Source organism: Enterococcus faecium (assembly GCF_029023785.1).
GTDB classification, from domain to species: Bacteria; Bacillota; Bacilli; order Lactobacillales; family Enterococcaceae; genus Enterococcus_B; species Enterococcus_B faecium.
In genome coordinates this window covers 57672-113815 of record NZ_CP118955.1, presented here as the reverse complement: position 1 = coordinate 113815, position 56144 = coordinate 57672, and the positions used below count along the sequence as shown (strand labels likewise).

Annotated in this window: 65 protein-coding genes and 1 pseudogene (1 of these 66 only partly in view); 7 read left to right on the top strand and 59 right to left on the bottom strand. The window is 39.2% G+C overall.

The genetic code is table 11. From position 1 onward, the window contains the following. Positions 1–375: 375 nt before the first annotated feature. The 4 genes from PYW34_RS00585 to PYW34_RS00570 are packed head-to-tail and all read right to left on the bottom strand — an operon-like array spanning position 376 to position 4006. Positions 376–1329 carry a siderophore ABC transporter substrate-binding protein gene (locus PYW34_RS00585; RefSeq protein WP_002294283.1) on the bottom strand — a complete coding sequence of 318 codons (954 nt, stop codon included), beginning with the start codon at positions 1327–1329 and terminating at the stop codon, positions 376–378. 22 nt (positions 1330–1351) lie between these two features. Next, positions 1352–2107, bottom strand: coding sequence for an ABC transporter ATP-binding protein (locus PYW34_RS00580; RefSeq protein WP_002287907.1), 756 nt, complete (start codon positions 2105–2107; stop codon positions 1352–1354). Further along, on the bottom strand, positions 2104–3063 hold the full coding sequence (locus PYW34_RS00575) for an iron chelate uptake ABC transporter family permease subunit (RefSeq protein ID WP_002294284.1): 960 nt from the start codon (positions 3061–3063) through the stop codon (positions 2104–2106). Before PYW34_RS00575 ends, PYW34_RS00580 begins: the two co-directional genes overlap by 4 nt. Beyond that, positions 3056–4006 (bottom strand): ABC transporter permease, encoded by a 951-nt coding sequence (locus tag PYW34_RS00570; protein ID WP_002294286.1) that lies wholly within the window; start codon positions 4004–4006, stop codon positions 3056–3058. Before PYW34_RS00570 ends, PYW34_RS00575 begins: the two co-directional genes overlap by 8 nt. A gap of 150 nt (positions 4007–4156) precedes the next feature. On the opposite strand from PYW34_RS00570, the gene PYW34_RS00565 reads away from it, so the two are divergent. After that, complete coding sequence (locus PYW34_RS00565) at positions 4157–4609, top strand: YueI family protein (protein WP_002294287.1); 453 nt, start codon at positions 4157–4159, stop codon at positions 4607–4609. An 87-nt stretch (positions 4610–4696) separates the two neighbouring features. Here PYW34_RS00565 and gshAB read toward each other — a convergent pair whose 3' ends face one another. The 15 genes from gshAB to PYW34_RS00490 form a co-directional block, all read right to left on the bottom strand. Beyond that, on the bottom strand, positions 4697–6964 hold the full coding sequence (gshAB, locus tag PYW34_RS00560; RefSeq protein ID WP_002294288.1) for a bifunctional glutamate--cysteine ligase GshA/glutathione synthetase GshB: 2268 nt from the start codon (positions 6962–6964) through the stop codon (positions 4697–4699). 186 nt (positions 6965–7150) lie between these two features. Then, positions 7151–8149: a signal recognition particle-docking protein FtsY gene (ftsY, locus tag PYW34_RS00555; RefSeq protein WP_002333198.1), complete on the bottom strand. Its 999-nt coding sequence runs from the start codon at positions 8147–8149 to the stop codon at positions 7151–7153. Positions 8150–8160: 11 nt separating this feature from the next. Further along, positions 8161–8970 carry a Cof-type HAD-IIB family hydrolase gene (locus tag PYW34_RS00550; protein ID WP_002287898.1) on the bottom strand — a complete coding sequence of 270 codons (810 nt, stop codon included), beginning with the start codon at positions 8968–8970 and terminating at the stop codon, positions 8161–8163. An 8-nt stretch (positions 8971–8978) separates the two neighbouring features. Then, positions 8979–12560 (bottom strand): chromosome segregation protein SMC, encoded by a 3582-nt coding sequence (gene smc, locus PYW34_RS00545; RefSeq protein WP_002294289.1) that lies wholly within the window; start codon positions 12558–12560, stop codon positions 8979–8981. A gap of 19 nt (positions 12561–12579) precedes the next feature. Continuing rightward, positions 12580–13266: a ribonuclease III gene (rnc, locus tag PYW34_RS00540; RefSeq protein WP_002287896.1), complete on the bottom strand. Its 687-nt coding sequence runs from the start codon at positions 13264–13266 to the stop codon at positions 12580–12582. A gap of 347 nt (positions 13267–13613) precedes the next feature. Then, a complete protein-coding gene (locus PYW34_RS00535) occupies positions 13614–15395 on the bottom strand; it encodes an oligopeptide ABC transporter substrate-binding protein (protein ID WP_002294293.1) in 1782 nt (593 codons plus the stop codon). Between the two features lie 25 nt (positions 15396–15420). Further along, positions 15421–16335 (bottom strand): ABC transporter permease, encoded by a 915-nt coding sequence (locus PYW34_RS00530; protein ID WP_002287893.1) that lies wholly within the window; start codon positions 16333–16335, stop codon positions 15421–15423. 26 nt (positions 16336–16361) lie between these two features. Continuing rightward, entirely contained in the window at positions 16362–17324 is a 963-nt protein-coding gene (gene opp4B / locus PYW34_RS00525; RefSeq protein WP_002287892.1) for an oligopeptide ABC transporter permease, read from the bottom strand. Next, on the bottom strand, positions 17324–18268 hold the full coding sequence (locus tag PYW34_RS00520) for an ABC transporter ATP-binding protein (RefSeq protein ID WP_002287891.1): 945 nt from the start codon (positions 18266–18268) through the stop codon (positions 17324–17326). Before PYW34_RS00520 ends, opp4B begins: the two co-directional genes overlap by 1 nt. Continuing rightward, complete coding sequence (locus tag PYW34_RS00515) at positions 18269–19273, bottom strand: ABC transporter ATP-binding protein (protein ID WP_002287889.1); 1005 nt, start codon at positions 19271–19273, stop codon at positions 18269–18271. It lies immediately after the preceding gene. A 267-nt stretch (positions 19274–19540) separates the two neighbouring features. After that, on the bottom strand, positions 19541–19783 hold the full coding sequence (gene acpP / locus PYW34_RS00510) for an acyl carrier protein (RefSeq protein WP_002294295.1): 243 nt from the start codon (positions 19781–19783) through the stop codon (positions 19541–19543). 121 nt (positions 19784–19904) lie between these two features. Beyond that, positions 19905–20906, bottom strand: a complete 1002-nt coding sequence (gene plsX, locus PYW34_RS00505; protein WP_002289721.1) for a phosphate acyltransferase PlsX — start codon at positions 20904–20906, stop codon at positions 19905–19907. Positions 20907–20954: 48 nt separating this feature from the next. Further along, the gene (recG, locus tag PYW34_RS00500) at positions 20955–22991 is read right to left on the bottom strand and encodes an ATP-dependent DNA helicase RecG (protein ID WP_002294296.1); all 2037 of its coding nucleotides are present in this window, start codon (positions 22989–22991) and stop codon (positions 20955–20957) included. A gap of 116 nt (positions 22992–23107) precedes the next feature. Continuing rightward, complete coding sequence (locus tag PYW34_RS00495; protein WP_002294297.1) at positions 23108–24790, bottom strand: DAK2 domain-containing protein; 1683 nt, start codon at positions 24788–24790, stop codon at positions 23108–23110. 51 nt (positions 24791–24841) lie between these two features. Further along, a complete protein-coding gene (locus tag PYW34_RS00490; protein WP_002294298.1) occupies positions 24842–25204 on the bottom strand; it encodes an Asp23/Gls24 family envelope stress response protein in 363 nt (120 codons plus the stop codon). Positions 25205–25473: 269 nt separating this feature from the next. On the opposite strand from PYW34_RS00490, the gene rpmB reads away from it, so the two are divergent. Both rpmB and PYW34_RS00480 read left to right on the top strand, forming a co-directional pair. Beyond that, a complete protein-coding gene (rpmB, locus tag PYW34_RS00485; RefSeq protein ID WP_002290463.1) occupies positions 25474–25662 on the top strand; it encodes a 50S ribosomal protein L28 in 189 nt (62 codons plus the stop codon). Positions 25663–25899: 237 nt separating this feature from the next. Beyond that, on the top strand, positions 25900–28569 hold the full coding sequence (locus tag PYW34_RS00480) for a YfhO family protein (RefSeq protein ID WP_002294300.1): 2670 nt from the start codon (positions 25900–25902) through the stop codon (positions 28567–28569). A 90-nt stretch (positions 28570–28659) separates the two neighbouring features. On the opposite strand, the gene PYW34_RS00475 is transcribed toward PYW34_RS00480, so the two are convergent. Then, a complete protein-coding gene (locus PYW34_RS00475; RefSeq protein WP_002317547.1) occupies positions 28660–29280 on the bottom strand; it encodes an AAA family ATPase in 621 nt (206 codons plus the stop codon). A 111-nt stretch (positions 29281–29391) separates the two neighbouring features. Here PYW34_RS00475 and PYW34_RS00470 point away from each other — a divergent pair, with 111 nt between their 5' ends. Both PYW34_RS00470 and PYW34_RS00465 read left to right on the top strand, forming a co-directional pair. After that, positions 29392–29931 (top strand): hypothetical protein, encoded by a 540-nt coding sequence (locus PYW34_RS00470; protein ID WP_002329993.1) that lies wholly within the window; start codon positions 29392–29394, stop codon positions 29929–29931. After that, positions 29928–30266 carry an arsenic metallochaperone ArsD family protein gene (locus PYW34_RS00465; RefSeq protein WP_002325173.1) on the top strand — a complete coding sequence of 113 codons (339 nt, stop codon included), beginning with the start codon at positions 29928–29930 and terminating at the stop codon, positions 30264–30266. The genes PYW34_RS00470 and PYW34_RS00465 overlap by 4 nt, the downstream gene beginning before the upstream one ends. Positions 30267–30664: 398 nt before the next feature. On the opposite strand, the gene PYW34_RS00460 is transcribed toward PYW34_RS00465, so the two are convergent. Continuing rightward, entirely contained in the window at positions 30665–31072 is a 408-nt protein-coding gene (locus tag PYW34_RS00460) for an Lrp/AsnC family transcriptional regulator (RefSeq protein ID WP_002294304.1), read from the bottom strand. A 122-nt stretch (positions 31073–31194) separates the two neighbouring features. Here PYW34_RS00460 and PYW34_RS00455 point away from each other — a divergent pair, with 122 nt between their 5' ends. Then, positions 31195–31971 (top strand): MBL fold metallo-hydrolase, encoded by a 777-nt coding sequence (locus tag PYW34_RS00455; RefSeq protein ID WP_002294305.1) that lies wholly within the window; start codon positions 31195–31197, stop codon positions 31969–31971. Between the two features lie 187 nt (positions 31972–32158). Here PYW34_RS00455 and PYW34_RS00450 read toward each other — a convergent pair. The 38 genes and pseudogenes from PYW34_RS00450 to rpsL form a co-directional block, all read right to left on the bottom strand. Beyond that, a pseudogene (locus PYW34_RS00450) lies at positions 32159–32353 on the bottom strand (transposase); the annotation flags it as partial. A 664-nt stretch (positions 32354–33017) separates the two neighbouring features. After that, positions 33018–33764 (bottom strand): tRNA pseudouridine(38-40) synthase TruA, encoded by a 747-nt coding sequence (truA, locus tag PYW34_RS00445; RefSeq protein ID WP_002294311.1) that lies wholly within the window; start codon positions 33762–33764, stop codon positions 33018–33020. Between the two features lie 202 nt (positions 33765–33966). Next, on the bottom strand, positions 33967–34764 hold the full coding sequence (locus PYW34_RS00440) for an energy-coupling factor transporter transmembrane component T family protein (RefSeq protein WP_002288724.1): 798 nt from the start codon (positions 34762–34764) through the stop codon (positions 33967–33969). Further along, positions 34754–35623 carry an energy-coupling factor ABC transporter ATP-binding protein gene (locus tag PYW34_RS00435; protein ID WP_002288722.1) on the bottom strand — a complete coding sequence of 290 codons (870 nt, stop codon included), beginning with the start codon at positions 35621–35623 and terminating at the stop codon, positions 34754–34756. The genes PYW34_RS00440 and PYW34_RS00435 overlap by 11 nt, the downstream gene beginning before the upstream one ends. After that, complete coding sequence (locus PYW34_RS00430; protein ID WP_002288720.1) at positions 35599–36438, bottom strand: energy-coupling factor ABC transporter ATP-binding protein; 840 nt, start codon at positions 36436–36438, stop codon at positions 35599–35601. Before PYW34_RS00430 ends, PYW34_RS00435 begins: the two co-directional genes overlap by 25 nt. Positions 36439–36709: 271 nt before the next feature. Beyond that, entirely contained in the window at positions 36710–37090 is a 381-nt protein-coding gene (gene rplQ / locus PYW34_RS00425) for a 50S ribosomal protein L17 (RefSeq protein WP_002288716.1), read from the bottom strand. 27 nt (positions 37091–37117) lie between these two features. Further along, on the bottom strand, positions 37118–38056 hold the full coding sequence (locus PYW34_RS00420) for a DNA-directed RNA polymerase subunit alpha (protein ID WP_002288715.1): 939 nt from the start codon (positions 38054–38056) through the stop codon (positions 37118–37120). A 79-nt stretch (positions 38057–38135) separates the two neighbouring features. Beyond that, the gene (gene rpsK / locus PYW34_RS00415) at positions 38136–38525 is read right to left on the bottom strand and encodes a 30S ribosomal protein S11 (RefSeq protein ID WP_002288714.1); all 390 of its coding nucleotides are present in this window, start codon (positions 38523–38525) and stop codon (positions 38136–38138) included. Positions 38526–38552: 27 nt separating this feature from the next. Continuing rightward, a complete protein-coding gene (gene rpsM / locus PYW34_RS00410) occupies positions 38553–38918 on the bottom strand; it encodes a 30S ribosomal protein S13 (RefSeq protein ID WP_002288713.1) in 366 nt (121 codons plus the stop codon). 17 nt (positions 38919–38935) lie between these two features. Then, positions 38936–39052 (bottom strand): 50S ribosomal protein L36, encoded by a 117-nt coding sequence (rpmJ, locus tag PYW34_RS00405; RefSeq protein WP_002288710.1) that lies wholly within the window; start codon positions 39050–39052, stop codon positions 38936–38938. Positions 39053–39084: 32 nt separating this feature from the next. After that, positions 39085–39303, bottom strand: a complete 219-nt coding sequence (infA, locus tag PYW34_RS00400) for a translation initiation factor IF-1 (protein WP_002288695.1) — start codon at positions 39301–39303, stop codon at positions 39085–39087. Positions 39304–39493: 190 nt separating this feature from the next. Further along, positions 39494–40141, bottom strand: a complete 648-nt coding sequence (locus PYW34_RS00395; RefSeq protein WP_002288690.1) for an adenylate kinase — start codon at positions 40139–40141, stop codon at positions 39494–39496. A gap of 61 nt (positions 40142–40202) precedes the next feature. Beyond that, complete coding sequence (gene secY / locus PYW34_RS00390; protein ID WP_002288688.1) at positions 40203–41498, bottom strand: preprotein translocase subunit SecY; 1296 nt, start codon at positions 41496–41498, stop codon at positions 40203–40205. After that, positions 41498–41938 (bottom strand): 50S ribosomal protein L15, encoded by a 441-nt coding sequence (gene rplO / locus PYW34_RS00385; RefSeq protein ID WP_002288687.1) that lies wholly within the window; start codon positions 41936–41938, stop codon positions 41498–41500. Before rplO ends, secY begins: the two co-directional genes overlap by 1 nt. 43 nt (positions 41939–41981) lie before the next feature. Continuing rightward, positions 41982–42161, bottom strand: a complete 180-nt coding sequence (rpmD, locus tag PYW34_RS00380; protein ID WP_002288686.1) for a 50S ribosomal protein L30 — start codon at positions 42159–42161, stop codon at positions 41982–41984. A gap of 14 nt (positions 42162–42175) precedes the next feature. Continuing rightward, complete coding sequence (gene rpsE, locus PYW34_RS00375) at positions 42176–42676, bottom strand: 30S ribosomal protein S5 (protein WP_002288681.1); 501 nt, start codon at positions 42674–42676, stop codon at positions 42176–42178. 20 nt (positions 42677–42696) lie between these two features. Continuing rightward, the gene (gene rplR / locus PYW34_RS00370; protein ID WP_002288679.1) at positions 42697–43053 is read right to left on the bottom strand and encodes a 50S ribosomal protein L18; all 357 of its coding nucleotides are present in this window, start codon (positions 43051–43053) and stop codon (positions 42697–42699) included. Positions 43054–43213: 160 nt separating this feature from the next. Next, a complete protein-coding gene (gene rplF / locus PYW34_RS00365) occupies positions 43214–43750 on the bottom strand; it encodes a 50S ribosomal protein L6 (protein WP_002288677.1) in 537 nt (178 codons plus the stop codon). A gap of 31 nt (positions 43751–43781) precedes the next feature. Beyond that, the gene (gene rpsH / locus PYW34_RS00360) at positions 43782–44180 is read right to left on the bottom strand and encodes a 30S ribosomal protein S8 (RefSeq protein WP_002288675.1); all 399 of its coding nucleotides are present in this window, start codon (positions 44178–44180) and stop codon (positions 43782–43784) included. A gap of 35 nt (positions 44181–44215) precedes the next feature. Further along, positions 44216–44401, bottom strand: coding sequence for a type Z 30S ribosomal protein S14 (locus tag PYW34_RS00355; RefSeq protein ID WP_002288673.1), 186 nt, complete (start codon positions 44399–44401; stop codon positions 44216–44218). An 18-nt stretch (positions 44402–44419) separates the two neighbouring features. Then, a complete protein-coding gene (rplE, locus tag PYW34_RS00350; protein ID WP_002288671.1) occupies positions 44420–44959 on the bottom strand; it encodes a 50S ribosomal protein L5 in 540 nt (179 codons plus the stop codon). A 27-nt stretch (positions 44960–44986) separates the two neighbouring features. Then, a complete protein-coding gene (gene rplX / locus PYW34_RS00345; RefSeq protein WP_002288670.1) occupies positions 44987–45295 on the bottom strand; it encodes a 50S ribosomal protein L24 in 309 nt (102 codons plus the stop codon). Between the two features lie 36 nt (positions 45296–45331). After that, the gene (rplN, locus tag PYW34_RS00340; protein ID WP_002288669.1) at positions 45332–45700 is read right to left on the bottom strand and encodes a 50S ribosomal protein L14; all 369 of its coding nucleotides are present in this window, start codon (positions 45698–45700) and stop codon (positions 45332–45334) included. A gap of 57 nt (positions 45701–45757) precedes the next feature. Further along, the gene (gene rpsQ / locus PYW34_RS00335; RefSeq protein ID WP_002288668.1) at positions 45758–46024 is read right to left on the bottom strand and encodes a 30S ribosomal protein S17; all 267 of its coding nucleotides are present in this window, start codon (positions 46022–46024) and stop codon (positions 45758–45760) included. Between the two features lie 24 nt (positions 46025–46048). Next, entirely contained in the window at positions 46049–46237 is a 189-nt protein-coding gene (gene rpmC, locus PYW34_RS00330; protein ID WP_002288664.1) for a 50S ribosomal protein L29, read from the bottom strand. Beyond that, complete coding sequence (gene rplP / locus PYW34_RS00325; protein ID WP_002288661.1) at positions 46227–46661, bottom strand: 50S ribosomal protein L16; 435 nt, start codon at positions 46659–46661, stop codon at positions 46227–46229. The genes rpmC and rplP overlap by 11 nt, the downstream gene beginning before the upstream one ends. A gap of 2 nt (positions 46662–46663) precedes the next feature. Further along, positions 46664–47320 carry a 30S ribosomal protein S3 gene (rpsC, locus tag PYW34_RS00320; protein WP_002288659.1) on the bottom strand — a complete coding sequence of 219 codons (657 nt, stop codon included), beginning with the start codon at positions 47318–47320 and terminating at the stop codon, positions 46664–46666. 13 nt (positions 47321–47333) lie between these two features. After that, positions 47334–47681, bottom strand: coding sequence for a 50S ribosomal protein L22 (gene rplV, locus PYW34_RS00315; RefSeq protein ID WP_002288657.1), 348 nt, complete (start codon positions 47679–47681; stop codon positions 47334–47336). A gap of 22 nt (positions 47682–47703) precedes the next feature. Beyond that, positions 47704–47982, bottom strand: a complete 279-nt coding sequence (rpsS, locus tag PYW34_RS00310) for a 30S ribosomal protein S19 (RefSeq protein ID WP_002288655.1) — start codon at positions 47980–47982, stop codon at positions 47704–47706. Between the two features lie 42 nt (positions 47983–48024). Then, complete coding sequence (gene rplB / locus PYW34_RS00305; RefSeq protein WP_002290451.1) at positions 48025–48858, bottom strand: 50S ribosomal protein L2; 834 nt, start codon at positions 48856–48858, stop codon at positions 48025–48027. Positions 48859–48896: 38 nt separating this feature from the next. After that, positions 48897–49187 carry a 50S ribosomal protein L23 gene (gene rplW, locus PYW34_RS00300; RefSeq protein WP_002290449.1) on the bottom strand — a complete coding sequence of 97 codons (291 nt, stop codon included), beginning with the start codon at positions 49185–49187 and terminating at the stop codon, positions 48897–48899. Continuing rightward, a complete protein-coding gene (gene rplD / locus PYW34_RS00295; protein WP_002290446.1) occupies positions 49187–49810 on the bottom strand; it encodes a 50S ribosomal protein L4 in 624 nt (207 codons plus the stop codon). Before rplD ends, rplW begins: the two co-directional genes overlap by 1 nt. 27 nt (positions 49811–49837) lie before the next feature. Continuing rightward, complete coding sequence (rplC, locus tag PYW34_RS00290) at positions 49838–50467, bottom strand: 50S ribosomal protein L3 (RefSeq protein WP_002290445.1); 630 nt, start codon at positions 50465–50467, stop codon at positions 49838–49840. 30 nt (positions 50468–50497) lie between these two features. Beyond that, positions 50498–50806: a 30S ribosomal protein S10 gene (gene rpsJ / locus PYW34_RS00285; protein ID WP_002290443.1), complete on the bottom strand. Its 309-nt coding sequence runs from the start codon at positions 50804–50806 to the stop codon at positions 50498–50500. Between the two features lie 406 nt (positions 50807–51212). Further along, positions 51213–52400, bottom strand: coding sequence for an elongation factor Tu (gene tuf / locus PYW34_RS00280; protein ID WP_002290442.1), 1188 nt, complete (start codon positions 52398–52400; stop codon positions 51213–51215). A gap of 171 nt (positions 52401–52571) precedes the next feature. Next, positions 52572–54659, bottom strand: a complete 2088-nt coding sequence (gene fusA / locus PYW34_RS00275) for an elongation factor G (RefSeq protein WP_002294317.1) — start codon at positions 54657–54659, stop codon at positions 52572–52574. A gap of 93 nt (positions 54660–54752) precedes the next feature. Beyond that, complete coding sequence (rpsG, locus tag PYW34_RS00270; RefSeq protein WP_002290440.1) at positions 54753–55223, bottom strand: 30S ribosomal protein S7; 471 nt, start codon at positions 55221–55223, stop codon at positions 54753–54755. Positions 55224–55306: 83 nt separating this feature from the next. Beyond that, positions 55307–55720: a 30S ribosomal protein S12 gene (rpsL, locus tag PYW34_RS00265; RefSeq protein WP_002294318.1), complete on the bottom strand. Its 414-nt coding sequence runs from the start codon at positions 55718–55720 to the stop codon at positions 55307–55309. 318 nt (positions 55721–56038) lie between these two features. Between rpsL and rpiA the strand changes: the two genes are divergently transcribed. After that, on the top strand, positions 56039–56144 hold the beginning of the coding sequence (rpiA, locus tag PYW34_RS00260; RefSeq protein ID WP_002294319.1) for a ribose-5-phosphate isomerase RpiA. It continues 578 nt past the right edge of the window; the window shows 106 of its 684 coding nt (coding positions 1–106); its start codon is at positions 56039–56041; its stop codon lies beyond the right edge, outside the window.

Genomic DNA, 56144 nt, shown 5'->3' with positions numbered 1-56144 from the left:
ACTTATTGCCGAGAAGCAGCAGATGGAACATCGTTTAAAGAAGAGATCGGTACAAAATAAAAATATCTAAATTTAAGTTTTATCTAAGTTTCGCTTTGTACCTTTGATTCAAATCAAAGGAGGCGATCTTGATGCTGAAAAAATGGATCACACTATTTTTTGCCACTCCCCATTCTAGAATCAACCCGTATGATGTAGAGAATGAATTCACGTTGAAAAAAGATTTCCCAAATAAATAAAAACCATCCGTAAAATCATCAATACGATTTTACGGATGGTTTTTGATAACTTCTTTGAGGATAGGCTCTTGCTATTTAAGAATGTAAGAAACATTATTGTTACATAGTATGAGAGTTTAATCCTCTGTTATTTATGCTATTTAAATGCTTGATTCACATCTTCGATCATCAGTTTCATTGATTCTAAACCGCCCCCGCTTAAATACCAGACATCTGGTTCAAGGGAGATGATCTGCTGGTTTTTACCAGCATTCGTTTGTGCTACCAGTTCATTGGCAGAAATATCATCTTTGCTGTCGTCTCCACCAATAGCTTTTGTTCGGTCTACCACAAATAAGATATCCGGATTTTTTTCTAGCACATATTCATAAGAAACACTTTGACCGTGAGTGGATGCTTCGATTTGATCATCTGCTTGTTCAAAGCCAAATAAATCATGGATGAAACCGAATCTAGAACCAGATCCGTAGGCTGACAATTGCCCTTCATTCACAAGTGTGACTAGTGCTTTTTTATCAGACGCTTCTGCTTTCTTTTTCGTCTGATCGATTGCACTAGATAATTCCTCTAATTGAGTTTTAGCTTCTTCTTGCTTACCAAAGATCTCCCCTAAAGCAGTGACATTTTGCTGGAAAGATTCCCATGGCTTTTTCGCATCTAAAGAAAGGAAAATGGTCGGAGCAATTTGACTTAGATCTTTTTGAAAATCTCTTTGTCGGCCAGAAATGATGATTAGATCTGGCTGAAGCTGATTAATTTTTTCTAAGTCTGGTTCTTTTATTCCACCTGCTGATTCCACTTTTTTATAGGAGGAAAGATACTCAGGAAGGCTGCTCGTAGCTGCTCCAACTACCTTATCTCCAACACCAAGAGCATCCATCGTATCTAAAGAACCATTGTCGAATACGACGACTTTTTCAGGATTCTTTGGCACCTCGATTTGGTCTCCATTACTATCTGTTATCGTCAATGTAGTTTCAGTTTGTGTGCTGCTTTTCTTTGTATCTGCCTGACTGGTGTTGTTGCTATTTCCACATGCTGCTAAACCAAATGATGCTAGAATCAAGATACCTACTACTAATTTTTTCATCTCTTCTCTCCTAATGTTAGTTTTAGAAATAAAGACAGAATCTGCGGCCTTCAATCTCACAAATCCGTATGTCCATTTCGTACAATTCGTCCAATACATCTTTTTTTATCATTTCTTGGGTCGTTCCTTGCGTGAATAACTGTCCATCTTTCATCGCAACAATTTCGTCTGCATAACTTGCAGCAAAGTTGATATCATGAAGAACAATAACAATTGTTTTCCCGATTTCTTGTACTAAATTTTTTAAAATCTGCATGATTTGAACCGCAAAATTCATATCTAGATTGTTCAAAGGTTCATCCAGTAAAATATAATCCGTGTCTTGCGCTAGCACCATTGCAATATACGCACGTTGGAGTTGACCGCCTGAAAGGGTGTCAATCGATTGATCCGCTATTTCTTCTAACCCAAGGTGTTCCAGTGATTCCTGAACGATTTCCTCGTCTTTTGTCGTCAATTTTCCTTTCGTATAAGGAAATCGTCCAAATTCTACTAATTCTTTCACGGTAATTTGGACATTTATTTCATTCGATTGTCGTAGGATCGATAATTTTTTTGCTAATTCATTGGATTTCCAAGCCTTTACTTCGTTATGGTCTAAATAGATTTCACCTGTATCTTTTGGTATCAAACGACTGATCATCGACAACACCGTTGACTTTCCAGCACCATTTGGACCGATAAAAGCAGTCAACTTCTTTTCAGGAATCGTTAACTGTACATCTTTAACCACTGATTTTCCATGGTACAGTTTATTGACCTTTTGTAAATCAATCATAGGATACTCTTCCTTTCGCGAATCAATTTTGTGACAAAATAAATTCCTCCGACAAATTCAACGACGACACTCACTGTTGTATTCCAGCCGAAAATCTGCTCTACTGCGAGCTGTCCTCCTGTCAGAAACAGCATAGCTACCAGAAAGCTTCCGATAAATAGCTGACCATGACGATAAGTAGAAAAGACACGATAACTGATATTTGCGACAATAAACCCTAAAAAAGTAACTGGACCCACAAGAGCCGTTGATGTCCCTGTCAAAAGACTGACACAACATAAAATCAAAAATTCAAAACGATCTGTGTCTATCCCGAGGTTTACTGCTTGTTCATTTCCGAGATGGAAAACGTCTAGCACATGTCGATATCGAAATAACAGGCACCAGCAGCCGATAATGATCAAAGAAGCAGGCAAAAGATACTGACTCTGGATATTGCCAAAGCTTGCAAATAATCTGCCTTGAAGCAAATCATACTCATTCGGATCCATGATGACTTGTAAAAAGGTACTGACACTACCAAAAAGCGTACCTAAAATCATCCCTGACATCAGTAATAAAAAAAGATTCGCTCTCATTTTTTTCAAAAGAAAGAAAAATAACAATAGACTCAGCCCGACCATCAGCCCAACGTTCAATAAGAAAAAACCTGTACCTGTCTGCTGAAGCATCGTCACTCCTCCGATAAAGAAGAAAAGGACCGTTTGGACAAGGACATATAACGACTCAAGTCCCAATACTGAAGGAGTCAAAAACTGGTTATGCGTAATTGTCTGAAAGCTGATTGTGGCACTGCTGACAGCTAGCGAGACAAGGATAAATGCAAAAATTTTCTTACTCCTCAATGCCCATGCAAAATGCCAGTTTCCATATGTATGGATCGTCAAGTACATTCCTGTAACAAATAAAACAAGAACAAGCATACCAATAAAAATAGATGGCTTTTTTTTAAGCATATCGTCGCCCCCTTATCAGAAGATAAAGGAAGATAGCCCCACCGATGATTCCAACGATCACACTGACTGGTATTTCATAAGGAAAAATCAACACGCGAGCGACAAGATCGCAAAATACTAAGAACAAACTACCTGCTAAAGCAGTTACGCCAATTGTTTTGTGCACTTGATCTCCATATATTCTAGAGACAAGATTCGGAATGATCACTCCGATAAAAGGAATGCTTCCTACCATGATCAACATGACTGCACTAGCCAATGATACTAAGCCAATGCCTAAAAACTGCATCTTCTGGTAATCTATTCCCAAATTTACTGCAAACGATTCGCCCAGACCAATGATCGTAAATCGGTAAGCAAATAGCCAAACCAAGAGCAACAATGGAACAACAGCATACAATAACTCATAATTTCCTCGTATCACAGTTGCAAAATTCCCTTGAAGCCATGAAGTCATATTTTGTACCAACTGGAATTGATAAGCAAAAAAAGTAGCAACTGAACCAATGATATTCCCTAACATGACTCCAATCAACGGAAGCATCAATTGATTTTTCTGGGGGAACAATCGCGTAAGGGATAAAAAAAGCAATGTTCCTGCAAAAGCAAAGCAAAATGCTGTCAAGGATCGGACAATCAAGGATGCACCAGGTAGGAAAATCATAGCCACTAAAATACCTAAACGCGCACTATCCATCGTGCCCGCAGTCGTTGGTGAAACAAATTTATTTTGGGTCAAATGTTGCATGATCAACCCACAAATACTACTGGTCGCTCCCACAAGGATCAAACAAATCGTTCGTGGCAAACGAGTCACTAGCAAGATTTGTAAGCTTTGCCCATCTAACTGGAGCAGTTCTGACAATTGTACATTCGATACTCCGATGAACAATGAAATACTACTTAAAATAACTAATAATGCTACTAGTCGTCCGTAGCGCATCCAATCCACCTTTTCTAATTGAGAATGATTTTCATTCTTATTTTAAGTGAATCGTTGAACAAAAGCAACCGCTTTTTCATATGTTTTAGGTATTATTGGGAATATGCTATAATCGTAAGAAAGACAAAGAGAAGAAGGAGGGTATTTTTTATGGCACAAGATGATGTAAAAAGCCATTTGGATAAGGGACTTTATGGTACACCTTTAGTGAACCCTGAAGAACAGCATAAATATTTAGGGACATTCAGGGAACGCTGCTATCTTAGTATGACTGTTGCTGAAATGATCCAACCAAAAAACAAAGAAAACTTTTTAAAAGAACTCAAAAAACATCCAGATGCTTCCATACTCTTGAATGGGGCTCTACCCCTTTCTGTCCAAAACCAATATATCCAGCTAGCAACGAAAAACAATAGCCGATTTACTGTAGTCAACGATTACGTCACTGCAAATCCTGAGGAATTCGGATTGCTCTTAACAGCAAAAGAAGCAGTAAATGAACCTGTGATTGATATCGAAAAAAAATACCCAGAAGAAAACTCTTCGCCAGTTGAAAAAGAAAAACCAAAAAAGAAAAAAAGCTTCTGGGATCGTTTATTTTAAAACGAAAAAACACATAAATTTTTACATGCAAAAAAGCTTTTGATCAGATTGACATCAAATAGGACAATCTGTCAAAAGCTTTTTCTTTTAAAATACTTCAGGATATAACAATTTCAATACATTCATCGTCAATCTTCTGCCTTTTCCTGCAAAGGGATAAACATGCATATGCATGGCTGGATTGAAATTTGCTTCGATGATCCCATATGCTTTTTTATCAGTTGTAGGATCGATTTCTTTATCTGGTATAATCAAATCGATACCACTAATCTTAGCTCCTAGTGCTTCTACCGCAGAAACGGCGATTTTTTTGTAAGCTTCAGAAAATTCATCAGTCATATCGATCGAATCACCACCTGTACTGATATTTGAGTTCTCCCTTAGATAAACAATTTGATTGGCTTGGGGAACTGATTCGATCGTCAACCCTTGTTCTTTCAACATCAATTGTTCTAATTCACCTAATTGGATCAATTCTAAAGGTGCACGATGATTCGTTCCACGCAAAGGGTCACTATTTTTTTCTTCAACAAGTTCTTTCACTGTTCGGATACCGTCACCAATAACATTAGCAGGGACTCGCAACATGATGGCTTGGACTTCTCCGTCGATCACAAAGAAACGATATTCCGTTCCCGGCATAAATTCTTCTACTAAAACCGAACTGTCTTCACGAAAAGCAATGGCTAAACCTGCTTGATAATCTTCCAGACTAGCTCCTTCCTTGAAAATCGTGATACCTAACCCGTAATTGGTTGATTTAGGTTTGATCACAAATGCCTGCTCGGCAAATCTCGGATAAGCTTTTACCGCTTCTTCCATGGATGAAAATTCTGCGCCTCCTGGTACCCGGAACCCAGCTTCTTTTAAGACTTTTTTCGTTACTGTTTTGTTTTCCATGATAAGTGGGACGATATAGCTGTCCTTACTTGTCATGTTTGCATTTTTCACATATTCTACATGGTCTTGGAATTGCAGACGCAAAAATTGATCCGACTCATCTAATACTTTGACTTGGACACCTTTTTGGATGGCATCGAACATAAATATCTGAGTAGAAAGTTCCATTTCGCGAAAACCGGCCAACTGATAGGGACGTTCATGGCTTTCTTTATAATATTGATGTCCCAATGCCACAGCAACTTCTTGCTGACTCGATAGCTGTGCTTCTTGATAGAGTTTCGCTGCTAACGTTTGTTCAGGATGATCCATTTGAGTCAATGCTTCCTCTACTAAATAAAGAGAATCCAACCAATCCAATTCAACCAGCATTTGCTTCATCCCTTCAAGAATTTCTCTACCTTCTTGATGAAATTCTGTTTGATCTGATGGTTGTTCTAGTGCTACTTTGTTATTTCGAGTCGTACCTTCTGCTACCCATTGGTCACAGTCTTCTTTTTCTTCTGTCCATAACATGTACATCAGGAATAATTGTAAGAACCGAACTTGCTCTGGATTGATACCCAATCTTGCATAAGGATTCAAATCGATATTCCGCAATTCAATATAACGAACACCTGTTGTTGCTAAATCTGCGACTTTCTTTCCGCCTCGGAAACGAAGCGGTGTATAAAATTCTTTCTCCTCCGAAAGTTTCCCTTCTTCGATCATTCGCTCGATATCTGCTAAATACTGTTTCATAGAAGCATAGGAAACTTTCACATTTGGATGATTCGTATAGCCCAGCGCACTGTTACGAATACTGCGAACAGGTTCTTGCGGATGTGATTCATCTAAAAAGTAGTTCTTCTCACTCATTGGTGAAGCACCGAATAAATAAGTGATCATCCAGCGATAGCGCATAAAGTTTCTCGCCGTTTTCAAATAAAGTTCTGTTTTGAATTCGGAAAAATCTTGAAATTCTTCCTGATGGCTGAACAATGTTCTTAGCAACTCATCGCCAAATTCAAAATTGAAATGGATACCGCTTACCATCTGTTTTCGCTTCCCGTATTCTTTTGCTAAATAACGTCGATACAAGACATCTTCGAAATTTTTTAATTTTGCAATAATGATCGCTTCGTCTTTTTCCGGTAAGGCAGGTGGCATACTTAATGGCCAGATCATCTCTTCTTTCGGTATAGAACGAGCAGTCACATCATAAACAGCAGCGAGATACTGAAATAATTCGGGAATAGAATCGGTAACAGGAGTGATCATCTCTGTCTGTGTTTCGCTAAAATCTGTTTGGATATAGGGGTGATAGGATCGATCGCCAAAGATTGCTGGATGATCGGTTTTTGCTAGATTTCCTGCAAGATCAACCCGCTGTCCTTCCCGTTCTATACCAAATCGAGCTTGGTCGATAAAAGGGCGCGCATTGACATGCAATAATAATTGCTTAAAATTCATCATTAAGTGACCTCCAATTCATATGAATCTAATTATAATCAAAAAGTCTAAGAAAAAGAACGAAATTGTTTGAGAACCGCTTACAAATAAGTATAAAAATGAAGGCATCAAAAACACAGCTATGTTAAAAACAATCATTCAAACAAGGAGCTGCAACTTTTGTCACAGCTCCTGCTTTTTAGACATGGGTTATTCTTCTTTTAGTAATCCTTTGAACAATCCAACGACAAAATCATTTGGATCAAACGGCTCCAAGTCATCGATTCCTTCACCAAGACCGACCAATTTCACTGGTAAATGCAATTCATTACGGATAGCAAGTACGATACCGCCCTTTGCTGTACCATCTAATTTTGTCAAAACAAGACCGGTCACATCTGTTGTTTCTTTGAATTGTTTTGCTTGAACCATCGCGTTTTGACCAGTGGTTGCATCTAGTACAAGAAGTGTTTCTTGGGGTGCTTCTGGTAATTCCCGCTGGATTACTCGTTTTATTTTTTCTAATTCGTTCATCAAGTTCACTTTATTTTGCAGTCGGCCTGCAGTATCAACTAGTAAAACATCTGCCTGCTCTGTCTTTGCTTTTTCCAAAGCATCGAATACGACAGCTGCTGGATCGCCGCCTGCATTGCCACGAACAACTTCAACACCAGCGCGTTCGCCCCAGACAACTAACTGGTCGATTGCTCCAGCGCGGAAGGTATCTGCTGCTGCCATCAATACTTTTTTACCTTCGTTTTTGAACTGATGGGCAAGTTTACCAATACTTGTTGTTTTCCCTACACCATTAACACCGACAAACAAAATAACTGTTAGTCCGTCTTCTTGGATATTTAGTTCATTTACTTCATTAATTCCTTCCGCTTCATAGAGATCCACAAGTTTCTCGATGATCGCATTTTGGACTTCTGCCGATTTTTTCGCATTTCTGAGTTTCACTTCTTGACGTAATGCTTCGGTGATTCGTATCGCTGTTTCAAAACCTACATCTGCACCGATAAGTGTTTCTTCTAATTCTTCAAAAAAGTCTTCATCGACTGTTCGAAAATTGGCAAACAACTCATTCATCCGTTCACCAAATGTTTTACGCGTCTTTTCTAAACCCTTGTCGTACTTCTCCTGTACTTCAACTTCTTCTGTTTTCTCTTCGCCAGTAAAAGCACGCTTGATTTTATCAAAAAATCCCATTTGACTCCCCCCTACTCTAATACAAATTTTTGGATCACTTTGGCTACGCCATTTTCTTCATTGCTGGCTGTCACGAAATCTGCTGCTTCTTTGACGAAAGGCACAGCATTCTCCATCGCTACGCCTAGTCCAGCATATTGGATCATCGGTAAATCATTTTCTTCATCACCGATTGCCATGATTTCTTCTTGTTTCAAACCAAGATCTTTTGCCAATAAAGAAATACCATAAGCTTTTGTAACACCTTTTGGCATAAATTCCAAAAGCATACTTCTCGTTTTGATGATCTCATACATTTCATGGAATTCTGCTGGTATTTCTTTGATTTTAGGATCTAATTCTTCTTGGTCATAAGCGATTACTGCCTTATTAAGCACAAATTCATCTGTAATATCGCTTATATCCGCTGGTTGGAATTGCAGCAGCTTATTCAACACATTGTACAAGGATTGCTTCCTTGGGGCACTAGGCAGCTGTAAAACCACATTGTCAGACAAAACATCTAGTGGCAGATCCAATTGCTGAGCCAGTTTGTATAAGCGTTGGATATCTGATACTTCCATCACTTTCTTTTCCATGATTTCACCAGTATCATTTTTTTGTACCAAACCGCCGTTGAAAGTGATGCTGTAGTCACCTTCATCTACCAGTCCTAATTCTTGCAGATAATGCGCCATCGCAGCTAAGGGGCGTCCTGTACATAGAACGATCTTGACCCCTTGCTGTTTTGCTTGTGCTAATGCTTGTTTATTCTCATCTGAAATCAGCTTTTGTTCATTTAATAATGTACCGTCCAAATCGATTGCTACTAATTTGATCATTTTCGTTCCTACACTTTCGTTTCGTTGATTTTCGCCTCTTCATTGATATCTTCCATCCGTACAGAAACGATTTTTGATACACCGGATTCCTGCATCGTCACTCCGTACAGTACATCTGCTGCGACCATCGTTCCTTTGCGGTGTGTGACTACGATAAATTGTGTGTCATCTTGGAAATCGCTCAAGTAACGACCAAAACGTTTCACGTTGGCTTCATCTAACGCTGCTTCTACCTCATCTAAGATACAAAACGGAACAGGACAGACACGGATAATGGAAAAGAGCAACGCGATGGCTGTAAGTGCTCGTTCTCCTCCAGAAAGCAAACTTAGACTTTGCAGTTTTTTGCCAGGAGGTTGTACTTCAATCTCAATACCTGTTTTCAGCAAATCAGTTGGTTCTGTCAGTACTAATTCAGCTTTACCGCCGCCAAACATATTTGGAAAGACAATTTTGAATTCTTGACGGATAGCTTCAAATACTTCTTTGAATCTTGTCCGCACTTCATCATCCATCTCATCCATCGTTTCAAACAATTGGTTTTTCGCTGCTAACAGATCATCTCGCTGTGTTGCTAAGAATGTATGTCTTTCACTGACTTGTTCGTATTGTTCGATTGAATTTAAGTTTACTGGTCCCAGTTTTTCAATCTGTTCTTTTAAGGATGAAACCTTTGTTCTACTGTCTTCGATATCGGTTGTTTCTTGATAGTCTTGGGAAGCTTTCTCAAATGTCAGCTGATATTCTGACTGCAGATAGGTCAAATGATTATCTAAAATCATTTCAGCTCGGTCTTTTTGGACTTCTAATTTGGATTGTTCCGACAGTCGTGCTTTTTGCTCACGATTACGCTCTGCCAAGACTGCTTCAAGCTTATCGATCTCCTTTTGCCTTCTATCTCGCTGCTCTTTGGCTTTTGCCAACTCGGCTTTTAATGTTTCTCGCTGAGCAGATAATTCGTTAATTTGTTTTTCCAAACTTTCTTCTGTGACTTCATGATCAGAAAAGTCTGCTGTCAATGTCGCCAACTGCTTTTCTATCGCTTCTTGACGTTCGGTTGCCTCTGCTTTTTGGACTCGGGCACCGCGGAGCTGGATCTGCAGATGATTAAACTGCTCTTTCAAGACAGCAAGATCTGCTTGTTCTTGTGCTTTTTGACTTTGTACTTGTGCTCTTCTGGCTTCCATCTGGTCGCTTTCTTGACTTAACGATTTGATTTCTTCGTCGATTTTTTGTCGTTGCGATTCAAGATCTGTTTGTTTGTCTTTCAATTCGTTCGTTTGCTTTTCGTAATCTTCGATAAACTGCTGCAGTTCACGTGTCTCAAAAGTTGAGATTTGCTTTTCTTTTTCAAAACGTTCAAGTTCATTTATGATGTTTTGCAGCTGATTTGTCGCTTCTTGTTCTTCAAAACGTAATTGTTCGCCTCGTGTACGCAAAACTTCTTGTTCTTCGGCTATACGAGCTGTTTCTTGTTGCAGCTCCTGAACTTTTTTTTCTTGTGCTTGGAGTTGTTTATCTGCTTCTTCAAATTCACTAGTCAACTGTTTCAATTCTTGATTTTGTACAAACAAACTGCCTTGGTTTCCTCGTTTATTCGCTCCGCCTGTCATGGATCCTCCGGCATTCATCACATCACCTTCTAAGGAAACCACTCGATATTGATAGCGGATCGTTTGCGCGATTGCATTGGCACTAGTTAAGTCTTTGGCTAAAAGGATCGTTCCTAGCAGGTTTTGAACCACAGTTTGGATTTGATCGGGATAACTGACTTGTTCACTGGCAATCCCTATAAATCCTTCTACAGCTGCTGCTTGTGTCAATATATGAGCCGGTAATTGTCTTGGTTTGATTGTCGTCAGTGGAAGGAATGTTGCTCTTCCTCCTCTTTGCTGTTTCAAATACGTGATGGCTTGCCGAGCATCTTTTTCATTTTCAACGATGACATGCTGGGCTGCCCCACCTAAAGCTGTTTCGATAGCTAACGTGAAATCTGCAGGAACATCGATCAGTTCAGCCACTGCTCCGACAATACCCGAAAGCTGCTGTTTATGCTGCAAGACCAATCGTACCCCTTGGTAAAAACCAAAATAGTTTTCTTGGATTTCTTGAAGGCTTTTCTTACGAGCACGCAGCTGCTGGACTTGATTCATTAATTGATACATTTTAGGCTGTTCTTTTGCTAATGCTTCTTGGAACTTTTTCCCGTTTTGTTGGATCATTTCTAACTTCTCTTTTGTTTCAGTTAAAGATGATTTTAGCTGCGCCTGCTTTTGTGTCAATTCTTCTTTTTGTAAGATCAATCGATCTACTGATGCTTCTACTTCCGATTGCTTGGCTAACGTCTGCTTGCTTTTTGCTGTTTCTTGTATATATTGACGTTCTAGATACTTCAGTTCGTTTCCTACAGCTGCTTGTTCTTGCATCAAATCAACATATTGATCTCTTAATTCTGCCAATAATTCTTTCGTTGATTTTTGGTATTTTTCTAATTCTTGCTGTGTTTTTATGAGATTTGCTTCAGCTTTTTGGATCTCTGTTTCTTTTTCTGCTGCTTCTTTCATCAAGCTTTCTTGAAGCTTTTCAAAATGTTTAACCTTTTTTTGTGCTTCTGCTAATGAAGTTTGATATTCTTGCGAGCTTTTTTGTGTATGCTTTGTCCGCTCCTGCAAAACATCTTTTTGTCCTTCTGTCTGCTTCAGTTTTTCCGAAAGATCTAATAATACTTGCTGATTTTTTTCGATCAGACGGTCGGCTTGCGCATTTTCTTTACGCTGCTTCGCCAAAATGGATTCTTGTTCTTGGATCGACTCAGATAGTTTGCCTAATTCTAGATTGAATTTCGCAAGCTGTGCTTGTTTGTTGTCCCAATCTTTTTTTGCTGTCTTGATTTCGGCAACCATCAAAGAGACATCGGTTTGAGTCAGTGTTTCTTTTAGCCGTAAAAACTCCTTTGCTGCCTCACTCTGGGCGGCCAAAGGAGTTAACTGTTCTTCCAATTCGTGGATGATGTCTTGGACGCGGCTGAGGTTGTCTTCTGTTTCAAAAAGCTTCTGTTCTGCTTTCTTTTTCCGCTGCTTGTATTTCAAGACACCAGCTGCTTCTTCAAAGATCCCACGACGGTCTTCCGGTTTACTACTGAAAATCGCTTCTACTTTTCCTTGAGAAATGATTGAGAACGATTCTTTTCCTAATCCAGAATCTAAGAACAATTCTTGGATATCTTTTAATCTGCAGCTTTGTTTATTGATGAAAAACTCGCTTTCCCCAGTCCGTCGATAACGGCGGGTTACACTGATCTCATTGTACTCCAATGGCAGATAATGATCACTATTGTCTAAAATCACTGTGACTTCTGCAATATTCAGCTGCTTACGGGTATCGGAACCGGCAAAGATGATATCCGGCATTTTTCCGCCTCGCAGACTTTTAGCAGATTGTTCTCCTAATACCCAGCGGATAGCCTCTGTAATATTGCTTTTTCCGCTGCCATTTGGTCCAACCACTGCTGTGACGCTGTTTTCAAAATCAATGACTGTCTTGTCTGCAAATGATTTAAAACCGGCTATTTCAATTCGTTTCAAATACAAAGCTTTCCCTCACTTACTTTTACAGTGCTGCCAATGCATTTTCCGCCGCAGCTTGTTCTGCTAATTTTTTCGATTTTCCTTGTCCAGTGCCAATCAATTGATCATCTACATAAACTTCGATCCAAAATACTCGTTCATGAGCTGGACCTTCTTCATTGATCAATCGGTATTCGATTGATACATCACCTGATTTTTGCAAGACTTCTTGTAGTTTTGTTTTATGATCCATCTCATGTGAAAAAGCACCTGCTTTGACTTTAGGAAAAATCACTTTTTCGATGAATGCATGGGTCGTGTCGAATCCCTGGTCAAGATATAACGCGCCTAAAAAAGCTTCGAATAGGTCGCAAAGCAATGCTGGTCGCGTACGTCCTCCTGAATTCTCTTCTCCCTTGCCCAACAGAACATATTGATCAAAGTGACATTCTTTGGCAAATTTCGACAAGCTGTCTTCGCGAACGATCGCAGCTCGTGTTTTTGTCAATTTTCCTTCTGGCAAATGAGGATATAAACGGAATAAATACTGAGAAACCATCAGTTCTAAAACGGCATCTCCTAAAAATTCAAGTCGCTCATTATCCGATAATTGCAGATTGCGATGCTCATTCACATAGGATGAATGGGTAAAAGCTTGTTCAAGCAAATTTAGATCGTGAAAAACGATGTTATAGTTTTCTTTTAGTTCTTTTGTCAGCTGGTTGTCCATTTTCCACATTCCTTTTATGGATATTTTTTCGATACTTCCTTATTATACTGGTTTTTTGTCAAATTTGAAATGGTTCGGTCAAAAGGTAAGTAAAGCTTTAATAATCCTAGTGATTGTCGAAAAGTTGTGAAAAATTCGTTTAGTTTCGAGTATGAAGAAAAAATTTTGTGAAAATGGCTTTCCATATTTTTGCATAAATTTGACTTAATACCGAGAAACTGGACTTTGTACACCGTTTATTGGAAAAGTCATGGAAACAGCGCCTTGACCTGAATATTAGAGAAATAAACAGAAAAATATTAAAAAACCGAAAAAGGACATCGCCCTTTTTCGGTCATTTTTAGTGATTATGAACGTGAATCTGCTGTAACAGAAACATTTGCCCATGGGTTTGGTACATCATAAGACCAATCCCAGTCTTTGACACGGTCGTTGACTGGCAATACTTCATTACGGAACAACGTTGGAATCGCAAATGCTTCTTCAAACGCATATTGTTGCCATTTTTGATATGCTTCTTTTTGGTACTCTTCATCAAATGCTTTGCTTGAACTGATATCGTTGATCAATTTTGTATTTTCTTCTGATTCATAACGAGTGTAGTTGAACGCAGCATTTGGTCCCCATAGTCCACTTGGATTTGGATCAGTTCCTGTATTCCAAGCAGCTTGGTAAACATCGATTTCAGGATCATCGTTTTCTAATTTATCATAGAAAGAGTTGAATTCGATCAGACGACCTGTTGTGTATTGGACATCCAAACCAATTTCTTTCCATTGTTGGATATAGTAATCTGCCAATGGTTGCGCTGTTTCCCCACCGGACATCGAAGCAAAGTTGATTGTTAGTTTATTTCCATCTTTGTCTTCTCTTAAACCATCGTCATCCACATCTTTGTAGCCAGCATCATCTAATAGTTTTTTCGCTTTGTCTAGATCTTGTGTGAATCCTTTCATCTCATCATCATGATATGACTGGAATACTGGAGGAATCAATGAAGTCGCATTGCTTCTCAAACCTGCATAGAAACGTTCACCTACTGCATCATTATCTAGTGCATAGCCCATTGCTTGACGTAATGATTTATCAGCCATTTTTGAATCTGGATTGTATTCCACACTCTTTGTATCTGCATTCCATTTACCTAACTTGAATCCTAGATAAGTATAAGAAGTTTGTTCACGGCCTAAGTTTGTATAGCCAGCAATTTCTTTATAGGTATCGTAAGTATCTGTTGGCATTTGGAAAATCATATCATATAATTTAGAGTTCAATGCTTCAGTTGCACTTGCAATCGGTACAGATTTCATCGTGATCTTTTTCAATTTAGGCGTACCATTCCAGTAGTGCTCGTTTGGCAAGTATTCTACTGATTCTCCTGCAACGATATTACTCATGTAATAAGGGCCAAAAGTTACTGGATTTTTACGTACTTGATCGCTTGATTCCATATCTTTGATTGCTACACCTTCTAACGTATGTTTTGGTGCTGCATATGACCAGATACCACCACCCGATTGAAGCATGCTTGGGTTTACTTCTTTATATTCGATTTCAACTGTTTTGTCGTCTATTTTTTTGATTCCGGAGATTGTGTCGGCACTTCCATCATGATATTCTTCCATACCTACGATGTTACGGAAAGTGTCGTCATAACGTATACCAGTGTAATCTTTATTCCCAATGATTTCGTAAGGGAAAATCACATCGTCCGCCGTTACATCTTCACCATCTGACCATTTGACGTTGTCTTTTACTTTGATTGTCGCTTTTTTCGTATCTTCATCTAGATCAAGCGTTGCAGCTCCGTCGTCTGTGATTCTGAAATCGTCATCGTTTGCAAATAGCGGTTCATGAGAAGGAGCCATAAAAGCTGCATCATATGAATCTTGGTAAAACTCCCACTGGAACAATCCTTTAAACTGACTGTCCGTTGCGACCGCAGCTTCTAATTCGCCGTCTTCGATTGCATCATCATTATTTTTTGTTGCAATTGGAAAAGTTAATTCCTCTTTGTTATTGCCGTTGCCTCCAGAGTTGTTTCCAGAGGTATCTGTACCTCCGCCCCCGCATGCTGCAAGAACGACAGCAGACATCAGCGCTGCAAATCCAAAAATCGTTTTCTTCATTCCTATTTCCCCCTTCGCTTCTATACTAGCCTAACCGTTGGCGCGCATCTGCAGAACGCTTGAATGCTTGTCCAACATAATTGATACTCAACATCAAAACTAAAATAAGGATTGATGCGGGTAACCAGATCCATTGCCGATTCACTAAGACTTCTCCGTTACTTGCATAACCGATCAATGTACCTAAACTAGGTACATTTGCCGGCAAGCCGAAACCTAAGAAAGTCAAAGTTGTCTCGATACCGATGTTTGCCGCAAAGTTCATCGTCAAATTAGTAATGATTAATGAACTTAGATTCGGCATGATTTCGCGGAACATGATTTTAAAATCATTCGTTCCCATTGTTTTTGAGGCACTGACATAATCTCTTCTTGCTTCAGATAATGTCTTGCTTCGGAATAATCGGGCTTTAGCTACCCAATAAAATGCACTCATGATGAAAATAAAGGACCAGACATTGTATCTGGAAATAATCGATACGAAGACGATAATGATCAGCATGATCGGTAGAATCATGATAAAATCAACGATCCGCATCAAGATGTTGTCAATGATCCCTCCGTAGTAGCCAGAGATGATCCCTAATCCAACCCCGATGATCGAAGTAAGGATCGTGATCGCAAATCCGATCGTAACAGAGTTTCTAGCACCTATGATCAATTGTCCTAATACATCACGTCCGCCTTCATCTGCTCCCAGAATGAACTTTTGTCCTTGTGTCGAAACTGTTCCTGGTGCAGCGTATTTGTCGAAGATACTAACATACATCACTTTGTCTTGATCGGTCAGCATCGCACCGATAAAGATCACTAATAATAAAACCACTAGCAAACCTAATGAAAAAATAGCAATTTTATCTTTTTTAAATTCTCGAGCAATCATTCGTATCCCCATAGGAGGAATACTTTCTTGAACTGCTGTATTGTTTTTTTCACTCATCGATCCATTCTCCTTTCTGATTGGTTTTATTGAATCCGAATACGCGGGTCAACGATACTCATGATGATATCTGAAAGTAATGTCCCCACTAGCGTCGCGATTCCTAAAATCAATACTAAGGATGTGATCACGGTATAGTCCCGTTGGCCGATGGAATCAATAAATAGTTTTCCGACTCCCGGATAACCAAAAATCTTTTCGATAACTACAGAACCAGCAATCAACGAAGTGATTTCATACCCCATTTGAGAAGCCATCGGCAACGCTGCATTTCGGAAAATATGTCGACTGAATACTTTATTCGTCGGTACCCCTTTGGAACGGGCTGTTCTGACAAAATCGAGCGATTTCGAATCGATTACTTCACTTCGCAGATATTGGATTGTGACGGCAGTCGCCAAAAATGCTTGGGTAATTGATGGTAACAGAATATATTTCAAACGGTCTATCCATTGAGTGATAAATCCACCTTGCAAACCTAGTGTTTGTGATCCACTTGTTGGGAACCAGCCTAAACGATAACCAAAAACAAATAGCATGATCAAGCCGAAGATAAATAAAGGAACAGCAAAACTAAAGAAGTTGTAGATTACGACAATCTTATCCAAGATTGAATTTTGATACCGGCCAGCAAGCATCCCCAGAGGCACAGCAATCAAATAAGTAAGGACAACTGTCAAGATCGATAGATATAAAGTGTTGATGATCCGTTCGCCGATCAAGTCAGCAACAGAGCGTTTGTATAAGAAACTTTGACCAAAATCGCCTTGCAAAGCATTTCCGATCCAACGGAAGTACTGGACATACCATGGGTCATTCAAGCCAGCTGCTTGTCGCATCTGTTCGATCACTGCCGGATCCTGATTTGGATTGATCAAACCGGTAAATGGATCCCCCGGCATCGCTTGGGCTAATAAGAAGATCAGAACACTTAAAATAATAACTTGCGGGATCATCAATAAAACACGTCGCAGAATCGTTTTCCACATTAGCTTGCACCTCCATCTTTCAACGCCACTTTGTGTGTAGTTGTGATCGTACGCAAATCGTAGACTCGACCAGTCGCATCATAGTATTCTTTTTGGTTTTGGATATACTCTTGTTCTACTCTTCGTCGATTTTCTTTGTGGCTTTCCCTATTTTCTACATCGATTTGCGGAATAGCTGAAAGCAGACGTTTCGTATAGATATGTCGCGGGTCATTATAAATGTCTTCTCTTGTACCGATTTCTACAAATCGACCTTTGTACATAATTGCGATATTGTCGCACATGTGTTTTACTACACCTAAATCATGTGAAATGAATAAATAGCTGAGGCCGTATTCTTGCTGGATTCGTTTCATGAAATTCAATACTTGCGCTTGAACAGATAGATCCAGAGCAGATACAGGTTCATCGGCTACGATCAGTTTTGGATTGGTAGCAACAGCACGGGCTACTCCTAGACGTTGACGTTGTCCGCCTGAAAATTCATGAGGATATTTATATAGCGCATCTTCCGGCATCCCAACGATATCTAGCAGTCCTTTTACCTTTTTCTTTTCTTCTTGATCGCTTAACCGTTCAAAATTTCGGATGGGTTCAGCAATGATATCCAACACTCGCTTTTTAGGATTCAAACTGGACATTGAATCTTGGAAGATCATCTGCACATCCTTGTTATAACCCATTTTTTTGCGGTTGCTTCGCTTCGTTACATCTTTTCCTTCATACATGATTTGTCCGGCTGTCACCTTTTCTAATCCCACAACGGCTTTTCCCGTAGTAGATTTTCCAGAGCCAGACTCTCCCACTAAACCATATGTCTTTCCTTTTTCGATAATAAAATCCACACCATCTACAGCATATACATGATCCGTTACTCGATTGAAGAATCCACTGCGAATAGGGTAATGAACTTTCAGGTCTTTGATTGTGATTAATTCTGTCATCTACACCTCTCCTTTTTCGTCTCTAAAGTGGAAATGCTTATAGCAGGAGCAACGTACCAAGTGGTTCGGTGCGACTTCATGAAGGATAGGCTCTTCTTCATGATCGCTTGCTGGTATCCATGGAATACGTGGTGCAAACCGACAACCTTTACGAGGCATGTTTTTCAGAGAAGGAACGACACCTTCGATCACATGGAGTTCTGCATCATGATTTCCTTCTTGTGGTATAGAGTTCAGTAAAGAGCGTGTATAAGGATGCTTAGGATGATCAAACAGTTCTTTTACACCTGCTACTTCAACGAACTGTCCGCCATACATCACTGCCACTCGATCAGCCATTTCTGCTACGACTCCTAAGTCATGAGTGATCAAGATGATCCCTGTTTTTGTTTCTTCCTGAAGGTCTTTCAGTAAATCAAGAATCTGTGCTTGGATGGTTACATCTAGGGCTGTCGTCGGTTCATCTGCAATGACGATTGGAGGTTTGCAGGCGATTGCGATTGCGATGATGACACGTTGTCTCATACCGCCTGATAGTTCATGGGGATATTGGCGTCCAACTCTCGCAGGATTAGGAATCCCTACTTGTTCTAGCAATTCTAGTGCACGAGCTTGACGCTGTTCTGCATTCATCTTTGTGTGATAGGAAAGTCCTTCTTTGATCTGGTCTTCGATTCTCATGAGAGGATTTAATGCAGACAACGGATCTTGGAAAATCATTCCGATATCATTTCCGCGGATTTTATTATAGAGCGTTTCGTTCAGGTCGATTAAATTCAGATCGTTATATAAAATCTCACCTGTAATTTTTGTGTTATTAGGATCAAGTAATCCCATAATCGTAGTAGCCAAGGTACTTTTCCCGCACCCAGATTCCCCAACGATTGCTAAAATCTCGTTTTTGTCTAAAGTAAATGAAACGTCATCTACTGCATCGTAATAGTCATCTTTGAGTCGGAATCCTGTATGTAGGTTCTGAACTTCTAATAATTGGTTATCGGACAATCGAATACCCCTCTCTGCTTCCTAAATGGAAGTTTTTCTTAATAAAAAAGGACATTACACAGAATAAAGCGTTTTATAACAAAGGTTATCCTTATCTTTGTGTAATGAATTATTAATAATTATATAGAAAACCGTTTTACTTTGCAACATAATTTCTGTTTATCGCCAGAATTATCAGAAAAATGACTTTTACGTGTCAAAAAGATTAAAAAAAGAAGGATAAAAAGCTACATGCAGCTTTTTATCCTTCTTTGCTTTTATTTGAAATTATTTAAGATGGCTGCTGATATAATCTACTGCGCCACCGACTGTTTCAATTTGTTCAGCGTCTTCATCTGAAATTTCCGTACCGAATTCATCTTCAAGCTCTAAAACGAATTCCATAATACTAATTGAATCAGCTTTTAAATCATCTTTGATGTTCAATTCATCCGTCACTTTATCGGTATCTATCTCAAAATGATTTGAAATAATTTTCGCTACTTTGTTAAATACTTCTTCGCGAGTCAACTTTTTCACCTCCAAGAATCATACACTTGTCAATTACCTACACCATGGCTAATTTTACTGGCATTTTTCAGGAATGTCCACCTTTTTTTCAATGGAACGGATCGCTTCAGATATCCAAATACTATTCTTCGCTTTTTTCAAATTGTTCGACTAATTGTCCAACTACATCTGTCTCAAGCATTGTGTGGATTTGGCGGATCGTATAGCGAACAGCATCGGGGCCTGTTGCTCCATGAGTTTTAATGACTGGTGCTTTCAAGCCAAACAAAACGGCACCGCCATGTTTGGAATAATCCATTTCTGCTTTCAAAGAACGTAAGCCGTCTTTTAAAAGCATAGCGCCCATTTTTCCTTTGATCCCTTCATTTAGAATAGCAGATTTTAATAGATTCATCATATTCATTGCTGTTCCTTCAATAGATTTCAAAACAGCGTTGCCTGTAAATCCATCTGTGACCACTACATCAGCCACACCATTGAGTAGCTCACGAGCTTCTACGTTTCCAATAAAATTCAAGCTTGTTTCATTCTGAAGGAGTTCATAGGCTTTTTTCGTCACTTCACTACCTTTTGTTGCTTCTGTTCCATTGTTTAAGAGTGCGACACGAGGACGTCCGATACCTCGGACTTTACGTGCATAAAAAGAACCTAAAATACCGTATTGCAACAAATGTTCTGGTTTGTTTTCTGCGTTAGCGCCAAGATCCAGCATATCGAAACCGGCACCTTCTTTCCCTACTACTGGCAAGGTAGACATCAAGCCAGGGCGTTCGATATTTTTGATACGTCCTACGATGAACAACCCTGCTGCTAGTAGCGCGCCTGTATTCCCTGCTGAAAATACAGCATCTGCTTCACCGTTTTTCACTGCTTGTGCAGCAAGGACCATTGATGCAGTCTTTTTTCGTCGAATTGCTTTTACTGGCTCATCATCACTATTGATTTTTTCGTCTGTATGAATAATCGTGATGTTTTTTTCATTTGTTAAGTATTTCTTGATTTCTGCTTCTTTTCCGTAAAGTAAGAATTCTACTTCTGGAAAATCTTGCTGCGCTAAAGCCACGCCTTCTACAATTGCTTGAGGTGCGTGATCTCCGCCCATTGCATCTACGGCAATTTTCATTGTTTCCACTCCTTTTTCCGTCATCAGTATAAAGTATAGCACAGTCTGCTAATCGAAATAACGATTATCCTGATTTTCTATTTGGAGGCTTTGCGCTAAAGGCTGATACTCAGGAAGCATCTGCCAATCCTTTATCTGCCAAAGGGCTGCAGCCTCTTCTCTGGCTACCTCCAAAACATTTCCATCCGTCACCAAGTCAGCAATCGCAAATTGAGGCAGACCAGATTGACGGAAGCCAAATACTTCACCAGGACCACGTAATTCCAGATCTTTTTCGCTTAGTACAAAACCATTGGTGGTCTCTGTCATGATTTTCATCCGTTCCACACCTAGTTCATTTTTAGGATTAGCAACTAAGATACAGTAGGAAGCATCACTTCCGCGTCCAACACGTCCACGAAGTTGATGCAGCTGTGCCAATCCAAATCGATCCGCATCCATGATCAGCATGACGGTCGCGTTCGGCACGTTTACCCCTACTTCAATTACAGTAGTCGAAACTAATATCTGCATCTGGTTGTCTTTGAAGGCTTCCATGATTACTTCTTTTTCCTGATTCTTCATTTTACCATGTAACAAGCCAACTTCATATTTTGGTGCAAATAGTTCACGAAGTTTTTCATAGATTTCCACTGCATTTTTTACATCTAATGCTTCTGATTCTTCAATCAGCGGACAGATGACATACATTTGATGTCCTCTTGCCAGTTCTTTTTTCGTCCAATCCAGTACACTGTCCAATTGAGGTGTTCTTACCCAGCGTGTTTCGATCGGGATACGTCCAGCTGGAAGTTCATCAATGATAGATACGTCCATCTCACCATATGCTGTAATAGCTAATGTTCTAGGAATCGGAGTCGCTGTCATAAATAAGACATCTGGTCGCCAGCCTTTTTCACGAAGTACTTTCCGCTGGTTCACGCCAAAACGGTGCTGCTCATCCGTAATAACTAGACCTAAATTCTGAAATTCGACTCCATCTTGGATCAATGCATGTGTGCCGATCACGACGTTAATTTCCCCTTGCCCTAGTTTTTCAAGGAGCTCACGTCGTTCTTTTGCTTTCGTTGACCCCGTAAGCAATGCGATGGTTACTTCATTGGGATCAAACAGCTGTTGCAAGCTTTCCATATGTTGTTGTGCCAAGATTTCTGTAGGCACCATCAACGCACCTTGGAAACCTGCTGTAACGGTAGCGTATAACGCAATCGCGGCAACCACTGTTTTTCCGCTACCTACATCTCCCTGCAAAAGTCGCTGCATATGCTGCGGACTGCGAAGATCCCGACAGATTTCATTCGTTACACGTTTTTGTGCATTTGTCAGTTCAAAAGGTAGCTTTTGAGTAAATTCTTTCAATTTTTGGACATCATAAAGGATCTCCAAACCATTCGTTTCTGCTTTTTCTGCTTTTTTCAATCCTTGAAGACGCATTTGAAATAAAAAGAACTCTTCAAAAACGACACGTCGTTTGGCTTGATGGTTTTCTTCGTGGTCTTTTGGAAAATGCATACTTCTTACAGCAGAAGCTCGGTCAAGCAGTCGATATTTCTCCACAAGGTTGTTTGGCAGATTTTCTTCAATCAATGTGCCGTATTCTTGAAACCCTTTTTTGATTAGATCAACTAATGTCGTTTGACGAATTGATTTGTTGACGTGATATATCGGGGAAAAGTCATCCATTGTTTGAGAACCTAAAATCTTCATCCCGTTCAAGGCTTTACGCTTTGCATCCCATTTACCGTATACGGCGATTTCCTCCGATAAAATGACTTTTTCTTTTAGATAAGGTTGATTAAAAAAAGAAACGTTGAACACATCATGTTCTTGCATCATACGAAATTGCAATCGGCTTTTTTTATAACCAAATCGATTCATCACAGGAGGCGAGACTACGATTCCTTTCAAAGTAACCTTTTCTTGATCTTGGATCTCGTTTAGATTTCTTTCCTGAATATCTTCGTAGCGGAAAGGATAATAAGTCAGTAAGTCTTCAATCGTTTGGATGCCCAAGCTGGCAAGACTAGCTGCTCTTTTTTCTCCGACTCCTGCCAGCATAGTGATTGGATCATCTAAAGAACGCATAAATTTTTCCTCCCTCCTTTAACAAAAAAAGGACTTGGTCAGCGATCATACCTGATCACTAACCGAAGGCCTTTTATGAATGAATACTGTGTTAGAAAGATATTCTGACACAGAAATTATTCAGCAGAAAATAGATAAGGATAGACAGGCTGATCTCCTTGGTGGATCTCGATTTCCAAATCAGGATGTTTTTCTGTTAGTTTCTCAGCAAATTCATTTGCTTGTTCAACTGTTCCTTCATCACCTGCCAAGATCGTTACGATCTCTGTGTCCTCATTGATCATTTGTTCTAGTGTACTTAACGCTGTTGCTGTGATATCTGGGTTAGAGATCAGGATTTTTCCATCGATCATGCCCAAAAAGTCTCCTTCTTTGATCTCTACACCGTCAATTGAGGTATCTCTGATCGCGTGAGTGACTTGACCGCTCACAACGCTAGACAACATTTCTGTCATCGTTTCTTTGTTTTCTTCTAAAGAAGCTTGATCATTGAATGAAAGCATAGCTGTCAATCCTTGGGAAATCGTTCTTGAAGGAACAACTGCTACTGGGATATCTGCTACTTCTGCTGCTTGATCAGCTGCCATGAAGATGTTCTTATTGTTTGGCAAGACAATCACTTTATCTGCGTTTACTTCTTGAATCGCTTTAACAATGTCTTCCGTACTTGGATTCATTGTTTGCCCACCACTGATAACATAATTAGCGCCTAAACTTTCAAACAGCTCTTGGACGCCTTTACCAGCAGCGATCGCTACGATACCATACGGGATACGTGGTATTTCTTTTTTCGCAAACTCGTTCACTTCTTCATCGTGTTCCAAAATCGTCTCATGCTGCAAGCGCATGTTGTCGACTTTGATTTTGACTAATGAACCGAATTTTTGTCCATAATTCAAGACTTCTCCTGGGTTTTCTGTATGCACGTGGACTTTGATGATCTCGTCATCATTGACCACAAGTAAAGAATCTCCTATACCATCTAAATAGTTACGGAATTCTTCGTAATCGAATGTACTATCGACTGTAGGTCCTTCTCCGATTTTTACCATGATTTCTGTACAGTAACCAAAATGGATATCTTCTGTCGCCATTTGACCTTGGACACTGCGATGATGTTCTGCATTGACCATATCATCCATTTCTGCTGGAGAAGGTTCATATGTTTCATCCGCTTGGAATTCTCCATTCAATGCACTTAAAAAGCCCTCATAAACAAACAGCAGTCCTTGCCCTCCACTGTCTACGACACCGACTTCTTTTAGGACTGGAAGCAAGTCTGGAGTTTTAGCTAAAGCACGCTTTGCCCCTTTTACAACAGCTGTCATTACTTCAACGACATCATCAGTACTTTTTGCTTTCTTTTCTCCAGCTTTCGCTGCTTCTCTAGCTACTGTCAAAATCGTTCCTTCTACTGGTTTCATTACTGCTTTATACGCAGTTTCAACTCCATGAGTGAAGGCTGCAGCAAGATCAGAAGCATCTAATGAGACAACATCTGGAATTTGCTTAGAAAATCCACGAAACAATTGAGACAAAATAACGCCGGAATTTCCGCGCGCACCCATCAGCAATCCTTTTGAAAGCATTGCTGATAATTCTCCTACTTTTTCTGAGGTTGAATCTACTACTGCCTTAGCTCCACTAGTCATAGATAGATTCATATTTGTTCCCGTATCGCCATCTGGCACAGGGAATACATTTAATGAATTGACGTATTCTGCATTTACTTGCAGACGATTCGCACCTGCCTGGACCATTTCCTGGAACTGGCTTGCACTTATTTCTGTTACACTCACCTAGATAATCCTCCTTCAGATCGACTGCTGAGTTACCAGCCAGTCTCCTGCCTAGTCTGGCAGTACACGAACACCTTGTACAAAGACATTAACTGAATTGGCAGTTACGCCTAATAATGCCTCTAGATTGTATTTCACTTTTTCTTGGACGTTGCGGGAAACTTCAGAGATTTTCGTACCATAGCTGATAATCGTATAAACATCTACAGCAATACCATTATCTTCTTGGCGGACAACTACTCCTCTTGAGTAATTTTCTTTACGCAAAATCTCAGTAATATTATCTTTAATTTGATTTTTGCTGGCCATTCCTACAACACCGAACACATCTGTCGCGGCGCCACCAACAACTGTTGCAATTACATCATTGGTAATTTCAATGGTTCCAGCTGACGTTTGAATTTTTACAGCCATGAATGAGCCTCCTTAACGGGTAAAAAACTCCCATTTTTCTTCTATCATATTTTATCATAGCGTAACTTGAAATAAAAGGCAGTTACCCAAAGTACTCAAAAACCTTGCAAAATTTCAGGTATAACCTTGTTTAATTTACAATTATTCTTCTCAATTGTCAATTGTATCTATGAAAATGTACTTGCAAATTCCCATTCTATATGATATGTTAGTCTGGTATGAGCTGAATTATTCTATTGCTCCAAATCAAGGCAAAGGAGGAAATTACCATGGCAAAAGTTTGTTACTTTACAGGTCGCAAGACAAAAAGTGGAAACAACCGTTCACACGCTATGAACTCAACAAAACGTACTGTTAAACCTAACTTACAAAAAGTTCGCGTTATGGTCGACGGAAAACCTAAAAAAGTTTGGGTGTCAACTCGTGCTTTGAAATCAGGAAAAGTTGAACGCGTTTAATTGAATGATACTTGGACCGTTCAGATAGTGAACGGTTTTTTATTTAATAAAAATTTTTAAGGGTGGGACTTTTGATTCCTACCCTTTTTTTGCGTTTATTTTTGTTATACGAACAAATTATGAAGTTATTTATTCTAAATTTTATTTTTTTGTGAAAACTAGACTCTTTTTAAGCAGAGAAAAACAAGGATATGATAAACTGAATACAACTTCATAGAAATTTGGTGGAAAATAAATATGAAAAAAAATTTAAAGTCATTCTTTAGAGAAAACGGACGCTACGCAGCAGCTAGTTTCCTGATTCCGTTTTTGATTTTAGCACTTGTTTATCTAAGTATCGGAATCTATCCTGGAAGCAGCAGAAGTATTTTGGCAAGTGATGCCTTTTCACAGTTTTCTAATTTTCATGCCAGCTTCCGAAATGTTCTTCTTGGAAAGCAAAGTATTTTTTATACATGGAATGCTTCTCTAGGATTGAATTATTTATCTTTAATTTCTTACTATCTAGGCGGGATCTTCACGCCACTGGTGTTCTTTTTTCCAAACCAGATGATGCCAGATGCACTGTACGTTCTGACTTTGCTTAAGGTCGGCTGTGCCGGATTGGCTTTTTGGTTTCTTGCACGTACGTTCAAGATTCCTCGCTGGGGGCATGTTGCACTTAGCGTCAGTTACGCATTGATCTCATTTATCACTGCACATTCGGAGATCATCATGTGGCTGGATGCATTTGTTTATCTTCCATTAGTGATTTTGGGGATTCATCGTGTTATGGATCTTAAACGGCCGAAACTTTTATTTATCAGTTATTTACTCTTGTTTTTATCCAGTTTTTATATGGGTTTTATGATTGGCGTCTTTTCTTTCTTATATTTTATCGCCCGTCTATTGACAAACTGGTCAGAATATAAAAAAACGATTGTTCCTTATGGTATCACTTCTTTACTGGCAGGCGGCGCTTCAATGATCATTGTATTGCCAGCAGTGCTGGATCTTCGGTCAAATGGCGAGGCACTGAGTCAGATCACTACGTTGAAAACAGAAGCGACTTCTTATCTGGATCTAATCATGAAAAATATGATTGGTGTTTATGACACGACAAAATACGGATCGATTCCGTTCGTTTACGCAGGTCTGCTCCCGTTAGTCCTCTGTCTGTTTTATTTTGCCAGTCGGAAAGTACCGTTGAAAAATAAATTTTTGTACGGCAGTCTTTTCGCCATACTTATCGCAAGTTTTTATCTTGTTCCATTGAATTTGTTCTGGCATGGTATGCATGCACCGAATATGTTTTTATTCCGTTATGCCTATCTGTTCTCTTTCTTAGTGCTCCTGCTTGCAGGAAAAGGATGGGAAAAGATAGAACAAGACGATCGTGGGCTGTTGTTAGGAATCATTTTGGTCGTAGCTGCTCTCTTTGCGGTGGCATGGGGCATCAAACCTGAAGGAAGCTACACCTATGTGACGATGACTTCCTTTGTATTGACAGTGGTTTTCTTAGGGATTTATGCTTTTGCTGTGGGATTTTATCAGCATAAAAAACTTTCATTCAATCATCTGAGTATATTGTTATTATTGATCATGTCTGCTGAAGCACTGGTCAATACAAACAGTATGATCCATGGCATTCTTGATGATTGGAATTATGCTTCCCGCAGTTTATATACTGATCCTTATCCTGACTTGAAAGCTCTTGTAAATGAAACAAAAAAAGATTCCGACTCGTTTTACCGCTTGGAAAATCTGGATCCAGTATCTGCAAACGATTCGATCAACTACGGTTACAGTGGTATCAGTTTGTTTTCTTCTATAAGAAATCGTAATTCTTCCTCTTACCTGGATAAATTAGGTTTCCGTTCAAGAGGGACAAATTTGAATATCCGTTATAACAATAATACTTTGCTGATGGATGGGTTTACAGGAATCAAATATAACATTTCTAAAAACGAAAGCACGTTCAGTAAATATGGCTTCCGCCAAGCTGGTCAAAGCGGCGACTATACACTGTATCAGAATGTCAATGCATTGCCACTAGCATTTACTGCACCGTTGTCCGTTAATGATGTTGAGCAGCCAGTGACAGATAATTTGACCAGTCAGACAAACTTGATCAATACATTGTCTGGTTTAAATGAACAGTATTTTACATTCTATACACCTACTTTGAAGAATCAGTTGAATACGACGATCACAAAGACAACGACTGGCGTCACTTACTCAGAAACAGCAGATAACCAGCCAAAAGAGCTCACTTGGGAAGTCCATGTGCCTGCAAATACACAAGCTTACTTAAGTTTGTTCCCAACCAATTTTGCACAATTAGAAAGTTCTAGTGCGACGATCACTGTCAATGGTACATCGCGAAAAACGCAAATCAACATTTCTGGTCAATACTATGATCTTGGCTATTATCCTCAAGAGACAACAGTGACATTTACTGCAAGTTTTTATGGAACGAAAGAAGTAAGTTTCATGGAGCCTAAAGTCGTTGGTCTAGATGTTGTAGCCTATCAAGCCGCAATGAATCAGATCAAAGAAAAAGGTGTCGAAATGGAAGCCACTGGCAGAAAAGCTTCTGGGACTGTAAATACCGCTGAAGATTCCATGTTGGTGACAACTATTCCTTATGACAAAGGATGGAAAGCTAAAATTGATGGGAAACCAGTCAAGGTCAGCAATTTCAAAGACGCATTCTTGATGATAAAAGTTCCAGCAGGTAAACATACTGTCACTTTCAGTTACTTGCCTGAAGGATTTACGATAGGTGCAATCCTTTTTGTCCTATGTATTGCATTGTTTATTCTTTATGTCTGGTACCTTGACCGCAATCGCCCCTTTTATGGCACGATTGATCCAGCAATAGAAGAAAAACCGCGAAATACACACAGAAGAAGACGAAGAAAATAAAGAAACGATGGAATCTGTGTCACTCTTCTATTTAAATGGCAAAAATTTCAATCTTTAAATGACAAAAACCACCTGATTTTTGGTGGTTTTTTATATACCTATGACTAAACTATCTCTTGCTGCTTCGACAACTTCTACAGTGATCTTATCCATTTGATTGATTCTTAAAATCCGATCAATCTGCGCAAATAAACGATGAATAAGCCTAAAATTTCCTTTTGTGATCTTAATGATAGTTGTGATAGCCTCATAATCAGAAAAATCTTCTAGCTTGATATCAATTCCTAAATCTGCCCATTTGTATTCCAAAATATGATGTGTTTCGTCCTTACTAAGGTTATCAAATTCATGTGCAAATCCTATGCGAGAGTAAAGCTGCGGATAACGAGACAATCTTTTTTCAATACCAGGCATACCGATAAGAACCATTGCCAGATCATTTCTATCGTAAATATCTCTTAGCTGTTCTAAATGCTGAAGCTTTAAACGATCAATTTCATCGACAATAATTAAGTCAATTGCTTCATAGGTTTTAGGCACAGGAGGATCTTCTTGATTGTATTTTAGTACCATATGCATTGCTTTAGTCAGACCTATTCTACTAGTTATTGTGTTAATATCCGAACTGACACGAGACATCTTTTCAGCTGGTACAGTATAAAAAACTTTATTTACACTTAATATTTCATCTGTTGCATTTATCAAGAACAAGAAAAAGTCTGAATATTCAAAAAATAACGGTGTACATTTTTAAAAGGAGATGTATAATCGAGATTGAGAAAGCGTTTTCCTCAAAATTTAATGAATTAGGAAGTGATTACTATGAAAAAATTATTTAGCGCACTTTTTATTCTGTTATTTGGTTTTATTGGTATTGGGACTTCTGGAAATATAGTTAAAGCTAGCACGATGGTTGAACAAACAAGTGAAATGGCAAAAACTTTTAGTCAATTAACACCAGAAGAACAAAGTTACTTCAAATCCAAAGGATTTAGTGATAAAGATACTTTTTACACTCAAAAGATAGAGCCTCAAGATCCGAAAACACGTTTTTCTGCAAATGTATTGCGGTTAACCGCATCTACTAAAAAAATTACTAATACGCAGGGGCGGACAGAATATATTATAACAAGTCCCAATTCGGCGATGTATCGTATTTCTACACGCTTGAGTTTAGGTAGTGCAAAATCATATACTCAAACAGTAAATCTAGCTAATTCTTATGGTTATGGTGGAGGAATGTATTTTACATTTACTTGGAAAAGACAATATTACAGTGTAAAATTAGCTATGCAAGTTTATAATACATTTGGTGTAGGGTCAGTCTCTTGCACTGCGGGAGGATTGACAATAGGAAAATGATAATTTCTTACTATGTCTTAAATAGAAGTGATGATGAAGGACTCTTCGTTTTTCAATCATTACATGAGGATACGATGCTAAAAGAGTTTTATAATCGGATTAAGAATAAACAGATAGAAACAAATTTATATTTTTTAAGTGACTCTATCTTGCCTTTTATTAGCAACCCTAAAATTCTTAACTTGTTGCAGACAAAAGATTTGAAAAGTTTACCGATTATTGTCATTGATGAGGAAATTGTAAAATATGGCGCTTATCTAAGCGTAGAAGAATTAGAAAAATTAACTAACATTGGAATGAGTATTCAGGAGGATAATGGGGTAAATGGGACATAGAATGAATATGCACAGTTGAGAACGGAATTTGACATTTATTTAGTCCAACAGGGTATACCCTGTTGGACTTTTTGTGCGTTCATGATATACTTGGATGTCATTTTTATATTTAAATGGCACAAATATTTCTAATTATTTGTCATTTAACGCTGAAAATTTTTGCTATTTATCTAAAAAAGTGACAGGATACTCATTTGGCCTTCATAGAATTTTCTAAATATGAATCATCAATGAATTTAATTAAAAAAATAAGTAGGGCAAAATATAAATGTTTTTGCCTTACTTGTTTCCATCAGTTTAGTTTTAAATTGATAAGTTATATAAATTGATAAGTTATATAGTTATGGTTGAATGTGTGTCTCGCATATTAGTATTTTTACCATCTGCTAGTTTTATTATTAATCTATAACAATAGATAATTTATAATTCGCATATTCATTAAGCTGTTCCAAAAAGCTGTTCATTGATTTTTTTGAAGTAAATCTACATTCCAAAAGATAACAGCCCCCTCCACTAATCTTATAATTTCTAATCAAGAATTTTTCATGATTTTTAATAAATGATAAATAGGGTTTATGATTTAAATTTTGCGTAATTATAATTAAAAAAGCGTGAATCGAAAACCCTAGCTTTTCCATATTTAATTTTACTGTATAATTTTCAATAACTCCACTTTCCTCTAGTTTTGTCACTCTCGCCGAGACAGCGGGTCCAGTCAAATGTACTTTTTCTCCAAGTTCTTTCATTGTGATTCGACTATTTTTTGATAGTTCCTCAATGATATTTATATCTGTTTGGTCTAACATGGTAAACAACCTTTCATAAATTAAGTAAAAATAGTAAAAGACTTTTTTTGTTCGGTTTATTTATTGTATGGAATTGAATTATACTAAAAATATTTCATATCAACAAAAAGGAGACAACGTTTATGAATATACATCACATTCGTAATGCAACAGCTATCTTAGACTATGGAGGTAAAAAATTTTTAATTGATCCAATGTTAGCGGAAAAAGGAACACTTCCACCATTTATTTCGAAAGGTCCTTTTCCATCACCAAGAAAAGATCAAATGAATCCTCTAGTTGATTTGCCAATGCCAGTCGAAGATATTATCAACGGTATTGATGCTGTTATTGTAACACATTTACATCTAGATCATTGGGACGATATAGCGAAAGAGGTCCTACCTAAAGAAATAAAATTATTTGTGCAAGATGAAAATGATGCGAATGAAATTCGACTATATGGTTTTAAAAATGTGGAGGTACTACGAGAAGACACAGTTTTTGAATCTATACAATTGGTTAAAACAAAAGGCAAACATGGCAGAGGAGAAATCTTGAATTATGTAGGTAATGTTTGCGGTATTGTTTTCAAACATTCGACTGAGAAGACACTATACTTTACAGGAGATACAGTTTGGTATGAAGCTGTTAAACAAACTATTGATCAGTATAAGCCAGAAATCATAGTAGCAAATGCTGGAGATAATCATTTTTTAGTTGGAGAATCTCTTATTATGGGGAAAGACGATTTATATGAATTGCATAAAGCAATACCAGATTCCACAATTATTGCCGTTCATATGGAAGCTGTAAACCATTGGGGACTGTCAAGAGAAGAATTAAAGTCTTTCAATAAAGAAAAAGGAATTTCCGAAAAAGTTTTAGTGCCTGAAGATGGAGACAACATCTTTATTTAAAAAAATAAAAGATTATTAATAAAGGGATAGATGCTACTGTATCAATCCTAAAGAGTAAAATAAAGTACTTAGTTTAAGTACTTTAAGAATGTAGACAAAAGGATCAGTTTCCTCTTTACTAAGAGTGTAGACTGGTGCTTTTGCTATTTTTGTATAATAAAAGATATGAAGACATATGTTCCAACTGCCAAGTGGACAACTTTTTCAGATTCATTGCAGCAAAAACAATCAGCGTATACACCTGATTGTTTTCCAAGTCTCGATACTTGATGTAGCGCATTCCATGCTTTTCCTTTGCGACTGCAAAAACGCGTTCAATCGTTTTCTTTTTTTTATATTCTTCGCGGTTGTATGCCGTATGGCGTAAATATTCTGCTTCATCTTAAGTAGTTATCACTTTTTTAGATAAATAGCAAAAATTTTCAGCGCTAAATGACAAATAATTAGAAAAATTTGTGCCATTTAAATATAATAATGACAAACCTGTTCCGACTGTCCTCATTAAGGGCAATCAAAACAACGTTCCATCGTTTTTTGGTTACAAAAAAAGTAGCATGGAAAAAAGAAGGTTCACTTATCCATGCTTCGTTCACAAGTCGCGATATTCATCAAAGATGAGAAGCTGTTTTTTGAAATTGCTCTTTGTGACTCAGAGTTAAATGACAGGCTCACGACCTCTTTCTTAAACGGTGTTCAATCAGCTGACCTTCGGTATTAGCTCAACAAACGGCAAAATATGAGGAGCTATTTTCCCGTTTGTTTCTCTAATACTCAGGTCAAAACGCTGATTTCACGACCTCTTCCTTAAACGGTGTTCAAAAGCTTGCATCTGCGGCAATAAGCCCAGCCAAACGAAAAATATGAGAAGCTATTTTTGTTTGGCTGTTCTTATTACTTGATGCAGGACAGCTTTTTCACAACCTCTGATTCACGGTGTTCCAGAAGTAGCTCCTTCGAAAATAAGCCGAAATTTTGCAAAATTTTGAGAAGTAATTTTCGTAAATTCCTTCTTATTTCTTGAAGCTGACCACTTCTATCATAACCTCTTATTCATATTTCACTTCATACAAATAAAGTCCTTCAGGGTGTGCTGTAGGTCCTGCTGCATTACGATCTTTTTTCGCAATAATCGCTGGGATACTATCTTCAGGCAATCGGCCATTTCCAATTTTCAAAAGCGTTCCTACTAAGATCCGTATCATCTTATACAAGAAGCCATTTCCCCTAAATGTAAACAACAATTCGTCTTTTGTTTCATTTACCTCCATCTTAGCCTCGTAGATCGTACGTACTTTATCCTCTATCGAGCTTCCTGATGCACAAAAAGAGGTGAAATCGTGAGTCCCTAATAAATCAGGAAGTGCCCGCTGAATTTTTTCCAAATCAAGAGGGTAAGGAAAATAACTTGCATAATGGCGTCGAAAAGGACTGCGTGGTTTCCCTATATCCACTCGAAATTGATACGTCTTTTCTGTGACCAAATATCTTGCGTGGAAGTCTTCTGAAACAACTTCTACTTGTCTTACAGCAATATCCTCTGGTGACTGGGTATCTAGCGCGAAACGCATTCGTTCTAACGGACGCTCCTCTGGATAATCAAAATGGATTACTTGCCCGATCGCATGTACTCCGGCATCTGTCCTTCCCGAACCAAAGACCGTGATTTCTTTTCCATTTGCCATTTTTTGTAATGTTTTTTCTACTTCTTCTTGAACAGTACGCCCATTTGGCTGTTTTTGGAATCCATTAAAATTTGTTCCGTCGTACGCAATGATTGCTTTGTAACGTACCATGTTTTTCTCTCCTTTGTTCCTAAAAGGTTATCTGGAATAATGATTTTTTTATAAAATTTTTTCGTTCTTTCTTTTCAGATAAAAGAAAGAGGCCTGTGACCTTAGTCTGCCACAGACCCTAATATTTCTTGTCATACACTGCTCGCATCCTTTCTTGCAAACAGATCAGCAAGAAAAGAATAGATAGCGGCCCACTGAACGTTTATCCTCTTAAAAAGATCAGTAGCACAGTTAATAATACAAAAGCAATGATAACCATCGTGTCTCTATTATGCCAATGCAATACACGATATTTCGTTCTTCCTTCCCCACCTTTGTAGCCTCTTGCTTCCATAGCAGTCGCAAGATCTTCCGCACGGTTGAAGCTGCTGACAAATAAAGGAATCAGCAAAGGAATGACTGCTTTCATTTTCTGAACTAGGTTTCCTTCACCAAAATCAACACCGCGAGCGCGCTGAGCGTTCATGATCTTTTCTGTTTCGTCCATCAATGTAGGCACAAAACGAAGAGCAATCGACAGCATCAATGAAATTTCGTGGACTGGGAACCGTACGGCTTTCAATGGACGAAGCAAGTACTCAATCGCATCCGATAATTCCAAAGGCGGTGTAGTAAGCGTGAGTAGAGTCGACATAAAAATGATCAACACGAATCGACAGAAAATAAAGAGGCCGTTCATCACACCAAATTCAGTGATATGGAAAACACCCCAACTCCAATAAGTTTCTCCGCCACTTGTAAACAAGACCTGCAATGCTACAGTGAAGAGGATTAGCCAGATCAATGGGCGAATGCCTCGGATAAAAAATTTCAAATCTACTTTTGACAAGAAGACAGAAAGTAATGTGAAAAATGCCAACAAAAGGTACGTTTCCCAATTATTTGCTAAAAAAATGATTCCGATAAAATAAAAACTGGCTAATAATTTAGCTCGGGGATCCAATCGATGGATCAAGGAATCTCCAGGCATATAACGACCAAATATCAATTTATTCATCATGGGCATTTCCTCCAGCATAATGGACGATAGCGTCTGCTAATTCTTCAGCTGTCAAAGGCAAGGTAGCAAAGTTCATCCCTTTAGCCATTAATTCTTCTGCAAACTCGGTGGCAGTAGGTACGCCTAGTTGTTTTTCTTTTAGCCATTCAATGTTTTGAAAGACCTCTTGCGGCTCCCCGCTATTAACAATTCGTCCCTTTTCCAGCACATAGACATAATCTGCAAAATTGGCTACATCATCCATTAAATGCGTAACTAATACAATAGTGATCTGCTGTTCCTTATGAAGACGCCAAAACATCTCCATCATTTCTTTTCTACCCTGGGGATCAAGTCCTGCCGTTGGTTCATCCAATACAAGTACTTCCGGCCTCATGGCAAGCACACCAGCGATTGCTACTCTACGCATTTGCCCTCCTGAAAGTTCAAATGGCGAACGTTCCAAATAGCTTTCATCCAGCCCAACTTGTTCTAATGTTTCTTTTGCTAGGACTAGTGCTTCTTCTTCGCTGACACCAAAGTTTTTAGGACCGAAAGCAATGTCTTTTGCTACCGTTTCTTCGAATAGCTGTGCTTCTGGAAACTGAAAGACGATGCCAACTTTTTTTCGGATGGGCTTTAAATTCTTATTATCCGTATCCGGCTGAATATCTCGTTCTCCAATATGGACTGTACCGCTTGTTGGCTTAACAAGCGCATTCAAATGCTGAAGTAAGGTTGATTTCCCGCTTCCGGTATGCCCTACTAATGCAGTATAACTGTTTTCTTTGATCGTCATATTGATGTCAAATAAGGCTCTTTGTTCAAATGGTGTATTCGGCTGATAAGTGAAGTCTACTTGTTCAAAACGGATGTCCATAACCAATCCACCATCCTTTCTTCTGTCATATATTCACTGGGCACATCAACCCCACGTTCTTTCAGTGCGCTCTTCAGTTTTTCAGGAAATGGTAGATCTAGACCTAAGTCGATCAGTTCAGGACCAGCAGAAAAAATTTCTTTTGGTGTACCTTCACGGACAAGTTCGCCTTGTCTCATCACTAGTATCCGATTGGCATTAGCTGCTTCATCAATATCATGAGTGATAGATATAACGGTCAATTGACTTTCTTCTTTGATCTTCTTGATCGTAGAGATCACTTCTTCACGACCTTCTGGATCTAGCATACTGGTTGCTTCATCTAAAATAATGATATCAGGTCGTAAGGCAACCACGCCGGCAATGGCAACACGTTGTTTTTGCCCTCCTGATAAACGAGCAGGCTCGCGTGAAGCAAACTCAGCCATTCTAACTTTCTCAAGTGCATCTTTCACACGCACTAGCATTTCTTCTCTGGGAATCCCTTGATTTTCAAGACCAAAAGCAACGTCATCTTCTACTGTCGAACCAACAAACTGATTGTCTGGATTTTGAAAAACCATTCCAACCATCTGTCGGATCGTCCAAATATTTTCTTCATCCAATATTTGATTTCCCACTTTCACGATCCCTGATTCTGGCAGAAGCAATCCATTGATCGTTTTGGCAAGTGTCGATTTTCCTGAACCATTGTGTCCAATAATAGCGATCCACTCACCTTTATCAATTGTAAAGGAGACATCTTTCAATGCGGGGCGAAGATCATCTGGCTGGTATTTATAATTTATCTTTTCTAATTCAATAATTGGCTCCATGATTACTCCTTCTTCATCCTAAAGTTCCTACTAACACTATCAAAAAAAGACAAAATTTTCAATTATTTCTCGCTTAAAATGTTTTTTTATGCCTTCAAACATATCTGTCATGACAGGTAATTGAAGGTATAAAAAAACACTTTATGATGAGTGCTTACTCCCCAAGCGATATTCGCTTGAGGAGCAGCGCTGAGCTAGACTCGGAAAAATATCTTCCAACATCATAACACTCTAAAAGAATCATCTATAAAGTGATGTTATTAGTGTGATTTTAGACAAGTTCTAAGACAACCATTGGTGCACCATCACCGCGTCTTGGTTCTGTCTTCAAAATGCGTGTGTATCCGCCTTGACGTTCTGCGTAACGAGGTGCAATATCGTTGAACAGTTTTTGTAAAGCTGATTCAATGACGATGTCCTCATTTTCTTCACGCACGCTGGCAACTTCATTACGTACGAAAGCCGCAGCTTGACGACGTGCATGCAAATCTCCGCGTTTACCTAAAGTGATCATTTTTTCTGCAGTTGAGCGAACTTCTTTCGCACGAGCTTCAGTAGTCACAATACGTTCGTTGATTAATAAATCAGTTGTTAAATCACGCAACATCGCTTTACGTTGGCTAGATGTGCGTCCTAGTTTACGATAACTCACGTTGGTTTCCCTCCTTCGTAAAAGGTTTTAATCTTCTTTACGTAAACCTAAACCTAAGTCGTGCAATTTTGCTTTAACTTCTTCTAATGATTTACGTCCTAAGTTACGGACTTTGATCATTTCAGGCTCAGATTTATTTGTAAGTTCTTGTACAGTATTGATTCCTGCACGTTTCAAACAATTGTAAGAGCGAACAGACAAGTCTAACTCTTCGATCGTCATTTCCAACATTTTTTCTTTTTGTGTTTCTTCTTTTTCGACCATGATTTCAGCATTTTTTGCTTCATCAGTTAAGTTCACAAAAATATCCAAATGTTCAGTCATAATTTTCGCAGACAAACTCATTGCTTCCAACGGTTCAATTGAACCATCTGTCCAAATCTCCATCGTCAATTTATCAAAATCTTCACGGTGTCCAACACGTGTGTTCTCAACTTGATAGTTCACACGACGAACAGGTGTGTAGATTGAATCGACTGGAAGAACGCCAATTGGCATATCTTCTTTTTTATTTTCATCTGCTTGAACATAACCACGTCCAGGTTTCACTGTTAAGCGAGCATGGAACGTAGCTCCTTCAGAGACACTACAGATGTACATATCTTTGTTAAGAATTTCTACATCACTATCAACGATAATATCGCCAGCAGTTACTGTAGCAGGTCCGGTAATATCGATTTCAAGGGTTTTTTCTTCTTGGCCATACATTTTCAGCGCTAAGCCTTTAATGTTCAAGATGATTTGAGTGACGTCTTCTCTAACACCTTTGATGGTAGAGAATTCATGCAGTACACCATCGATTTGAATATTAGTGATGGCAGCACCTGGCAAAGAAGATAATAAAATACGACGTAGGGAATTCCCTAAAGTAGTCCCATACCCTCTTTCAAGAGGTTCAACGATGAACTTGCCATAATCTTTTTCTTCATCAATTTTTGCGATTCTTGGTTTTTCGAACTCAATCATTCTTATCTTTACCCCTTTCAAAACGAAAAGTGTCTTGTTCAATGACGTTACTGATAAAACTCAAAATGAGCGGCACTCATTAAACACGACGGCGTTTTGGAGGGCGGGCACCATTATGAGGAACTGGAGTCACGTCACGAATTGCAGTCACTTCTAAACCTGTAGCTTGTAATGAACGAATTGCTGCTTCACGTCCAGAACCAGGTCCTTTAACTGTTACTTCAACAGTCTTTAATCCGTGTTCCATTGCTGCTTTTGTAGCAGTTTCTGCTGCCATTTGAGCGGCAAAAGGAGTTGATTTTTTGCTTCCTTTGAAACCTAATGAACCAGCTGATGACCACGCTAATGCATTTCCGTGAGTATCAGTGATCATGATGATAGTGTTATTGAATGTAGAATGGATATGTGCAATACCTGCTTCTATATTCTTCTTCACACGGCGTTTACGATTCACTTTTTTTGCTGCCATGAAGTTTTAACCTCCTTCACTTAAGAATTATTTTTTCTTGCCAGCGATAGCGCGAGCTGGGCCTTTACGAGTACGTGCATTGTTTTTCGTGTTTTGTCCACGAACAGGCAATCCACGGCGATGACGGATTCCACGGTAAGAACCGATTTCCATCAAACGTTTGATGTTCAAGTTCACTTCACGACGAAGATCCCCTTCAACTTTTAATTTATCTACTTCTGCACGGATAGCATCTGTTTGTTCATTCGTTAATTCACGAACGCGAACATCTTCAGATACACCAGCATCAGCTAAGATCTTTTTAGCAGTAGTGTTACCAATACCATAGATATAAGTAAGTGAAACTACTACACGTTTATCACGAGGAATATCTACTCCTGCAATACGAGCCATATTTATAGCACCTCCAATTATCCTTGACGTTGTTTATGTTTTGGATTTGCTGGGCAAATCACCATAACGCGTCCTTTACGACGAATTACTTTACAATGTTCGCACATTGGTTTTACTGATGGTCTTACTTTCATGATAATACCTCCTGTAGTTTTACGGAGTACAATTATTTAAAGCGATAAGTAATACGGCCACGGTTAAGATCGTATGGAGACAATTCAACCGTTACTTTGTCACCAGGTAAGATACGGATGTAATGCATACGAATTTTACCTGAAACAGTAGCAAGAACTTGGTGTCCGTTTTCTAGTTCAACTTTAAACATTGCATTCGGCAAAGTTTCGACGACTGTACCTTCGACTTCAATCATATCTTCTTTTGCCACGCACAGTACCTCCTTGTACTTGTTTCGCATTTTCACACGATAAAATGGCGGAAACTGCAGTTCCCACCTCAAAATTCTCAAAATGGATCATCTAGAGGATTCTCTAGAAGTCGGACTGACATATTCTATCATAATTTATTGAACTTGACAAGAGTAACTGCATAATGCAAGTCGGCTACGGGCAATCGTGCTATTTTTCAATGATTTTTTGTACATCTGCAAATACAGCATCGATTTCACGAGCACCATCAATAGTGTTTAGCAAACCTTGTTCTTTATAATAAGCCAAGATTGGTTCACTATTTTTGATGTTGATAGCCAGACGATTTTTAACCGTCTCAGGTTTATCATCTTCTCTTTGATAGAATTCATGCCCACCGCAACGATCACATGTGTCTTCAACTTTTGTAGGGTTGAAAATTTTATGGTAAGTTGCTCCACAATTGCTGCAGATAAATCGGCCGGCTAGACGTTCGACCAAGATTTCTTCACCAACATGGATATCGATGACAGCATCAATTTTTTTATTCAAATCTTTTAGCATTGCGTCCAGAGCTTTTGCTTGATCTAGCGTACGTGGAAAGCCATCTAATAAGAAGCCTTTCTCTGTATCTGGTTCAGCTAGTCGCTCTTTCACGATTCCATTTGTTACTTCATCAGGAACTAATGCACCTTTATCCATATAAGACTTTGCTTCCAGGCCAAGAGCTGTTTCGTTTTGCATCGCTGCGCGGAACATATCTCCTGTTGAGATGTGCGGAATACCATAAGCATCAATGATTTTTTCAGCTTGTGTTCCTTTACCTGCGCCTGGCAGCCCCATTAAAATGAGGTTCATTGTTTTCCCTCCTAATAAATGTGTGAGAACGTGTGTTGAGGGGAAACCTCAACACGCTTTCTTACTCAATGAATCCAACATATTTACGTTTCAGCATTAAGCCTTCTAACTGTTTCGCAGTTTCTAAAGCTACACCGATAACGATCAGTAAGCTTGTACCGCCTAATCCGATTGATTGTGGAAGATCCCAAACCATTTGAGCAATGATTGGAAGCAATGCCACTAAACCAAGGAAGACTGCACCAACTGTACTTAAACGCATCAGTAATCTTGAGACATACTCTTCAGTCCCCTTACCAGGGCGTACGCTTGGTATATAACTTCCTTGCTTTTGCAAGTTTTCCGCTAATTTCTCAGGGTTTACTTGAACAAAGGCGTAGAAGAAAGTGAAGGCAACGATCAGAATCGTATAAATCGTAGCACCAGGTGCTGTATTATAGTTAAAGATCTCCATCATCACTTTGTACCAGTTTTCAGAACCGAATCTACCGCTCAATGCTTGTAAAACAGCATTTGGCGTAGCAATAAACGAACTAGCAAAGATAACTGGAATAACTCCAGCTGCATTTACTTTCAACGGCAGATAGCTGCTTGTAGGCGCGCCAGCTACGCGTTTCGTATATTGGATCGGGATCTTGCGTTCAGCTTGTTGGAAAAATGTTACGAATGTCACGATCAACAAGACCGCTACTAGTAAAATGGCCACAAAAATAGCAGATTTCCATATGTCTGAAGGATCAATATTTATAAAGTAATCTTCATAAATTTCTCTGATACTTTCAGGCAATCTAGAAATGATACCTGCAAAAATGATCATTGATACGCCATTTCCGATACCTTTTTCTGTGATCTGTTCTCCTAGCCAAGTAACAAACATCGTACCGGCTGTTAGAATCAAACCGATCGTTACGTAAGTTGCTACGTTAGGATTATTCACGAAACCTAATTGAGCGTATTGATTGAATCCAGCAGTGATACCGACAGATTGGATAAATGCCAATACTAATGTCAGATATCGAGTCGCTTGATTCAGTTTTTTACGACCAACTTCCCCTTGTTTCGACCATTCAACAAATCGAGGCACGATGTCCATTTGAAGAAGCTGAATGACGATAGAAGCAGTAATGTATGGTGAAACCCCCATTGAGAAAATGGAAAAGTTTTGCATCGCACTACCACTTACCAAGTTCAACATGTTGAAAAATGGCAAAGAAGAAAGGTTTTGCAATGAAGCAGCATTTACGCCTGGTACAGTAATATGTGCACCTAGGCGAAATACAAACAACACAAATACAGTAAATAGGATTTTCGATCTAATGTCTTTTACTTTAAAAGCATCTTTTAATAGTCTAAACATTAGATCACCTCGATTGATCCACCAGCCGCTTCAATTGCTTCTTGAGCTGCTTTAGAGAATTTTGCTGCTTTCACAGTTAATTTCTTGTTTAGTTCCCCATTAGCTAATACTTTGATTCCAGCTTTTTCGTTTTTCACGATTCCAGCTTCAACTAAAGCAACAGGAGTTACTTCAGCTCCGTCTTCAAAGCGGTTCAATACATCAAGATTAATGACTGCATAGTCTTTACGGTTCACGTTTGTGAATCCTCGTTTTGGTAAACGACGGAACAATGGTGTTTGTCCCCCTTCAAATCCTAAACGCACACCGCCGCCTGAACGAGCTTTTTGTCCTTTTTGTCCGCGTCCGGCAGTTTTTCCGTTACCAGATGAAGTACCACGACCAACACGGTTACGTACTTGGCGTGAACCTTCAGCAGGTTTTAATTCATGAAGTTTCATAGGTTTGGCACCTCCTTAATGTTCTAGTTATGATTTTTCTAAATTAAATTTCTTCAACGTCCACTAGGTGAGAAACAGTATTGATCATGCCTTTAATTGCTTCATTAGAAGGCTTAACCACTGAACTGTTAATCTTTGTAAGACCTAACGCTTTAACTGTATCGCGTTGGTTTTGAGGACGTCCGATAATACTGCGTTTTAAAGTAACTTTTAATTCAGCCATTATTGTTGTCCTCCTTATCCGATTAATTCTTCAACTGATTTGCCGCGAAGTTCTGCAACTTCTTCTGCACGTTTCAATTGTTTCAAACCTTCAACTGTTGCGCGAACAACGTTGATTGGTGTATTTGAGCCTAAAGATTTAGAAGTGATATCTGCTACCCCAGCTAATTCTAATACGGCACGAACTGGTCCACCAGCAGCAACCCCAGAACCTTCTACAGCAGGTTTCATTAGGATTCTACCACCACTAAAAGCACCGATTACTTCGTGTGGGATTGTTGAACCAACCATAGGTACTTCAACTAAGTTTTTCTTCGCATCTTCAATTGCTTTACGGATTGCTTCAGGAACTTCTTGAGCTTTACCTGTACCAAATCCTACGTGTCCGTTTTTGTCACCGACAACAACTAAAGCAGCAAAACGTAGACGACGTCCACCTTTAACAACTTTTGTTACACGGTTAATTGCAACAACGCGGTCTTCTAATTCCAAATGTTTTGGATCGATATAAACCATGAATGGTATTCCTCCTTCTTCTAAAATTCTAGTCCATTTTCGCGAGCAGCTTCAGCTAAAGCTTGCACACGGCCATGGTAAAGGTATCCACCACGGTCAAAGACTACTACTTTAATGCCTTTTTCAGCTGCACGTTCAGCAACTAGTTTACCGACAGCTTGTGCTGCTTCTGTTTTTGTTCCACCTGAAATTTCTTTATCCAAGGTAGAGGCACTTGCTAGCGTTACACCCGCTACGTCATCAATAATTTGAGCGTAGATGTTTTTGTTAGAACGAAAAACGTTCAAGCGTGGGCGCTCAGCAGTACCAGAGATATTGTTACGTACACGACGATGTCTCTTTTGACGTGTTTTGTTCTTATCTGGTTTTGTAATCACAATTGTCACCTCTTTATTTTTATTGTACTACTATTTCAAGCAGTAAATACGTTTCGAAAAATAGAAGCTGCGGCACAAGTAAAAATGTATTTTTTTGAAGGTAAACTTCAGCCAAATGCCTTTTTCCTGCTGCTGGCTTCTATGCAATTTTTCTAAACGATTATTTACCAGTTTTACCTTCTTTACGGCGTACATATTCGCCAACATAACGAATACCTTTACCTTTATAAGGTTCTGGAGGACGAGTTCCACGAATGTTTGCAGCTAATTCGCCAACTTCTTCTTTGTTCGCACCTTTAACAATTACTTGTGTGTTAGCTGGTACTTCAACAGTTACTCCAGCTGGTGGTGTGATTTCTACTGGATGTGAGTAACCAACGTTCAATACAAGTTTTGATCCTTGTAATTGTGCACGGTACCCAACCCCGATTAGTTCTAACGCTTTTTGGAAACCTTCGCTGACACCTACAACCATGTTGTTGAAGTTCGCACGAGTTGTTCCATGAATTGTTTTCATTTCTTTACTGTCGTTTGGACGAGTGAAAGTTACTTCGTTTCCTTCGATATTCATTTTGATATCTGCTGAAAAAGTACGAGTCAATTCACCTTTTGGTCCTTTAACTGTAACGTTGTTTCCGTCTTGAGTAACTGTTACTCCTTCAGGGATAACAACGACTTTATTTCCGATACGGCTCACTTAAAGACACCTCCTTGTAGATTCTACTTGATTACCATACGTAAGCGATAACTTCGCCGCCGATATTTTTTTCACGAGCTTCTTTATCAGTGACAACACCTTCAGAAGTCGAAATGATTGCGATACCTAAACCGTTCAATACTTTTGGTACTTCGTCAGCTTTGACATAAGCACGCAAACCTGGTTTAGAGATACGTTTTAAGTTTGTGATAACACGTTCGCCGTTTTTACCAAATTTTAGGAAAACACGGATCACGCCTTGTTTGTCATCTTCGATGTATTCAACATCACGAACGAAACCTTCACGTTTCAAGATTTCAGCGATGTCACGTTTAATTTTTGATGCAGGTACTTCTAAAGACTCATGTTTAACCATGTTTGCGTTACGGATACGAGTTAGAAAATCTGCAATTGGATCTGTCATGACCATTGATCTTTTACCTCCTTCTTATGCGAATTTACTTTTTACCAGCTAGCTTTCTTCACGCCGGGAATTTGACCTTTATAGGCAAGTTCGCGGAAGCAAATACGGCAAAGATGGAACTTACGATAAACTGAATGTGGACGTCCGCAACGTTCGCAACGAGTATAAGCTTGTGTTGAAAATTTTGCAGGACGTTTGTTTTTAGCAATCATTGATTTTTTAGCCACGTAGTTCGCCTCCTTTAATTATTTTTGGAATGGCATGCCTAATTGTGTCAACAACTCACGAGATTCTTCATCAGAGTTTGCTGTTGTTACAATAACGATGTCCATACCACGTACTTTATCTACTAAATCATAATCTACTTCTGGGAAGATCAATTGTTCTTTAATACCTAAAGTATAGTTTCCACGACCGTCAAAGGCTTTTTTACTTACACCATGGAAGTCACGTACACGTGGTAGTGAAACAGAAACCAATTTGTCTAAGAATTCGTACATTCTTTCTCCGCGCAATGTAACTTTTGCACCAATTGGCATTCCTTCACGTAAACGGAATCCAGCGATTGATTTTTTAGCTTTTGTAATCATTGGTTTTTGACCAGTGATCAAAGTTAATTCTTCAACTGCTTTATCTAAGTTTTTAGCGTTTGATACCGCATCACCAACACCCATGTTGATGACGATTTTTTCAACTTTAGGTGTTTGCATAACAGAGCTATAGTTAAATTTTTCCATCAATGATGGAGTTACTTCTTTAAGATATTTTTCTTTTAGGCGGTTCATTCAGTAAGACCCTCCTTCCTTAAACTTTTATTTATCTAAAACTTCACCGGTTTTTTTAGAAACACGGACTTTTTTGCCGTCTACTTCTTTGTAGCCAACTCGGCCAGCTACACCAGTAGAGTCAACCACCATCACGTTAGAAACATGAATTGGCGCTTCCATCTCAACAATTCCACCTTGAGGAGCAGCTTGAGAAGGTTTTTGGTGTTTTTTAACGACATTTACACCTTCGACAATAACTTTATCTTTTTTCGGGAACGCTGCTAGTACAACGCCTTCTTTGTTTTTGTCTTTTCCAGTGATAACTTTAACTTTATCGCCTTTTTTAACAAACATAACTGTTTCGCACCTCCTTTGATAAGTGTCTCAAGATTATAAAACTTCTGGTGCTAGTGAAACGATCTTCATGAAGTTGTTTTCACGTAGTTCACGTGCAACTGGCCCAAAGATACGTGTTCCACGAGGGCTTTTATCATCACGAATAATCACTGCAGCATTTTCATCAAATTTAATATATGAACCGTCTGTACGACGAGCTCCTGATTTTGTTCGAACGATAACGGCTTTAACGACGTCACCTTTTTTGACAACCCCACCTGGCGTTGCTTGTTTAACCGTAGCAACGATCACATCACCGATGTTAGCAGTTTTACGACCAGATCCACCAAGGACTTTGATCGTCAAAATTTCACGTGCGCCTGAGTTATCAGCGACTTTTAAACGACTTTCTGCTTGGATCACGTTGTGTATCCTCCTTTCAGATTTTGCATTCAATCTATATAGGAAAATCTCGTGTTATTAGATAATAACTGCTTCTTCGACTACTTCCAACAAACGGAAACGTTTTGTAGCTGATAATGGACGAGTTTCCATAATTCTCACGATGTCGCCAACTTTTGCTGTGTTGTTTTCATCATGCACTTTGTATTTCTTAGAATAGTTCATGCGTTTGCCATAGATAGGGTGGTTTTTCTTTGTTTCGACAGCAACGGTAATTGTTTTATCCATTTTGTCTGAAACCACGCGACCTTGATAAACTTTGCGTTGATTTCTTCCTTCAGTCATACGCTTAATGGCCTCCTTCCATAATTACTTAGCTTGTTCACGCAACACAGTTTTGATGCGTGCAATCGATTTACGTACTTCTTTAATACGTGCAGTGTTTTCTAATTGACCTGTTGCTAATTGGAATCTAAGATTAAACAATTCTTCTTTTAATTGTTTTTCTTGATCAAGCATTTCGGCAGTGGTTAATTCTCTGATTTCTTTAACCTTCATTCGATTCACCACCCATTTCCTCACGTTTTACGATCTTAGTTTTCATTGGTAATTTGTGAGAAGCTAGACGTAACGCTTCACGAGCTACTTCTTCAGGAACGCCTGCGATTTCAAACATGATTTTACCACGTTTTACTGGTGCAACCCATCCTTCAGGTGCCCCTTTACCAGAACCCATACGTACCCCAATTGCTTTGGCAGTATAAGATTTGTGAGGGAAAATTTTAATCCATACTTTCCCACCACGTTTCATGTAACGAGTCATTGCGATACGAGCAGCTTCGATTTGGCGGTTTGTGATCCAATGTGAATCAACAGCTTGCAAACCGTATTCACCGAATGCTACTTCTTTTCCGCCTTTAGCTTCCCCGCGCATTTTTCCGCGGAATTCACGACGGTGTTTTACACGTTTAGGTACTAACATGATTATTTCCCTCCTTTCTCAGTGTTTTTTTTAGTTGGAAGAATTTCTCCACGATAGATCCACACTTTAACTCCTAGTTTTCCGTATGTTGTATCTGCTTCTTCCCATGCGTAATCAATGTCCGCACGTAAAGTATGAAGAGGAACAGTTCCTTCTGAGTATCCTTCTGAACGAGCGATATCTGCTCCGTTTAGACGACCAGATACTTGAGTTTTGATCCCTTGAGCGCCAGCACGCATTGAGCGTTGGATGGCTTGTTTTTGAGCGCGACGGAAAGCAACACGGTTTTCTAATTGACGTGCGATTCCTTCACCTACTAATTTTGCATCTAGATCTGGTTTTTTGATTTCCACGATATTGATATGGATTCTTTTACCAGTTAATTTGTTTAATTCTTTTCTTAGGCTTTCGACTTCAGAACCGCCTTTACCAATAACCATACCTGGTTTAGCTGTGTGAATTGAAATGTTTACGCGACCTGTTGCGCGTTCGATTTCAACTGTTGATACAGCAGCATCAGCAAGTTTAGTTGAAATAAATTTACGGATTCTTAAATCTTCGTGTAAGAACTCAGCATACTCTTTTTCAGCATACCATTTAGCATCCCAGTCGCGGATGATGCCTACACGCATTCCAATTGGATGTACTTTTTGACCCACTGATTATCCCTCCTTATTTTTCTGATACGACTACCGTGATATGACTTGTACGTTTGTTGATTGGAGAAGCTGATCCTTTTGCACGAGGACGGAAACGTTTCATTGTAGGTCCTTCGTTAACAAAAGCTTCGCTTACTACCAAGTTTTCAACATCTAAGTCAAAGTTATTTTCTGCATTCGCAACTGCTGACATCAATACTTTTTCAATGATTCCAGCAGATTTGTTTGGTGTGAATTTCAAGATTGAAATTGCATCTGCGACACTTTTACCTCTGATAAGGTCAATTACTAAACGGGCTTTTCGAGGTGAAGTGCGAACTGTTTTTGCAGTTGCTTTAGCTGATGTGATTTGTTCTGCCATTTGGATTTATCCTCCCCTCAAATTAGCGTTTCGTTTTCTTATCGTCAGCAGCATGTCCACGATAAGTTCTTGTAGGTGCAAATTCACCTAATTTGTGTCCTACCATGTCTTCTTGGATGTAAACTGGTACATGTTTACGTCCATCATAAACTGCGATGGTATATCCAACAAAACTTGGGAAAACTGTTGAACGGCGTGACCAAGTTTTGATAACTTTTTTCTTTTCAACCCCTGCTTGAGCTTCAACTTTTTTCATTAAATGCTCATCGACAAAAGGTCCTTTCTTTAAACTACGACCCATGGTGAACCTCCTCTCAAAATGTGCGACACATGGTCAAAGTAATTATTTATTTTTGCGACGACGAACAATAAGTTTGTCTGATTTAGCTTTTTTGTTACGAGTTTTGTAACCAAGAGCTGGTTGACCCCAAGGAGAAACTGGTGCTTTACGTCCGATAGGAGCTTTACCTTCACCACCACCGTGTGGGTGATCATTAGGGTTCATTACGCTACCACGTACAGTTGGGCGTTTACGCATCCAACGAGAGCGTCCAGCTTTACCGATGTTGATTAATTCGTGTTGTTCGTTACCTACAGAACCGATTGTAGCACGGCATGCAGCTAAGATCATACGAACTTCACCAGAGTTCAAGCGGATCAATACGTATTTGCCTTCTTTACCAAGTACTTGAGCACTTGTACCAGCAGAACGGATCAATTGTCCACCTTTACCAGGTTTCATTTCAATGTTGTGGATAACAGTACCAACTGGAATGTTTTCTAATGGAAGAGCATTTCCGACTTTGATATCTGCTTCTGGACCTGAAACAAGTTTCATACCCACTTCTAGTCCTTTAGGTGCTAAGATGTAAGCTTTCACTCCATCTTCATAGTGTACTAACGCGATGTTAGCTGAACGGTTTGGATCATATTCGATCGTTTGAACAGTTGCAACAACGTTATCTTTGTTACGTTTGAAGTCGATCACGCGATATTGGCGTTTGTGTCCGCCACCTTGATGACGTACAGTGATGCGGCCGTTGTTGTTACGTCCAGCATGGTTTTTCAATGGTTGTAACAATGATTTTTCAGGTGTTGATGTTGTGATTTCAGCAAAATCAGAACCTGTCATGTTACGACGACCATTTGAGGTAGGTTTGTACTTTTTAATCGCCACGTTTTTCCCTCCTAATTTAATGAGTTATCTATTAGTGCTTATTCAGCAGCTTCGAATAATTGGATTTCTTTTGAATCTTCAGTCAATGTAACGATCGCTTTGCGACGTTTTTTTGTATATCCTGCATATTTGCCCATACGTTTGAATTTCGCACGTACGTTCACGATGTTCACGTTTTTGACTTTAACGTCAAAAGCAGCTTCTACCGCTTGTTTTACTAAAGTTTTGTTTGCGCGAGTGTCCACTTCAAAAGTGTATTTCTTGTCATCCATGGCAAGCATTGATTTTTCAGTGATCACTGGGCGTTTGATTACGTCTAGTAAGTTCATTATGCAAGCACCTCCTCAATTTGAGTAAGAGCAGTTTGTGTTGCTAACACTTTTGTATTTGATACAACGTCTAGCACACTCACATTATCAGAAGTTACTACAGAAACGTTTGGTAAGTTACGTGCTGATAAAGCAGCAAAGTCGTTACCTTTTTCTAGAACAACCAATACTTTAGAGTCGATAGATAAGTTAGCAAGAACTTGTTTGAATTCTTTTGTTTTTGGTGCGTCGAAGTTCAAGCCTTCGATTGCTACCAAGTTGTTTTCAGCAACTTTTTCTGACAATACAGATTTCATTGCTAAACGACGAACTTTTTTAGGAAGTTTGTAGCTGTAAGAACGTGGTGTTGGTCCAAAGACTACGCCACCTCCACGCCATTGTGGTGAGCGGATAGATCCTTGACGTGCACGACCTGTTCCTTTTTGACGCCATGGTTTACGTCCGCCGCCGCGAACAGCGCTACGGTTTTTAACCGCGTGTGTTCCTTGTCTTAATGACGCACGTTGCATTACGATTGCATCGTAAACAACACTTTCATTAGGTTCAATTCCGAAGATTTCTTCGTTAAGTGTGATTTCACCGTTTTGGCTTCCATCTTGTTTGAATAATGCTACATTCGGCATTCCTTAGTTCCTCCTTTCTTCCTACAATTATTTAGCTTTCACAGCTGATTTGATAGTAATTAAAGATTTTTTAGCTCCAGGAACATTACCTTTGATCAAGATAACATTTCTTTCTGCATCGACACGTACAACTTCCAAGTTTTGGATAGTTACGCGGTTGCCACCCATACGGCCAGCAAGACGTTTGTTTTTAAATACACGGTTAGGTGCAACTGGACCCATTGACCCAGGACGACGATGGTAACGAGAACCGTGAGCCATTGGTCCGCGGCTTTGTCCGTGGCGTTTGATAACCCCTTGGAATCCTTTACCTTTCGTAGTACCTGTTACATCAATAATGTCTCCTGCTTGGAAAACATCTACTGTAATTTCTTTTCCTACTTCATATTCTCCTAGCTCAACATTTTTGAATTCACGAATGAAGCGCTTAGGAGCCGTGTTTGCTTTTGCAACATGACCTTTCGCAGGTTTGTTTGATAAAACTTCACGCATATCTTGGTAACCAACTTGAATAGCTTCGTAGCCATCCGTTTCCATTGTTTTCACTTGTAGTACTACGTTTGGAGTAGCTTCTACAACAGTTACTGGAATTAATTCACCAGATTCAGTGAAGATTTGTGTCATTCCCACTTTTTTCCCTAAGATTCCTTTGGTCATGAGTACACCTCCATTATTTTTGTTTTAGTTTTATAATTTGATTTCGATGTTTACACCAGATGGTAAGTCTAGCTTCATCAAAGCATCAACAGTTTTTGGTGTTGGGTTCACAATGTCGATAAGACGTTTGTGTGTACGCATTTCGAATTGTTCGCGTGAATCTTTGTATTTATGAGTCGCACGGATGATTGTGTAAAGACTGCGTTCAGTTGGTAATGGAATTGGACCAGACACGCTAGCTCCAGTTCTTTTTGCAGTTTCCACGATTTTATCCGCTGATTGATCTAAAATACGGTGTTCATACGCTTTTAAACGGATACGAATTTTTTGTTTTGCCATCTTGTTCCCTCCTTCGCCTATTTTGAAAAGTAGACATAGCTCCACGAAAATTTCCGTCACGCTCGTTCGTGGCAAAGCGTCCGGGCGTGTCGCAACCTCTCGTTTCTTAGCCGACGAAATCATTCTGATTACGTCTGTGCAATTCACTAAAGTAAACGCACCTTTGTCATTATAATATATATAAACTCACAAAGCAAGGCTTTTTCTTGTAAAAAACATTTTGTTTTCATAAAGTTTCATTTAGAAAATACTGACTCTTTTATTTCGTGTTTCTTCTATTTATAATACTCCTGTCTTTTTTCCTGATCCTGCAATAAACAAAAAAGCTCGGAACAAAGATCCTAAGACCTTCGTTCCGAGCGATTACGTCCGAATAAATGTTGCTTTACTTTAAAACTTAAGTGAATTAAGCTTTGATTTCTGTAACGACACCGGCACCAACTGTACGTCCGCCTTCACGGATTGAGAATTTAGTACCGTTTTCGATAGCGATTGGGTGGATTAATTCAACTTCCATTGTTACGTTGTCGCCAGGCATAACCATTTCAGTTCCTTCTGGTAATTCAACAACACCTGTTACGTCAGTTGTACGGAAGTAGAATTGTGGACGGTAGTTAGTGAAGAATGGAGTATGACGTCCACCTTCTTCTTTTGTCAACACGTATACTTCTGCAGAGAATTTTGTATGAGGTGTGATTGTACCTGGTTTAGCTAAAACTTGTCCACGTTGGATGTCTTCACGTGCAACACCACGTAGTAAAGCACCAATGTTGTCTCCAGCTTCAGCGTAGTCTAACAATTTACGGAACATTTCAACACCAGTAACTGTTGTTTTTGAAGTTTCTTCAGCAATACCAACAACTTCAACTTCGTCACCAACGCGAACTTGTCCACGTTCAACACGACCTGTAGCAACAGTACCACGTCCAGTAATTGAGAACACGTCTTCAACTGGCATCATGAATGGTTTGTCGTTGTCACGTTCTGGAGTTGGGATGTATTCGTCAACTGCAGCCATTAATTCAAGAATTTTTTCTTCGTATGAAGCGTCGCCTTCTAGAGCTTTCAAAGCTGATCCAGCAACTACAGGAACATCGTCACCAGGGAATTCGTATTCTGTTAATAGGTCACGAACTTCCATTTCAACTAATTCTAGTAATTCTTCGTCATCAACCATGTCTACTTTGTTCAAGAATACAACGATGTAAGGAACACCAACTTGACGAGACAATAGGATGTGTTCACGAGTTTGAGGCATTGGGCCGTCAGCAGCAGAAACTACCAAGATAGCTCCGTCCATTTGAGCAGCACCAGTGATCATGTTTTTAACGTAATCCGCGTGTCCTGGGCAGTCAACGTGAGCGTAGTGGCGTGTATCTGTTTCATACTCAACGTGAGCTGTTGAGATTGTGATTCCGCGTTCGCGTTCTTCTGGAGCACCATCGATTTGATCGTAAGCCATAGCTTGGCCGCCGTTTTTCTTAGATAGTACAGTTGTGATTGCAGCTGTTAATGTAGTTTTACCATGGTCAACGTGTCCGATAGTACCAATGTTAACGTGTGGTTTAGAACGGTCAAATTTTTCTTTTGCCATTTTAAAATGTCCTCCTAAAAATACAATATATTTTTTATTTGTCTGATAGGTATATGATGTACACAAGGTACACCACATGCCCATATCATCGATAATTATTTTACACGAAACTATATTAAAAATATAGTCTCTTTGGATAATCTCTTTGCAGGACTATCCGGTTTTAAGAAATTATTCAGCTTTTCCGCCGTTTTTCTTAATGATTTCTTCTTGTACTGATTTTGGTACATCTTCGTAGTGGTCAAATGTCATTGTAAATGTACCACGACCTTGAGTAGCAGAACGAAGAGTTGTAGCATAACCAAACATTTCAGCAAGTGGAACCATCGCACGAACAACTTGTTGGCCGCCAGCGCGAGCTTCCATACCTTCAACACGTCCACGACGAGCAGTTACGTGACCCATAACATCACCTAAATAATCTTCAGGGATAACAACTTCTACAGCCATGATTGGTTCAAGGATTACTGGATTAGCTTTCTTAGCTGCTGCACGTAATGCCATAGAAGCAGCAACACGGAAGGCAGTTTCATTTGAATCGACATCATGGTATGAACCATCGTAAAGTTTAGCTTTGATATCTACTAATGGATAGCCAGCTAAGACACCATTTTCCATAGCATCTTTCAAACCAGTTTCAACAGCTGGAATGTATTCACGAGGAACAACCCCACCGACGATCGCATTTTCAAATTCGAAACCAGCACCTTCTTCATTTGGTGTAAATTCAATCCATACGTGACCGTATTGACCTTTACCACCAGACTGACGTACAAACTTACCTTCGGCTTGAGTGCCAGCACGGAAAGTTTCACGGTAAGATACTTGAGGCGCACCTACGTTAGCTTCAACTTTGAATTCACGACGCATACGGTCAACGATGATATCTAAGTGAAGTTCACCCATACCAGCGATGATTGTTTCGCCTGTTTCCACGTTTGTTTCAGCACGGAAAGTAGGATCTTCTTCAGATAGTTTTTGTAAAGCCACACCCATTTTATCTTGGTCAGCTTTTGATTTAGGTTCAATAGCGACTTGGATAACTGGTTCTGGGAATTCCATGGATTCAAGAATAACTAGACTCTTTTCATCACATAGTGTGTCCCCAGTAGTTGTGTCTTTCAAACCAACAGCAGCAGCGATATCTCCAGCGTAAACTTCAGAGATTTCTGAACGAGAGTTGGCATGCATCTGTAGGATACGACCAACACGTTCACGTTTGCCTTTTGTTGCGTTTTGTACGTATGAACCTGATTGTAAAACACCAGAGTACACACGGAAGAAAGTTAAACGACCTACGAATGGGTCAGTCATAACTTTAAATGCTAAAGCTGAGAAAGGAGCGCTGTCGTCTGCAGGACGTTCTACTTCTTCATCAGTTTTAGGGTCAATCCCTTTGATAGCTGGGATATCTAACGGTGATGGCAAGTAATCAAGAACAGCGTCCAATAGTAATTGAACCCCTTTGTTCTTAAATGCTGAACCACATAGTACTGGGTAGAATTCTACGTTAACTGTTGCGCGGCGGATACCTTCTTTTAACTCAGCTTCAGTGATTTCTTCACCTTCTAAGTATTTCAAAGTAAGTTCTTCATCAGTTTCAGCTACAGCTTCAACCAATTTTTCGCGCCATTCTTCAGCTAATTCGCGGTATTCTTCAGGAATTTCTGTTTCTTCGATCTCTGTTCCAAGATCGTTTGTATACATTTCAGCCTTCATTGTTACAAGGTCGATAATTCCTGTGAAGTCGTCTTCCGCACCAATTGGTAATTGGATTGGGTGAGCGTTTGCTTGCAAACGGTCATGTAAAGTTGATACTGAATATAAGAAGTCAGCACCGATCTTGTCCATTTTGTTTGCAAATACGATACGAGGTACACCATAAGTTGTTGCTTGACGCCAAACTGTTTCAGTTTGAGGTTCAACACCTGATTGTGCATCAAGAACAGTTACAGCACCATCAAGTACACGCAATGAACGTTCAACTTCAACTGTGAAGTCTACGTGTCCTGGTGTGTCGATGATGTTGATTCGGTGACCCTTCCATTGTGCTGTAGTAGCAGCAGAAGTGATCGTAATACCACGTTCTTGTTCTTGTTCCATCCAGTCCATTTGTGAAGCTCCTTCATGAGTTTCACCAATTTTATGGATTTTACCAGTATAGTACAAGATACGTTCAGTAGCAGTCGTTTTACCAGCATCGATGTGGGCCATGATACCGATATTACGAGTGTTTTGTAAAGAAAATTCTCTGGTCATTCTCCTTGTTTCTCCTCTCTTTACTATCTAGTTGCTAAAAATAAGGACACTATCTGAGGTCGACTTATAAAAGCCGACCAAACAGAGAGAATCTTACCAGCGATAGTGAGCAAACGCACGGTTGGCATCAGCCATTTTATGAGTGTCTTCACGTTTTTTAACAGAAGCACCTGTGTTGTTTGCAGCATCCATGATTTCTTTTGCTAAGCGTTCTTCCATTGTGTGTTCACCGCGCAAGCGAGCGTAGTTTACTACCCAACGAAGACCTAGAGTAACGCGGCGTTCAGGGCGAACTTCAACTGGTACTTGGTAGTTTGAACCCCCAACACGACGTGCTTTAACTTCAAGAACAGGTTGAACGTTTTTCATTGCTTGTTCAAACACTTCTAATGGATCGTTACCTGTAGATTCTTTGATCAAGTCAAAGGCATTATAGATAATGTTAGCTGCAATCCCGCGTTTTCCGTCAACCATTACACGGTTGATCAAGCGAGTTACTAATTTTGAGTTATAAATAGGATCTGGTAAAACATCACGTTTTGCAACAGGACCTTTACGTGGCATCCGTAACTCCTCCTTCCGAAATATTGTTCATAGTAATTACTTCTATATAGTAGAAGCAAGTTTCATTTGTTTAATAATTAAAATTAAGCTTTAGGTTTTTTAGTTCCGTATTTAGAACGGCTTTGTTTACGGTCGTTAACACCAGCAGTATCTAAAGCACCGCGAACGATATGGTAACGTACCCCTGGTAAGTCTTTTACACGACCACCGCGTAATAATACAACACTGTGTTCTTGTAAGTTATGACCAATCCCTGGGATATAAGCAGTAACTTCAATTAAGTTTGACAAACGAACACGTGCATATTTACGTAAAGCTGAGTTCGGTTTTTTAGGTGTCATTGTACCCACACGAGTTGCTACCCCACGTTTTTGAGGTGAGTTTACGTTAGTTTGAGTTTTCTTAAAGCTGTTATATCCTTTGTTCAAAGCAGGTGAATTAGATTTTTCCACCTTTGATTTACGAGGTTTACGTACTAATTGGTTAATTGTAGGCATTCCTTGTTTCCTCCTTCCCACGATTTGCGTCTAGTTCCACACATCCAGGTGGTTCTTTTTTTGTGATAAAAAATAAATGCAATGTCTGCATCCTTATCAAATATGCTTTGATAAACAGTCAGCACGTTTCTTCACAGAAACCTGTAGATAAAGCACCTTTGTTAGAATATCACGAATGAAAAAACATGTCAACAAGAGATGCAATTTTTTTTGAAAAAGCTTTATTGGAATAAAAAAGAATGGTATCTTTTTACCGTAAATCACGCTAAAATAGTGAGGAAAGCACGATGCTCAAACTAAAAAAAGGTGGACGCAAAGATGAATTTAAAACAATTAGCTGGCATTGAAGCCGCGAAATTCGTAAAGGACGGGATGATCGTAGGTCTCGGGACCGGTTCAACCGCCTATTATATGGTAGAAGAGA

What these genes read in the sequence shown, in the direction of transcription:
- PYW34_RS00585 (WP_002294283.1), bottom strand. Translation starts at nt 1,329, where the DNA reads ATGAAAAAATTAGTAGTAGGTATCTTGATTCTAGCATCATTTGGTTTA.
- PYW34_RS00580 (WP_002287907.1), bottom strand. Translation starts at nt 2,107, where the DNA reads ATGATTGATTTACAAAAGGTCAATAAACTGTACCATGGAAAATCAGTG.
- PYW34_RS00575 (WP_002294284.1), bottom strand. Translation starts at nt 3,063, where the DNA reads ATGCTTAAAAAAAAGCCATCTATTTTTATTGGTATGCTTGTTCTTGTT.
- PYW34_RS00570 (WP_002294286.1), bottom strand. Translation starts at nt 4,006, where the DNA reads ATGCGCTACGGACGACTAGTAGCATTATTAGTTATTTTAAGTAGTATT.
- PYW34_RS00565 (WP_002294287.1), top strand. Translation starts at nt 4,157, where the DNA reads ATGGCACAAGATGATGTAAAAAGCCATTTGGATAAGGGACTTTATGGT.
- gshAB (WP_002294288.1), bottom strand. Translation starts at nt 6,964, where the DNA reads ATGATGAATTTTAAGCAATTATTATTGCATGTCAATGCGCGCCCTTTT.
- ftsY (WP_002333198.1), bottom strand. Translation starts at nt 8,149, where the DNA reads ATGGGATTTTTTGATAAAATCAAGCGTGCTTTTACTGGCGAAGAGAAA.
- PYW34_RS00550 (WP_002287898.1), bottom strand. Translation starts at nt 8,970, where the DNA reads ATGATCAAATTAGTAGCAATCGATTTGGACGGTACATTATTAAATGAA.
- rnc (WP_002287896.1), bottom strand. Translation starts at nt 13,266, where the DNA reads ATGGACAACCAGCTGACAAAAGAACTAAAAGAAAACTATAACATCGTT.
- PYW34_RS00535 (WP_002294293.1), bottom strand. Translation starts at nt 15,395, where the DNA reads ATGAAGAAAACGATTTTTGGATTTGCAGCGCTGATGTCTGCTGTCGTT.
- PYW34_RS00530 (WP_002287893.1), bottom strand. Translation starts at nt 16,335, where the DNA reads ATGAGTGAAAAAAACAATACAGCAGTTCAAGAAAGTATTCCTCCTATG.
- opp4B (WP_002287892.1), bottom strand. Translation starts at nt 17,324, where the DNA reads ATGTGGAAAACGATTCTGCGACGTGTTTTATTGATGATCCCGCAAGTT.
- PYW34_RS00520 (WP_002287891.1), bottom strand. Translation starts at nt 18,268, where the DNA reads ATGACAGAATTAATCACAATCAAAGACCTGAAAGTTCATTACCCTATT.
- plsX (WP_002289721.1), bottom strand. Translation starts at nt 20,906, where the DNA reads ATGAAAATTGCCGTAGATGCAATGGGCGGAGATCACGCACCTCAAGCA.
- recG (WP_002294296.1), bottom strand. Translation starts at nt 22,991, where the DNA reads ATGCGTTCTTTAGATGATCCAATCACTATGCTGGCAGGAGTCGGAGAA.
- PYW34_RS00490 (WP_002294298.1), bottom strand. Translation starts at nt 25,204, where the DNA reads ATGGCTGTAAAAATTCAAACGTCAGCTGGAACCATTGAAATTACCAAT.
- rpmB (WP_002290463.1), top strand. Translation starts at nt 25,474, where the DNA reads ATGGCAAAAGTTTGTTACTTTACAGGTCGCAAGACAAAAAGTGGAAAC.
- PYW34_RS00480 (WP_002294300.1), top strand. Translation starts at nt 25,900, where the DNA reads ATGAAAAAAAATTTAAAGTCATTCTTTAGAGAAAACGGACGCTACGCA.
- PYW34_RS00470 (WP_002329993.1), top strand. Translation starts at nt 29,392, where the DNA reads ATGAAAAAATTATTTAGCGCACTTTTTATTCTGTTATTTGGTTTTATT.
- PYW34_RS00465 (WP_002325173.1), top strand. Translation starts at nt 29,928, where the DNA reads ATGATAATTTCTTACTATGTCTTAAATAGAAGTGATGATGAAGGACTC.
- PYW34_RS00460 (WP_002294304.1), bottom strand. Translation starts at nt 31,072, where the DNA reads ATGTTAGACCAAACAGATATAAATATCATTGAGGAACTATCAAAAAAT.
- PYW34_RS00455 (WP_002294305.1), top strand. Translation starts at nt 31,195, where the DNA reads ATGAATATACATCACATTCGTAATGCAACAGCTATCTTAGACTATGGA.
- truA (WP_002294311.1), bottom strand. Translation starts at nt 33,764, where the DNA reads ATGGTACGTTACAAAGCAATCATTGCGTACGACGGAACAAATTTTAAT.
- PYW34_RS00440 (WP_002288724.1), bottom strand. Translation starts at nt 34,764, where the DNA reads ATGATGAATAAATTGATATTTGGTCGTTATATGCCTGGAGATTCCTTG.
- PYW34_RS00435 (WP_002288722.1), bottom strand. Translation starts at nt 35,623, where the DNA reads ATGGACATCCGTTTTGAACAAGTAGACTTCACTTATCAGCCGAATACA.
- PYW34_RS00430 (WP_002288720.1), bottom strand. Translation starts at nt 36,438, where the DNA reads ATGGAGCCAATTATTGAATTAGAAAAGATAAATTATAAATACCAGCCA.
- PYW34_RS00420 (WP_002288715.1), bottom strand. Translation starts at nt 38,056, where the DNA reads ATGATTGAGTTCGAAAAACCAAGAATCGCAAAAATTGATGAAGAAAAA.
- rpsK (WP_002288714.1), bottom strand. Translation starts at nt 38,525, where the DNA reads ATGGCAGCAAAAAAAGTGAATCGTAAACGCCGTGTGAAGAAGAATATA.
- rpsM (WP_002288713.1), bottom strand. Translation starts at nt 38,918, where the DNA reads ATGGCTCGTATTGCAGGAGTAGATATTCCTCGTGATAAACGTGTAGTA.
- rpmJ (WP_002288710.1), bottom strand. Translation starts at nt 39,052, where the DNA reads ATGAAAGTAAGACCATCAGTAAAACCAATGTGCGAACATTGTAAAGTA.
- PYW34_RS00395 (WP_002288690.1), bottom strand. Translation starts at nt 40,141, where the DNA reads ATGAACCTCATTTTAATGGGGCTGCCAGGCGCAGGTAAAGGAACACAA.
- secY (WP_002288688.1), bottom strand. Translation starts at nt 41,498, where the DNA reads ATGTTTAGACTATTAAAAGATGCTTTTAAAGTAAAAGACATTAGATCG.
- rplO (WP_002288687.1), bottom strand. Translation starts at nt 41,938, where the DNA reads ATGAAACTTCATGAATTAAAACCTGCTGAAGGTTCACGCCAAGTACGT.
- rpmD (WP_002288686.1), bottom strand. Translation starts at nt 42,161, where the DNA reads ATGGCTGAATTAAAAGTTACTTTAAAACGCAGTATTATCGGACGTCCT.
- rpsE (WP_002288681.1), bottom strand. Translation starts at nt 42,676, where the DNA reads ATGGTTTATATCGATCCAAAACATTTGGAATTAGAAGACCGCGTTGTT.
- rpsH (WP_002288675.1), bottom strand. Translation starts at nt 44,180, where the DNA reads ATGGTCATGACAGATCCAATTGCAGATTTTCTAACTCGTATCCGTAAC.
- rplE (WP_002288671.1), bottom strand. Translation starts at nt 44,959, where the DNA reads ATGAACCGCCTAAAAGAAAAATATCTTAAAGAAGTAACTCCATCATTG.
- rplX (WP_002288670.1), bottom strand. Translation starts at nt 45,295, where the DNA reads ATGTTTGTTAAAAAAGGCGATAAAGTTAAAGTTATCACTGGAAAAGAC.
- rpsQ (WP_002288668.1), bottom strand. Translation starts at nt 46,024, where the DNA reads ATGACTGAAGGAAGAAATCAACGCAAAGTTTATCAAGGTCGCGTGGTT.
- rpmC (WP_002288664.1), bottom strand. Translation starts at nt 46,237, where the DNA reads ATGAAGGTTAAAGAAATCAGAGAATTAACCACTGCCGAAATGCTTGAT.
- rplP (WP_002288661.1), bottom strand. Translation starts at nt 46,661, where the DNA reads ATGTTAGTACCTAAACGTGTAAAACACCGTCGTGAATTCCGCGGAAAA.
- rplV (WP_002288657.1), bottom strand. Translation starts at nt 47,681, where the DNA reads ATGGCAGAACAAATCACATCAGCTAAAGCAACTGCAAAAACAGTTCGC.
- rpsS (WP_002288655.1), bottom strand. Translation starts at nt 47,982, where the DNA reads ATGGGTCGTAGTTTAAAGAAAGGACCTTTTGTCGATGAGCATTTAATG.
- rplW (WP_002290449.1), bottom strand. Translation starts at nt 49,187, where the DNA reads ATGAACTTACTAGACGTAATCAAACGCCCAGTGATCACTGAAAAATCA.
- rplD (WP_002290446.1), bottom strand. Translation starts at nt 49,810, where the DNA reads ATGCCGAATGTAGCATTATTCAAACAAGATGGAAGCCAAAACGGTGAA.
- rplC (WP_002290445.1), bottom strand. Translation starts at nt 50,467, where the DNA reads ATGACCAAAGGAATCTTAGGGAAAAAAGTGGGAATGACACAAATCTTC.
- rpsJ (WP_002290443.1), bottom strand. Translation starts at nt 50,806, where the DNA reads ATGGCAAAACAAAAAATTCGTATCCGTTTAAAAGCGTATGAACACCGT.
- tuf (WP_002290442.1), bottom strand. Translation starts at nt 52,400, where the DNA reads ATGGCAAAAGAAAAATTTGACCGTTCTAAACCACACGTTAACATTGGT.
- fusA (WP_002294317.1), bottom strand. Translation starts at nt 54,659, where the DNA reads ATGACCAGAGAATTTTCTTTACAAAACACTCGTAATATCGGTATCATG.
- rpsG (WP_002290440.1), bottom strand. Translation starts at nt 55,223, where the DNA reads ATGCCACGTAAAGGTCCTGTTGCAAAACGTGATGTTTTACCAGATCCT.
- rpsL (WP_002294318.1), bottom strand. Translation starts at nt 55,720, where the DNA reads ATGCCTACAATTAACCAATTAGTACGTAAACCTCGTAAATCAAAGGTG.